Source organism: Pantoea sp. GL120224-02, from assembly GCF_900215395.1.
In the GTDB taxonomy this organism is placed as follows: Bacteria; Pseudomonadota; Gammaproteobacteria; order Enterobacterales; family Enterobacteriaceae; genus Pantoea; species Pantoea communis.
The window spans coordinates 57,672-115,068 of the sequence record NZ_OBEC01000013.1; the positions used below are offsets into that span (position 1 = coordinate 57,672).

Here is a 57,397-nt window from a genome sequence, read left to right on the forward strand (position 1 = left end):
GTTATGGAATCCTGGTTTCTCGCCGCGCCGAAAAACAATGCCTTTATCGGCCGCTGGCTGCACTGCTTCCGTCCGATTGTGGAGTTAGGCTCTGAAGCCTTCTTCCAGCAATTATTGGCGCTGCCGAACTACGACACAATTCTGCAGGGCATCAAGACGCCGGATTATCTGGTGGTGTATATCGCTCAGCAGCAGGCGCTGCGGGAAGAGAATCACTACAACTTCTACTTACGCAAAGCGGAAGCCGGTGCGTTATTGTATCAAACGCTGAGCGGCTGGCGTCCGGTGAAGCTGAGCCGCATGCTGATGGTGGACGCTTTACCGGAGGTGTTGCCACCGGTGTATAAGCTCACCAGCTTTGACCGCAAATATATCGCAACGCATCTGAAGTATGGCGTGGTCAACAGCGATAGCCTGCTGGGGCAAGTATTGCTGCACGACCAGCCGAAAAACCTGACACCTGCAGTGACGCCGTTACGCAGAGCCAGGCATTAGCGCTGCAACCTCAGCATAAAGCTGAACCTCGTACACTGGCGTCGCCTTTGATGGCGACGTGATAACTCACAGCGCCTGCGCACATGCCCAGGCTGAACTCCACGCCCACTGGAAGTTGTATCCGCCGAGCCAGCCGGTGACGTCCACCACTTCACCAATAAAGTACAAACCGGGCACATCGCGCGCTTCCATGGTTTTGGAGGAGAGTTGCGTGGTATCGACGCCGCCCATCGTCACTTCGGCAGTGCGATAACCTTCGGTGCCATTCGGCTGCACGCGCCACTGATGCAACGTGATGACCAACTCGGCCTGCTGCTTGCTATTGAGCTGCTTCAGCGTCACATCCGGGATCTGCTTCAGCTCCTGCAACACTTCCACCAGACGCTTCGGCAGGATTTTCGCCAGGCTGTTTTTCAGGCTGAGATTCGGATGCGCCTCGCGCTGCACGTTGATGAATTCTTCCAGCGAGGTTTCCGGCGACAGGTTAATGGTGACAAACTCACCCGGCTGCCAGTAGCTGGAGATTTGCAATACCGCCGGACCCGACAAACCGCGATGGGTAAACAGCATCGCTTCTTTAAACAGCGTGCCATCCTGCGCGGTGATGGTGGTGGGCAATGACACACCCGATAAGGAATTCAGCTGCTCAAGCAGTGGCTTATGCAGCGTAAACGGCACCAGGGCTGCGCGCGTCGGGAACACTTTCAAACCAAACTGCTCGGCCACTTTATACCCGAATGGTGTCGCGCCCAGACCCGGCATCGATAAGCCACCGCTGGCGATCACCAATTTCTCAGCCTGCACCTCGGAGCCATTCAGTTGCAGCCTGTAGCCATTTTCATCACGCGTCACGCTCAGCACTTCACTGCGCAAGCGCAACGTAACCTGCCCGTCTTCGCACTCTTTTAACAGCAAATCCACGATCTGCTGCGCCGACTCATCGCAGAACAACTGGCCGAGGGTTTTCTCGTGATACGCAATCTTGTGGCGATTCACCAGATCGATGAAGTCCCACTGGGTGTAACGCGCCAATGCCGACTTGCTGAAATGCGGATTGTGCGAGAGATACGCCGCCGGTTCGGTGTACATATTGGTGAAGTTGCAGCGGCCGCCGCCGGACATCAGGATTTTACGTCCCGCTTTTTTGCCGTTATCCAGCAACAGCACCCGACGACCCAACTGCCCTGCCTGCGCCGCACAGAACATGCCGGCAGCGCCTGCACCTATTACGATAACGTCAAACTTGTCCACAGCGTCTAATCCACATAATTGAAAGGCGGTGATTGTAGAGATCTGCGGCATTTCGCGCCAGCGTCAAAAAAATGCCGTAAATGTGTCATATTGTAACTCGCTTATTTTTCAGTCTTTTTACCTTGTCTGATGGGGTTTGTGGCAATTTTAAGACAAAAAAGGACTATATTTTCCTTTCACATCATGCGGGTTGTCGCCGATAATGCGCCGCGTTCATGTCCTCCAAAAAATGGCGTAACGTTTATGCTACATCTGTTCGCTGGTCTTGACCTCAGTACCGGCCTGTTTTTGGTTATCGCTCTGCTGTTTGTATTGTTCTATGAGGCAATCAACGGTTTCCACGACACTGCTAACGCAGTCGCTACCGTCATCTATACCCGCGCGATGCGGGCGCAATTGGCGGTTGTGATGGCGGGTGTTTTCAACTTCTTAGGCGTTTTGCTGGGCGGCTTGAGCGTGGCTTATGCCATCGTGCATATGCTGCCAACTGATTTACTGCTGAATGTGGGTTCCGCTCACGGCCTGGCCATGGTGTTCTCCATGCTGCTGGCGGCGATTATCTGGAACTTAGGTACCTGGTATCTGGGCTTACCGGCATCCAGTTCTCACACCCTGATTGGCGCGATTATCGGTATTGGTCTCACCAATGCGCTGATGACCGGCACCTCGGTGGTTGATGCCCTCAACCTGCCGAAAGTCATTAATATCTTCCTGTCACTGATCCTGTCGCCGATTGTCGGCCTGGTGATTGCGGGCTCGCTGATTTTCATCCTGCGTCGTTACTGGAGCGGAACCCCTAAACGTTCGCGCATCCACATGACACCGGCTGACCGTGAAAAGATCGATGGCAAGAAGAAGCCACCGTTCTGGACGCGTATTGCCTTGATCGTTTCGGCGATTGGCGTGAGCTACTCCCACGGTGCGAACGATGGTCAGAAAGGCATTGGCCTGATTATGTTAGTGCTAATCGGTGTTGCGCCTGCGGGTTTCGTGGTCAACATGAATGCCTCAGGTTATGACATCACCCGTACTCGCGATGCGGTGAATCATCTGGAACAGTATTATCAGCAGCACAGCGATTCACTCACCCATATCGTCCAGATGGCGCCGCCTGCGGTGCCAACGCCGGAAGAGTCTGTGGGCGGGCCGCATGAGTTCCATTGCGACAGCAGTCGTGCGCTGCAGGCTATCAATCGTGCACAAGTGTTGCTGACCAATCTGAACAGCTATGACCAACTGACGGTGGATCAGCGCAGCCAGATGCGTCGCCTGTTGATGTGCGTCTCGGACACGGCCGATAAAGCCGCGAAACTGCCAGAGACCACCCCGGACGATAAGCGCTTCCTTAACAAGTTGAAGGGCGATTTGCTGGGCACCGTCGAGTACGCGCCGATCTGGATCATCATGGCGGTGGCGTTAGCGCTGGGCATTGGCACCATGATTGGCTGGCGTCGCGTGGCGACCACCATCGGTGAGAAAATCGGTAAGAAAGGCATGACTTATGCGCAAGGCATGTCAGCGCAGGTCACTGCGGCTGTGTCGATTGGTATCGCGAGCTATACCGGAATGCCGGTTTCCACCACGCATATCCTGTCATCATCCGTTGCCGGTACCATGCTGGTGGATGGCGGTGGATTACAGAGCCGTACGATCAAAAACATCGCCATGGCGTGGGTGTTCACCCTGCCGGTCTGTATTGTGCTGTCAGGTTCGCTCTACTGGATAGCGCTGAAAATTATCTAAGCCGCTAGCGGCAAACAAGAGGGCGACTGTTCAACACAGGTCGCCCTTTTTTATTGCCGCTATTTAATGCCAGATCGCCAGGCCAACCAGACTCACCACCACCAAAAAACAGAGCCCGCTGGTCAGGACAAACTGCCTGCGTACGCGCTCGCAGCGGCGAATAAATTCGTCGTCGTGATGATCGCGATAGCGTTTATCCCAGATATAACGCACCAGCCGCACCTGCTTGCTCGGCTGACCATGAGACGTGAAGAAACCCGCCCCATCCACATATTGATACAGCAGCGGATCGCAACCGCGCAGCACAGCCAATAGCGAGCGCAAAGAAGAGAAGTAGCGCGCCATATTCACCAGACAAACCACACACAGAGCCCAAAAAAGCGCGATAGTGCTGATCATGTTCCCCTCCCAGCTGGAGCCGCAATGACGTCGAAGGCAGCGGGGAAATGCTGTAGACGCCCCACGGGAAATTAACCAGCCACAGATGAATCGAATTGCATTGTTGTTATGCGAACCCGAGCGCGTTACCCAGACGGCAGTGGCACTCATTTTCAGTGTAGGAGATCTGTTCAATTTTTTTCCAGCGATGATTTTCGTTCACCGCGAGTGAAAATTGCGATAGCGCTTGATCTTCCTCACAAGCGAGCCGTGGATTGCAGCATTTGTTAACAACTCTGGCTATACTCAGGTCATAACAACAGAACGCCTGCAGGGCATAAATTGTGGTTGGTGGCGCTTCATCGCTGTTTCGCGCAAAGGATTTCGCTCGCCGAGCGGCGGGAATTCAGGTAGCCCCAGAATCTTGAGAAGGAGTTTTATCATGGCTTATAAACACATCCTGATTGCAGTAGACCTTTCCCCGGAAAGCCAGTTGCTGGTTGATAAAGCCGTTTCACTGGCCCGTCCTTATGATGCAAAAATCTCGCTGATCCACGTTGATGTGAATTACTCAGACCTTTATACCGGGCTGATTGACGTCAATCTGGGCGACATGCAGAAACGCATTTCTGAGGAGACGCACACCGCGCTGAAAGAACTTTCTACCAACGCCGGTTATCCGATCAGTGAAACCCTGAGCGGCAGCGGCGATCTCGGCCAGGTGCTGGTGGATGCGATTAAGAAATACGATGTGGATTTAGTGGTCTGTGGCCACCATCAGGATTTCTGGAGCAAGCTGATGTCATCAGCGCGCCAGCTGATCAACACCGTGCATATCGATATGCTGATTGTGCCGCTGCGTGACGAAGAAGACGAATAAAAACAGGGCCAGTAATGGCCCTGTTTTTTTGGTAGCGGCGTAATACATCGCGCGTCTTTAAACCCCGCGCGATAAATCACGCCGCAACGCCATTATGCAGAATCATACCAATGGCGGATAAATATCAAAGCGATGGCTTTTGGTGACCACGGCCGATTGGGTTGCAACGCCCGCTAACGGCGGCGCGTAATCCGGGCGTTTCACCACAATGCGCTTCTTCGCCAGACGACGAGCGGGTTCCAGCAGCGCATCGGCATCCTCATCGGGCCCCACCAGCGACTGAAACACCCGCATCTCCTTCTTCACCATCGCGCTCTTTTGACGATGGGGATACATCGGATCGAGATACACCACATCTGGCGCGGGCGTGATATCACTCAACGCCTGCTGACTCACCACATGCAGCAGCGTCAGACGTTCACGCAGCCAGCCGCCAATCTCCGCATCTTCATAGCCACGACGTAAGCCATCATCGAGCAGAGCCGCAACCACCGGATGGCGTTCCAGCATGCGCACCCGGCAACCCAGCGCCGCCAGCACAAAGGCATCGCGCCCCAATCCTGCCGTTGCGTCGATCACGTCCGGCAAATAGCCACCTTTGATGCCCACCGCTTTCGCCACCGCCTCGCCGCGCCCACCGCCAAACTTGCGGCGATGCGCCATAGCTCCGGTGACAAAATCCACAAAGATGCCACCCAGTTTAGGCTCATCCAGTTTGCGCAGCTCAAGGCGCTCCGGCGTCAGCACCAGGGCCATTACAGCCTGATCGTCATGCTGTAAGCCCCAGCGCTGCGCCAGATGTAATAAGGCGCCGTCTCCGGCGCCTGATTCATCGATTAAACCGATTTTCACAAGCAGGCTTATCCCTGAATTCCGTAGTGTTCCAGCATCGCATCCAGCTGTGGTTCACGGCCACGGAAGCGTTTGAACAGCTCCATTGGCTCTTCGGAACCGCCGCGCGTCAGGATGTTGTCGAGGAACGACTGGCCGGTTTCACGGTTGAAGATGCCCTCTTCTTCGAAGCGCGAATAGGCATCCGCCGCCAGCACGTCGGCCCACAGATAGCTGTAGTAACCTGCGGCATAACCGCCGGCGAAGACGTGGCTAAACGCATGCGGGAAGCGGCCCCACTCCGGGCTTGGCACCACGGCAACCTGTTTCTTCACTTCACGCAGGGTTTCGAGGATTTGCGCACCTTTTTCCGGATTGAACTCGGTATGCATACGGAAATCGAACAGGCCGAACTCCAGCTGACGCAGGATAAACAGCGCCGCCTGATAGTTCTTCGCTGCCAGCATTTTATCCAGCAGATCTTTCGGCAGCGGTTCGCCGGTCTCGTAGTGGCCGGAGATAAACGCCAGCGCGTCCGGCTCCCAGCACCAGTTTTCCATAAACTGGCTTGGCAGCTCGACCGCATCCCACGGCACACCGCTGATACCCGACACGCCCGGCGCTTCGATGCGCGTCAGCATGTGGTGCAGGCCGTGACCAAACTCGTGGAACAAGGTGGTGACTTCATCATGGGTAAACAGCGCGGGCTTGCCCTGTACCGGACGGTTGAAGTTACAGGTAAGGTACGCCACCGGCTTCTGCAGGCTGCCATCGGCTTTACGCATCTGGCCGACGCAATCGTCCATCCACGCCCCGCCACGCTTGTGTTCACGCGCATACAGGTCAAGATAGAAACTGCCGCGCAGCTCGCCGCTTTCATCAAACAGGTCGAAGAAGCGCACATCTGGATGGTACACATCCACGTCTTTACGCTCTTTGGCGGTGATGCCGTAAATGCGTTTCACCACTTCAAACAGGCCGCTCACCGCACGCTCTTCCGGGAAGTACGGACGCAGTTGCTCATCGCTGATGGTGTAGAGATGCTGTTTCTGCTTCTCGCCGTAATAGGTGAGATCCCACGGATTCATCTCGTCAACGCCATACTCTTTTTTGGCGAAGGCGCGCAGCTGAGCTAACTCTTTCTCACCCTGCGGACGCGCACGTTTGGCGAGGTCGGTCAGGAAGTCGATCACCTGAGCCGGGTTCTCAGCCATCTTGGTCGCCAGTGATTTGTGCGCGAAGGAGTCAAAGCCCAGCAGCTGTGCCAGTTCGTGACGCAATGCCAGCTCTTCGGCCATGATCGGGCCGTTATCCCATTTACCGGCGTTGGGACCCTGCTCAGAAGCACGCGTTGAATAGGCGCGGTACATCTCTTCACGCAGCGCGGCGTTATCGCAATAGGTCATGACTGGCAGATAGCTTGGAATATCCAGCGTCAGCAGCCAGCCTTCTTGTTCTTTAGCTTCGGCCTGCGCTTTGGCCGCAGCCAGCGCGCTTTCTGGCATGCCCGCCAGATCGGCCTCATCGGTGATCAACTTGCTCCAGCCCATGGTGGCGTCGAGCACGTTGTTGCTGTAGGTCGAACCCAGCTCAGACAGGCGCGCGGCAATTTCGCCGTAGCGCTTCTGCTTCTCTTTATCGAGACCGATACCGGAGAGTTCGAAATCACGCAGTGCGTTATCCACCGCTTTCTTCTGTGCGATATCCAGCGCGGCATAGCTGTCGCCCTGTTTCAGATCGCGATAAGCCTGATACAGGCCTTCGTTCTGTCCCACCCAGGTGCTGTATTCTGACAGCAGCGGCAGCGTCTGCTCATAAGCTTCACGCAGTTCCGGGCTGTTCTTCACCGAATTCAGGTGGCTAACCGGCGAGAAAATACGGCTCAGACGGTCATCCACTTCTGCCAGTGGCTGCACTAAATTGTCCCAAGTGTAAGGTGCACCCTGTGCTACAACGCGTTCAACTTCAGCGCGGCAGTTGTTCAGCGCTTCAGTCACAGCGGGAACCACGTGCTCAGGTTTAATCGCGGAAAACGGCGGTAGCGTGTAAGGGGTGAGTAACGGATTGGTCATAAGCGCAGTCCTTTCTTCATGGAGTGGGGGTGGCGCGCAATGGCGCGACGCAATCTTTCTAACATGCGGTCAGTTAACGTGAAAATCAATGCTACTGAGAATGGACCCGTAAAGAAAAAAGCGCGAGCGCCGAAACGTCAGCAATTTTTACGCAGCGCGGCTATAATCGCGCCACACACGATGTTTTTATCTCCTTTGATCCAACCGCGGACCCCTCTTTTTTATGCTGAGTTATCGCCACAGTTTTCATGCCGGCAACCATGCCGACGTGCTCAAACATACCGTTGAAAGCCTGATCCTCACCGCCCTGATGGAGAAGGAAAAACCGTTTCTCTATCTGGATACCCACGCCGGTGCCGGACGTTACCAGCTGAGCGGAGAGCACGCCGAGCGTACCGGTGAATATCTGGAAGGCATTGCGCGCATCTGGCAGCAGCCGGACGCGCCAGAACTGCTGAAGCCTTATCTGACGGCCGTTCGCAACCTCAACCCGCATGGCACCTTGCGCTACTACCCAGGCTCGCCGCTGATCGCCCGCTATCTGCTGCGTGAAGAGGACAAGCTGGAGCTGACCGAACTGCACTCCAGCGACTATCCGCTGCTACGTTCCGAATTCAGCAAAGATGCCCGTGCACGCGTAGCGCGTGGCGACGGCTATCAGCAGTTAAAAGCCAAACTGCCTCCGCTAAGCCGTCGTGGTCTGATTCTGATCGATCCGCCGTACGAAATGAAAAGCGATTATCAGGATGTGGTGAAAGGCATTCAGGAAGGCTACAAACGCTTTGCTACCGGTGTGTATGCGCTGTGGTATCCGGTGGTGCTGCGCCAGCAAATCAAACACATGATTAAAGACCTGGAAGCTAGCAACATCCGCAACATCTTGCAGATCGAACTAGCGGTGCGTCCGGATAGCGATCAACGCGGCATGACTGCCTCCGGCATGATCGTGATTAACCCGCCGTGGAAGCTGAAAGCGCAGATGGAAGAGCTGCTGCCGTGGCTGCATCAGAAGCTGGTGCCGGCGGGTACCGGTCACTACAGCGTGACGCAGATCGTTCCAGAATAACGGGCTTATAGGGTGCGGTTTCTGAGCCGCCCCTTGCCGTTGCCCTTCTAAGGACACTTTTTATGTGGATCATTCTGGCTGGCGCACTCACTGTGCTGTCACCTGCCAAACGCCTTGCCGTACTTCTGCTGTTATTGGCGACGATAATGGGCCTGTTCCAGGATGTGCTGGACTGGCCTGCTCTCGCCATTTTAGGTGCCATCGCTTTGCTGGCGTGGGTGCGGGTGGAAAATCCCACCAACCGTGCCTTGCTGCTGATCAGCGAAGCGCTGCTGGTGCTGATCGCCGGTGGCCTGTTCCTGCATCTGCTGCCTGGCTTTAACAACCCGCGCCAGATCGAGGAGATGCAGGTTGGCCCCAACAGTGTGCCGTTCAGCTTCTACTACAACTTTGATAAAGCGCTGATTCCCTTTGTGCTGCTGGCTGCCTTGCCCACGCTGTTCCGTGCGCAGCAGTTTCCTGCGCCGCACAAGATTCTGTGGCTGCTGTTACTGGCGGCGATCCCGCTGCTGCTGTACGTCGCGGTGCTGCTGGGTGGACTGGCGATTGAGCCACACTGGCCGGACTGGCTCGGCAGCTTTATGCTGGCAAACCTGTTCTTTGTTTCGCTGGCCGAAGAAGCGTTCTTCCGTGGCTATGTGCAACAGCGCCTGCGCCAGAAAATCGGTGGCGTAGCGGCACTGTTGCTCACCGCACTGCTGTTTGGTCTGGCGCACTTCCCTGGCGGCATGATGCTGGTGGTCTTCGCCACTCTGGCCGGGTTAATTTACGGCCTGGCGTGGCACTGGAGCGGGCGTGTGTGGGTCGCCACCGGCGTCCATTTCCTGTTCAACATGACGCACCTGCTGTTCTTTACCTATCCGGCGTTACAGCACTAAATTTCGAACACCGCGAAATCCCGTGCCAGCTCGGTCGCTGCAAACACCGACTGGCACTCCGCCAGCAGTCTCTCTCGATCGCTCGACAAATAACGCGAACTGAAGTGCGTGGCGATCATGCGTTTTGCACCTGCCAGTTTTGCTACCTCGGCCGCCTGAATCGTCGTGGAGTGGCCGCGACCATTGGCTTTTTCGGCCATTGCGGCTTCCAGCGTGGTTTCATGCACCATCACATCCGCATCAGCCGCCAGCTCAAGTGCCACTTCGGTCGGGCCGGTATCACCGAATATCGCCACCACTTTGCCCCTGGTCGCCGGACCGAGATACGCCGCGCCGTTAATTTCGCGCCCATCCTCCAACCGGATGCGTTTACCCTCTTTCAAATCCTGATACCAGGGCCCGCGCGGCACGCCTTCCGCTTTCAGGCGCGGCGCATCGAGGAAGCCCGGTTTATCATGCTGTTCAATGCGATAGCCATAGCACTCCACCACATGATTCATCGGATAGGCGATGACGCGGAACTCGCCATCATCCAGCACTTCGCCCGCTTCAATTTCGACGATCTCAAGTGGGAAGCCGGTGTAAGAACCACTGAGACTGAGCGCCGTCTCGACAAACTGTTTGATGCCTTTTGGACCGTAAATCGTCATCGGCTCCAGCAGCCCGGCCATCGAACGGCTGGTGAGCAAGCCCGGAAGACCGAAGATGTGGTCACCGTGCAAGTGGGTAATAAAGATTTTTTCCAGCCTGCTCGGCTTGAGTGCGGAGCGCATAAACTGGTGCTGCGTCGCTTCACCGCAGTCGAACAGCCAGGTGTCGCCCCGTTTCGACAGCGTCAATGCAATCGCCGTGACGTTACGTTGCAGGCTCGGCGCACCCGCGCCGGTGCCGAGAAAAGTCAGATGCATAATGTCTTCCATGTAAGCGGAACCTGGATTTAACCCTATCACAAACATAGGCTGAACCTTTGCGCCTCTTGCGCAAGCAGCGTTACACTCTATGCCAATTTTCTCCCAAAAGATGGACATTCCGCATGACCCGACATTTTGACTACCTCGCCATCGGCGGCGGCAGCGGCGGTATCGCCTCAATTAACCGTGCCGCGATGCATGGCCAGAAATGCGCGCTGATCGAAGCGAAAGAATTGGGCGGCACCTGTGTCAACGTTGGCTGCGTGCCGAAAAAAGTGATGTGGCATGCCGCGCAGATTGCCGAAGCTATTCACCTGTACGGCCCGGACTACGGTTTCGATACCACCGTGAACAATTTTGACTGGTCAGTGCTGGTGAAAAACCGCAGCGCCTATATCGATCGCATCCACACCTCGTATGACAACGTGCTGGGTAAAAACAACGTCGAAGTGATCAAGGGCTTCGCCCGCTTTATCGATGCCAACACCGTGGAAGTGAATGGCGAAACCATCACGGCCGATCACATCCTGATCGCCACAGGCGGTCGTCCAAGCCATCCAAAAGTGCCTGGCGGGGAATACGGTATCGACTCTGACGGTTTCTTTGAGCTTGATGCGCTGCCGAAGCGTGTCGCGGTGGTCGGCGCAGGGTATATCGCGGTGGAACTTGCCGGTGTGGTCAACGCACTGGGCGCCGAAACCCATCTGTTTGTGCGTAAGCATGCGCCACTGCGCAGTTTCGATCCGCTGATTGTCGATACGCTGGTAGAAGTGATGCAGGCCGAAGGCCCAACGCTGCATACCGAGTCGATTCCAAAAGCGGTGATCAAGAACGCCGACGGCAGCCTGACGCTGCAGCTGGAAAATGGCCATGAGCAAACTGTCGATTGCCTGGTGTGGGCGATTGGTCGTGAACCGGCTACTGACAATCTCAACCTGTCCGTAACCGGTGTCGCGCTGAACGAGAAAGGCTATATCAACGTTGATAAGTTCCAGAACACCAACGTGAAAGGCATCTATGCGGTGGGCGATAACACCGGCGCGGTGGAACTGACCCCCGTCGCCGTCGCCGCCGGCCGTCGCCTCTCCGAGCGTCTGTTCAACAACAAACCCGACGAGCACCTGGATTACAGCAATGTGCCGACCGTGGTATTCAGCCATCCACCGATTGGTACCGTTGGTTTGACCGAACCGCAGGCGCGCGAGCAGTACGGCGACGACCAGGTGAAAGTGTATAAATCTTCCTTCACCGCGATGTACACCGCCGTCACCCAGCATCGCCAGCCGTGCCGCATGAAGCTGGTGTGCGTTGGCCCGGAAGAGAAGATTGTCGGCATTCACGGTATCGGTAACGGTATGGACGAGATGCTGCAAGGCTTCGCTGTGGCACTGAAGATGGGCGCTACCAAGAAAGATTTCGACAACACCGTGGCGATTCATCCGACGGCGGCGGAAGAGTTTGTCACCATGCGTTGATCAATGGGGCGGCATTTGCCGCCCTTTTTACTGCATCAGCAACACCGGCACTTCCACTACCGCCACGTCCTGCTCACCGCTCTCCATCAGGCGGAACACCGTTTCCATCATGCCTGCCACATCCTGTTTCACCATGCTGATGTCTTTACACAACAGCGCGACGAACGGGTCCCAGTCGAAACAGCCAATCGCCGGGTGTTTATCATCGGATAACAGATCCTCAGCACGCAGAAACTGCACCACCCCTTCCAGCGAAATGGTCGAATTCACAAACAGGCCAAATTGCCCCGTTACATACTGCTGAAAGTGATTTTTCAACGCCGTTTGCGCTTTTTCTGGCTCGTAGCCACACAGCAGCAGATTTTCCTCCGGCACAGAAATGCCTCGTTCCTGATGTGCCGCCAAAAAGCCGCGCAGGCGCTCTTTACTGTTGTGATCGCTGGCACGCCCCCCGATAAAAATCAGCGGCTGCGGGCACTTCTCCAGCAGGCTACGCGTCAGGCTCAATGCGCCATTGAAGTTATCCGAAATCACTGAAGGCGCCAGCGAACCGGGCAGATCAAGATTCAGCGAGGGAACGCCCGCGGCCTGACAAAGTGCAGTGATACGATCTGGATCGGTGGCCCCGGTCACCACCATGTAATCCACCTGCCAGGAGAGCATGGTGCGCGCCGCTTCGAGTTCCAAATCAGGATCGCGCTGTGTGCAGGTAATGACCGGGAACAGGCCACGATCGCGCGCCATCTGCTCAAAACTTTCCACGATTGAGCCAAAATAGCGGTTGTCGTATTTAGGCACGATCATACCGATGGTTTTCGAGCGCGTGGTTCGCAGCATGCTGGCCTGTCGATTCAGCGCATAACCCTGCTCTTGCGCAATCCGGCTCACCTTCTCAGCAGTGCTGGCACTGATGCGCCGCTTCTTCCAGTTGCCGCTTAAAATCGCGCTCACCGCGCTTGCCGAAACTCCCGTGAGTTCCGCGAGGTCATAAATGGTGGTTTTCTTGTTTTTGCCGATCCCCGTCACAGAACCCATCCCTTTATTGCTCTTTTTGTTGCTGGTTAAAAGTCGGGGTGATAGTTGTGCTTCATCGATTGAGCACCACCTAAAACGCCATTGATAAAGGATTATAAGATGAACACGAACCTCTTCTCCATGCATAACCCACTCAACGGAAAAGTTGCCGCCATTACTGGCGCTGCCTCCGGTATCGGTCTGGAATGCAGCAAAGTGCTGCTGCGGGCCGGGGCTAAAGTCGTCCTGATCGATCGTGACGGCGACAAGTTACAGCAGCTGGTGGCGGAACTAGGCCCTCAGGCACTGCCGCTGCAGATTGACCTGATGGACGGCAAACAGGTTGACGGGATTCTCGACGACATCCTCAAGCTGGCGGGCCGTCTGGATATTTTCCACGCCAACGCCGGTGCCTACATTGGCGGACCAGTGGCGGAAGGCGATCCCGATATCTGGGATCGCGTACTGAAACTCAACACCAGCGCGGCCTTTCGCTGCGTGCGTTCGGTGCTGCCGCATCTGATCGCGCAGAAATCGGGTGACATCATTTTCACCAGTTCGATTGCGGGCGTGGTGCCCGTGGTCTGGGAACCGATCTACACCGCATCCAAATTTGCAGTGCAGGCTTTTGTGCATTCAACCCGTCGTCAGGTGGCGCAGTCTGGTGTGCGCGTCGGTGCGGTACTGCCGGGTCCGGTGGTCACTGCCCTGCTCGATGACTGGCCGCAGGAGAAACTGGAGGACGCGCTGGCCAATGGCAGCCTGATGCAGCCCATTGAAGTGGCGGAATCGGTGCTGTTTATGGTGACACGTTCGCCGGGTGTCACAGTGCGCGATATTGTTATCCTCCCCAACAGCGTTGACCTGTAACCAGCCGAGGTGCAGCAGCATGAGTAACGAAAAATATCTGATTGGTGTCGATGTTGGTTCGGCCAGCGCTCGCGCGGGCGTGTTTGACCGCGCGGGAAATCTGTTAGGCCATGCAAAACAGTCCATCACCACCTTCCGTGCCCACGGTCATGTGGTTGAGCAATCCGCCAATGAGATTTGGCAGGCGGTCAGTCACTGCGTGCGCGAGGCGGTGGCCACTGCCGCTATCGATCCCGCTGCGGTGGCTGGCATTGGTTTCGATGCCACCTGCTCGCTGGTGGTGATCGATGAACAGGGGCAACCGTTGCCCGTCAGCCCAAACGGAGAGGCAGAACGCAATATTATTGTGTGGATGGATCACCGCGCGACGCGGCAGGCCGATGCCATCAATGCAACGAAACATCCGGTGCTCGACTATGTGGGCGGACGCATCTCACCGGAGATGGAGATGCCAAAGCTGCTGTGGCTGAAAACCCACAACCCGCAGACATTCCAGAACGCCGCACACTTTTTCGATCTCACCGATTACCTCAGCTGGCGCGCGACAGGCGATACGGCGCGCTCATCCTGCACCGTCACCTGTAAATGGAACTATCTTGCGCATGAGCAGCGCTGGGATGCCGACTACTTCAGTGCCATTGGCCTGCCGGAGTTTGCCGAGGAGAAGTTTGCGCGTATCGGACAGCAGATCGTCGAGCCAGGCACACCGTGCGGCACAGGTTTAACCGCGCAGGCCGCCGCCGACTTTGGCTTATCTGCTGGCACGCCCGTGGCCGCCGGGTTAATCGATGCCCATGCAGGCGGCGTCGGTACGCTGGGCGCAGATGGCAGCCCGGAGGATAAACTCGCCTATGTGTTTGGCACCTCGTCCTGCACCATGACGCCGACGCGTGAAGCCGCGTTTGTGCCAGGTGTGTGGGGTCCGTATTACTCGGCGATGGTGCCGGGTTTATGGTTGAGTGAAGGCGGACAAAGCGCGGCAGGCGCCGCCATCGACCGCCTGCTGGAGATGCATCCAGCGGCTGCAAGGGCACAGCAGGCTGCCGATGCCGCTGGCCTTTCACTGCCGGTTTACCTTGCGGAACAGGCTTTGCAGCAATCTCGCAGTGAATCAGCAACGGTGGATTTAGTCGAAGGTCTGCATATCGTGCCGGAATTTGCGGGTAATCGTGCACCTTTTGGCGACCCTTACGCGCGAGCGGTGATTTGCGGTCTGGGTATGGACAATGACGAAGCGAGCCTGATCGCACTGTATATCGCCGGCTTGTGCAGCCTCGGCTACGGCCTGCGCCAAATCATTGAGGCGCAAACCAGCAAGGGTATCGTCACGCGGTCGATTGTCATCAGCGGCGGCGCCGGGCAACACTCGCTGGTACGCCAGTTGCTGGCGGACAGCTGCCAGCTTCCTGTGCAATCCACCCACTGCCCTGAGCCGGTATTACTGGGTTCAGCGATTCTTGCCGCTGCCGCCAGTGGCGTATATTCCGACGTCACCTCGGCGATGGCCAACATGACCACCGATGAAAAGCGCTGGCATCCTGAGCCGTCGGTTTCGCCACTGCATCAGCACCGTTATGATGCATTTAAATTATTGCAGAGCACCGCGCGTAATATTCGTCAGATAAGCGAATAAACGTCGAATAATATTTCCGTGCGCCGCACAAACGTCGGCGCACGGTTATTTTGCCCTGCCATTTCCTGCAAGATAAAATTTAATTTCTTCACTACTCAAGTTTACACCACCGGGATACTATTTATCCCTTAGCTAGCGCCCTTCGCGCTGGCATTTTTATGCGTTTTTTAAGGCAAGGGGAGCTGTATGCTTATCGGTATTAAGCCGTGGTTCGAGGTTCAGGCAACCGCATGAATATCATCAGCATTATCATGTCTGCGGGCAAATCCTCGGTGGATGTCGCGTTGTACACGCTTATTCCTATCATGGTGGTGATGTTATTCATCATGAAATATCTGGAAGTGAAAGGTGTGCTGGATTTTGTGGTACGTCATTCCACACCGTTATTAAAACCTTTAGGTATTACCGGACTGGCATTATTTGCCCTGATCCAGCTGAACTTTGTCAGTTTCGCCGCGCCGTTAGCGGCATTAGCGATTATGGAAAAACGTGGCACTTCCGATCGCCATATGGCGGCCACGCTGGCGATGCTGTTTGCCATGGGGCAAGCCAACGCTTTTTATCCGCTGATTCCTGCCGGGCTCAACTGGAGTGCCGCGATACTCATCTCCATCTGCGGCGGGGTGCTGGCGGCAGCCACCACTTATCATTTCTTTGGGCGCAAGCTCTCGGATGCAGCGCTGCTCAATGAAGATGAAGCCGTTGCGAATAATGAAAGCAAAATGGGACTGATCGCCATCATCAACAGCGCGGGTGCGGACGCGATTCGTCTGGCGCTGGGATCGCTGCCGATGCTGATTCTCTCACTGTCGGTGGTGGGGATTTTGAAAGAGTCCGGCGGGATTGAGATGCTTACCCGGCTGGTTTCTCCGCTGCTGGACAGATTCAACATCTCTGAAGTGTATATTCTGCCTGCACTGACCAAATGCCTGGCAGGCGGCACCGCCTACTACGGCGTGGTAGCCGGGCTGGTCGAAAAAGGTTTATACAGTGCGCACAACATCAACGCCTCGGCGGGTTGGTTTATTCAGACCTTTGATTTGCCGGGGATTGGTATCTTCCTTGGCCTGTCGAGTCGTTTCCCGCGTCTGTTCCGTTTCGCCGTGCCGGGCATCATCCTCGGCATTGCGCTGCGCGGTGTGGCACACGCTCTGATATTTTAATTAACCCTGGCGCTGAAAGACTTATTCAGCGCCTTGTTTAAATAACACTACAATTCCCGCGTGTTATTTTAAATTAACCCTATTCCTTTCATCGTTATTTTCATCAGTTGCATCACCTTTAATTATCGTACTATTATCACCAGCATGGTTTTGCACAAACCCATTAATCCCGATGAATTATCCGGTTAATTAATTCCTTAATTACATTGCAGGTAATATTCCTGTACGTCATCTATTGATACGCAGATAGGGTAGATCCATGAGCGGTAAGCAAATAACTTGGAATGGCGGGTTACAACCTGAAGCCATCGAGATTTTGTCCCAGGACGGCGGCATGATTGTGAGCCCAACGAAAGTCGGTTACATCATCATGACCTCCGATAAAGCCGGGTTAGAGCGTAAGTTTGAAGCCAAGCAGCGCAAGCGCAACAAGCCAGGCGTGGTACTATGTGGCTCGCTGGAACAACTGCGTTCACTGGCTCAACTGACGCCGGAAATTGACCAGCTTTATCAGCAGCATTGGGATCAGGATATTTTGCTGGGCTGTATTTTACCGTGGCGCGAAGATGCGTTGGCGCGTATTCCGGCTGACGGTTCAAAAGAGCTGATGATGGATGGCCGCCAGACCAGTTGCTTCGTGATTAAATTTGGTCGCCCAGGCGAAAATATTGCGAAAGCGCTGTGGGAAGATCACGGGAAATTCTCTTTCGCCAGTTCAGCCAACCCATCGGGTCAGGGAAACCGTGGTCTGGTTGAGGGTATTGGCGAACGTATTGAATCGCGTGCCGATTTAATTATTGAAGCCAATGACTACGTGAAATCCATTCAGCCTAACGAAGAAAATAAAGTGCGCTACGAACAAGGCGTAATGGTGTCGATGGTCGATAGCGAAGGTCGTCTGATTCCACAGCAAAACGGCGAGCGTAAAATCACCCCGTGCCCGGTATTGATTCGCAAAGGCCTTGATGTCGATAAAATCATGGCGTTGCTGTCGGACATCTTCCCGTCCTGGGATTACCGTCACGGCGATTACTACTGATGTCACTAGCCTGTTTCCTGGTTTGGGAAACAGGCTAATTCGCGTTACCACTCCACGGTGATTTTGCCGAAGTGTCCCGCCGACTGCTGATGCTGGAAGGCCGCAGGCAGATCGTTCAGCGCACCGTAACTGTCACTGATCACCGGGCGAATACCCGTTTGCTCTAACGCGCGCACGAAATCCTGCTGCTGACGACGATGGCCGACAATCAACCCCTGAATACGCGCCTGCTTTGCCATCAATAGCGAGGTGGGTATCACGCCTTCGAACCCGGTCAGCACACCAATTAACGCGATATGACCGCCCACGCGCACCGCTTCAATCGACTGTGCCATGGTGCCCGGCCCGCCCAGTTCAATCACCACATCCGCGCCTTTGCCCTCAGTCAGCTGCTGAACCGCTTTGCCCCACTCCGGCGTGGTGCGATAGTTGATGCCCGCATCGGCCCCCAGCTCTTTGGCTCTGGCCAGCTTCTCATCCGATGAAGATGTGACAATCACTCGTGCGCCCATCGCTTTGGCAATTTGCAGCGCAGTAATCGACACGCCGCCGGTGCCCAACGTGACGATGGTATCGCCCGATTTAATCTGCGCATCGCCTACCAGTGCGCGCCATGCCGTCAGGCCTGATGTGGTAATCGTCGCGGCTTCGGCATGCCGCCAGCCGCGCGGTGCGAGGGTAAAGTGATGCGCAGGACGCACCACCACTTCGGCGGCAAAGCCGTCTGTTCCATCGCCGGGTGTCTGGGTGAAATTGCCGACCTGAGCAAACGGTAGCCCATCCTGCCACTGTGGGAAGAAACAGGACACCACATGGTCGCCGGGATTAAAGTCGGTGACGCCTGCACCGACCTCTTCGACCACGCCCGCACCGTCCGCCATCATAATGCGATCTTGCTCGGTGGGGATCGATCCGTTAGCCACCAGCAAATCGTGGAAGTTAAGTGAGGTGGCATGGATCGCCACGCGGATCTCTCCGGCGCCCGGTTTACCGGGATCGGGCAGATCCGCCAGCTGCAAGTGCTCTAAACCGCCGGGTTGTTTCAGGATCATCGCTTTCATAACCACTTTCTCCTTAGCAAAACGCTCAATACAAAGCATGCCGCTGCGAAACGTGCATGCCTTCTTTTGTGCGCTAAGTTTGGCAGCGATGCCGCTTCCCTGCCTGTTACTCCGTGCGGTTATGCGAAAAGCTTTTACACATCCGCACGATAGGCTATCTCTTTCTGCAAACGCAGCTCTGCCAGGCGTCGTTCCAGCGCGGCTTCGATATTGTCATACGCCGTGCTGCCCAGTGCCAGACGCAGCGGCATGGCGGGTTGATCCAGCGTGGCGATCATCGCGGTGACAGATTTCGCGGCATCGCCTTTGATCGCGAACTCGCCAGACATAATCGCGCGGCGCACTTCACCGGAGGCGGTGTCCCGATAAACATCCTGCGCCTCAGCAATATCCAGCCCGGCACCAAAGTGAGTGGCGGTTGGACCCGGCTCCACCAGCAGGAAATCGATGCCAAAGCTGGCAACTTCCTGGCGTACCGCTTCAACAAATCCTTCGATGCCCCACTTGCTGGCGTGATACAGGCTGAAGTTGGGATAAGCCACCTGCCCGCCTTCCGAGGAAACCTGCGCGATGCGCCCGCCGCCCTGCTGGCGCAGCAGCGGAATCACGGCGCGAATTAGCTGGATTGAGCCGGTGAGGTTGGTGGCGATCTGACGATCAATCTGCGTATCGCTCAGCTCTTCCGCCGCGCCAAACAAACCATAGGCGGCATTGCTGACCACCACATCGACGCGCTCAACGTTGGCAAATGCCTGCGCGATGGCTGGCGCAATGCTGGCGGTGTTCGCCAAATCCAGCATCATGACCTGTAACTGCCCACCGTATCGCGCTTGCAGACCCGCCATTGCCTCAGTGCGACGTACGCAGGCCAGCACGCGATCGCCACGTGCCAGTAAATCTTCACTCATCAAACGGCCCAGCCCACTGCTGGCACCGGTAATTAACCAAGTTTTCATTTTGTCGTCCTCCGGTTGAAAACCCGATGATAGATCGCTTTACTGGTGGTCATAATCTCCCTAATCGCGCATGACCTGGTGAGGAAATACCACCAATGAGAAGACCTTCCTGGCATGAACTTCAGGCCATCAAAACGTTGGGCGAGCAGCGCAGCTTCCGCCGTGCCGCTGAGATGCTCGGCCTGAAGCGCTCTTCACTCAGCCATCTGGTGAAAGCGCTGGAACAGAATCTGGGGGTACAGCTTTTTCAGCGCACGACCCGCAGCGTATCGCTCACTGATGCCGGGCAACAGTTAATCGATCGCCTCGCTCCACTACTGAATGAAATGGATGAAGTGCTACACGATGTCAGCGCCCGCCGCCAGCAGCACGCAGGCACCTTACGCATCAGTGCCAGCGATGCGGCTATTAGCATCCTGCTGGAAAAAGTGGTGCCGGGATTTTGCGCTGATTACCCGAACATTCAGCTCGATTTTGCCGCGCAGGGTGAACTGGTGGATATCACAGCCGCCGGGTTTGATGCCGGCATTCGGCTGATTGAAGATGTGCCGCAGGATATGGTGGCGATTGCGCTGGGCGGCCCGCTGAATTTTATCACCGTGGCTTCACCGGCCTATCTCGCCGCACACGCCCCCATCAAGCAGCCGCAGGATTTGTTGCAGCAGCAGTGCATTCGCCATCGTCTGCCGAGCGGGAAACGCTATCGCTGGGAGTATGAGAATGCGGGGAAACGCTATGAACTGGATGTACCGGGCACGATCACCTTAGATAATAACGCGCTGATGACCCGCGCGGCCATCAGCGGATTGGGCATTGCTTATGTACCGTCGCTTTACGCCGAAGCGGCGCTGCAATCCGGCCAGTTAGTGGAACTGCTCGCCGACTGGCGGGTGCAGTCGGCAGGTCTGGCCTTGTGGTTCCCGCCCAACCAGCATCAGTCGATGGCGCTGCGGCTGTTTATCGATGCTCTGAAAAACAGCCTGCCGCGCCAGTCGTAATTCAAGCCTGACGCTGTGGCGCTTTGTGCACCATGGTGTAAGCGTAATCCACGCCCATGCCGTATGCGCCGCTGTGCTCACGCACCAGATCCATCACCGCATCGTAGGTTTCTTTGCGTGACCAGTCGCGCTGGTATTCCAACAGCACTTGCTGCCAGGTCACCGGCACCGCACCGGCCTGCACCATGCGCTGAATCGAACGCTCGTGAGCATCGACGCTGGTGCCGCCTGAAGTATCGGTCACCACATACACTTCAAAGCCCTCTTTCAGCGCCATCAGGGCCGGGAAAGTCAGACACACTTCCGTCCAAAGCGCTGAAATAATCAATTTCTTACGGCCGGTTTTCTTCACCGCTTCAACGAATTTGGCATCTTCCCATGAGTTCATCGAGGTGCGTTCAATCGGCTTCGATTCCGGGTGCACCGCCAGCAGTTCTGGCCAGATGTAGCCGCTAAAACTTTCGGTTTCTACAGAGGTGTAAATCACCGGCACGTCGAAAACTTTGCCCGCTTTTGCCAAAGCGACGGTGTTATTTTTGAGCTGCTGGCGATCAATACTGGCGACGCCGAAAGCCATCTGCGGCTGGTGGTCGATAAAGATCAGAGTTGAGTTCTGTGGGTCGAGCAGGTCGAGTTTAGACATGATGTATTCCTCTAAAGTGTTTTTAAATTTGTGTGTTGTGCTGCTGGAATGAACTTTAGAGAAAGGGGCGATGAAGAGATAACGCAAAGAATTTTACAACTTGTTCAAACTGTTTTTAGAAGACTGATTTAAAAAGATAAATTAACACTCAACACAGCAATTTCAGCCTCAAATGCGCTGTTTTTCACATTGCTTCCGGTGTATCAGCAGGCGTAACCTGTGCCAACAAAATCATAAAAAACACCATCGCAAAATGATCGTACGTCCTCGTCAACACTGGTTCATCAGGTTGTTTGACTGGCACGGCTCGGTGCTGGTTAGCATTGTGTTTCGCCTGTCGCTCAACCTGCTGATGTCGGTGATCGCCATTATCGGCTATCCGTGGTACTCCACTTTCGGCATTCACCTCACGACTGCACCGTTCAGCTTGATTGGCGTGTCGATTGCCATCTTTCTTGGCTTCCGCAATAACGCCAGCTATGCGCGTTTTATTGAAGCGCGCACGCTGTGGGGCAATATGCACATCACGCAACGCTCACTGCTGCGCCAGATAAAATGCATTCGCGGCATCAGTGAAGCGCAAGTGCAGGAGTTTGTAGGGCTGCAGCTGGCATTTAGCTGGGCAATGAAACATCGGCTGCGTAAAACCGATGCGCAGGCCGATCTGGCGCGCTTGCTGCCGGAGAAGTGGCACAGTGCCGTATTGAGCCATCCGATGCCGACCTCACAGACCTTGTTATGCATGGGCGAATGGCTGGCGCAGCGGCGCGATGAGGGTTTGGTGTCGGATATTGTCTGGCAGAGTATCGATGACAATCTCAATCATCTGTCGGCTTATCTGGGCGGCTGCGATCGCCTTGCCAGCACGCCGATTCCGTTTGCCTACAGCCTGATTCTGCATCGCACCGTGTACCTGTTCTGTACCCTGCTACCGTTTGCGCTGGTGGCGGATTTGCATCTGATGACGCCGCTGGTGTCGGTGTTTATCTCGTACACCTTCCTGTCGCTGGAGTCACTGGCGGAAGAGCTGGAAGATCCGTTCGGCACTGCGCCCAACCATCTGCCACTGGATGCGCTGTGCGTGAATATCGAACGTAATTTGAAGGCGATGAACAATGATTTCCCGTTGCCGGAACCGCGCCAGCCGGATGAGCATTTTAATCTGACGTAATGCGTCCATTTGCCTGGCGCGCATAACAACACAGCCGGGCATATGGCTAACAGATCAGACCGACCACATAGCTAACACTTTTGTGGTCCGTCTCTTCGGATAATACGTTTTTTTGCCCGATTAACTGTGCAGATCCAGCCAGCGCACATACGCCTGATCCCAGAGCGCAGCAGGCGTACCCGCTTTCCCCAGACCAAAGCCATGCCCACCGCTGCTGAGTTCAATCAACTCCACTGGCACCTGCATCCGACGGCAGGCATCGCGCATCATTTCAGTGTTATGGGGATTGGAGGTGTGATCATCTTCCGCCTGCGCCAGGAACGTCGGTGGATATTGTCGGGTGACATAATTCTGCACTGACCAGTTCGCTTCCTGAGTGGGTGTCGCGTGATCGCCTACCATCATCAGGTGCGTCTTGGTGTTCTGATATGGCGCTTCAAGGGTGATGACCGGATAGATCAGGCCAACGCTATCGGCCGTTGGACGGATCTGGTCAAGCGGGTCCTGCGCCGGATAGGTTTCGAAATCAGGACGTGCGGCCGCCATGCCAAGCAGATGTCCGCCAGCGGAGAAGCCGAGCAGATGCACTTTACTCTCCATAGAACGCACCAGACGAATGGCGCGCTGCGCATCCTGCAGCGGCGCGAGGTTGCCCGCCTGCCACTTTTCTCCCGGCAAGCGGTAACTCAGCACATACACGGTGTAACCGTTGGCATTTAACCAGCGCGCCACCGGCCAGGCTTCACGCCCCATGCCGATAAAACGATAGCCGCCGCCAGCCGCCACGATCACCGCTTCGCCGTTGGGATTTTCCGGACGGAAACGCTGAATCGCGGGAGATACGATGTTGGTCCAGGAGCCGTTCATACTGACTTTCAACAGCCCAGACGGCCCACCGCCGCCCGGCGGATCGTCTGGCCACAATGGGATAATGTCATCACGGGCAAACAGTTTGCCTGCGGTCATCGAAAGGACGGTTGCCCCGGATGCTTGAAGAAAACCACGCCGTGTAAGTTTCATGCCCAGTAGCCAGTATTGAAAAATATGTCAGCCTTGTGGGCTGCGTCTCGTTATGTGATACGTGTCAACTTTCAACGCTGGCGATTATGTACGCATTTTGTACAAAAGATCCATAGAAAAAGCGCCTATAAAGGCGCTTATTTTATAGTGAATCCGCCAAATTTTTCCGCTAAATGAAAGAGAACACTCGAGATCACGTAATTGGTTAGACGCTGAAATCCCCTAAATAATTCGAGCTGTAGCAAGGCGGCAAGTGCGTGAGTCCCCGGGAGCTTACTTCAGTAAGTGACCGGGGCGAACAAACGCAGCCAACGCCGCTACAGCTTGAAGTATGACGGGGATTTAATTCCCTAAATAATTCGAGCTGTAGCAAGGCGGCAAGGATGCGAGTCCCAGGAGCTTACTGCAGTAAGTGACTGGGGCGAGCAGACGCAGCCAACGCCGCTACAGTTCGAAGTATGACGGGGATTTAATCCTGTTGCTGGAATTGGGTCATAACTGTTTGCTCGCACTGCTGCTGATTATGGCGCAGCTGCGCGCGCTCATCCTCGCCCAGTTCCATCCAGGCGCTAATCACTTCCTGCGCGATTTCTTCATTAAATTCAGGATTATCCACGGCGGATGAAGACTGGCTGCCAGCCAACTGAGACTTCATCTTCGCGGTATAGGTATCCAGATCGCTGGTCTTTTTTTCGCTGCTTACCAGATGGCACAACTGGCTGGCATACACATTCTCTTCGCTGGTGTTATCACCGTCAGCGGCGATGGCACTGGCGGAGAGCGAGAGCCCAACGAGGGCGATTAATATGGCTTTCATAACAGACTCCAGTAATTTCCAGAAAATCACTTTTGATTATGTTGCGCACGTGCCGCCTGACGGGCGGCACGCCAGTTTAATAACGGCGTCACCGTGATGCCGTGCAGTACGATGCTGCACACCACTAACGTCAACGCCATATCCACCATTTGCTCTGCTTGTGGGCCACGCATGCCGTGCACCCAGGCGTAAGCAATGTAATTGATACTGCCGATGCCGCGAATCCCCAGCCAGCCAATGAGCAAACGGCGCATGAGCGGTATCTCACAGCGCCAGGTGGTGATCCATACTGCCAGCGGACGCACGACCACAAACAGCAGCAGCGCGAGGCCAATGCCAGTTAGATTCCAGTGATGCGCCAGCGTGATACCCAGTACTACCATCAGGCCGGCAGCCAGCAGGCGTTCGATGGTATCGCCAAACGACAACGCATCGCCGACTACCAACCCCATTGATTTGACCATACCGCTGCCACCGTGCGCCAGTCGTTGATTGGGATTGACGCGCGCCTCAGCGGGCAAGTATTGCTCCTCTTCTGACAACTCGTCTTGCGGATAGTGCTTTACCACACGCAGCTCAGCGCGACGTAGCCCAACACCCGCCGCAAAGGTGGCGAGGAAGCCGGATGCATCTACCGCTTGCGCCGCCGCATAACTAAGCGCGATGAGTGCCAGCGCGAGAAAATCATTAGGTGCAATATCCTGATGCGCGCTGCGCAACTGGGTCGCCAGTTGGCCAATCAAGCGACCGAGCAGATAGCCAATGGCTACCCCGCCGCCGATGGCCCACAGCCCATCTCTCAACGCCCATTCACTCAAATGGCTGATACTCAGCGTATCGGACTGCATCATGAGCAGCGCCAGCATCAACAGCGGCAGCGCCGATCCATCGTTCATGCCCGCTTCGCTGGAAAGCGCCACGCGTAATGCGTCATCATCGCGCGCATCGTTAACGGAAATCAGGCTGGCCAGCACCGGATCGGTCGGTGCCACAATGGCACCAAATGCCAGCGACAGCGCCCAGTCAAAACCGGTCATCCAGTGCACCAGCAGCGTCATGCCGCCTACGGTGAGAAGCATGGCAGGAAACGCCAGCCGCACCCCCAGGCGCCAGGCATGGGCTGTGAGTGGCACGCGTAATTTAAGGCCTGTGATAAACAGCGAGGCTGCCATGGCGATTTCGGTGAGATGGGCGGCGAGTTCGGCGTGCCCGAGAATATCGAGTTGCAGCAGATTGAGCAGCCATGGGCCGCAGAGAATACCCGCGAACAGGTAAAGTCCAAATGCGGTCACTGGCCCACGGTGAATCCAACCGGAAGCCAGTGACATGAGAAGTAACAGACCACCGGTAGCGGCAGTCCAGGCCAGGAAGTTCATAACGCTCCGTTTTTAAATAACATTCTCCCTTAAGCCTGGCACAGGATTGACGATCAGTTTTTCAGGTGACGACTCGCCAGACGAATCAGCAACGCAAGCGCAGCGGCAAGTGTGGAGAGCGCCACCACGCCGGTCCAGCCAAAGTGCGCCAGCGCCAGGCTTCCAAGTGCCGCACCGGTCGCCATGCCAATAAACACCACGGTAAACATCAACGCATTCAGTCGGCTACGCGCTTCTGGTGCCAGACTGTAGACCAACGTCTGATGCGCTACCAGCGTGGCCTGCACGCCCAAATCGAAGCCGATGGTGCTGATGATGATCAGGCCAATCTGAGCCGGAACCGGTAACAGTGGCAGCAGGAACATCAGCGCAAATGACACCATCACCAGCGTGGCACCATACTGGGTGACACGGGCAGGGCCGATGCGATCCGCCACGCTTCCCGCCAGCGGTGCCGCCAGGGCCCCAGCCGCACCCGCCAGACCAAACGCCCCTGCTACTGCACTTTCAAAATGGAAGCGCTCACTCAGCATCAGCGCCAGCGTTGACCAGAAGGCACTGAAACCCACCGACAGCAAGCCCTGTGCCAGTGCGGCACGACGTAGCGTCTGATGATGTTGCCACAGGTGCGCCAGCGACAGCAGCAGACGCGGATAGCTCACAGAGGTGCCCGGTTTGAAGCGCGGCAACACACGCCACAGCGCGAGGCTAATCAACAGCACGGCCACCGCCGCCACCATGTACATGGTGCGCCAGCCCAGATATTCCGCCACCACGCCGCTCACCACGCGTGACAGCAGAATACCGACCAGCAAGCCGGTCATCACCGTGCCAACAGTTTTACCGCGACTGCGCTCCGGCGCTAACGCCGCCGAAGCTGGCACGATGTCCTGCGCCACGGTGGCGGTTAAGCCGGTGACAAAGCTGGCGATCAGTAACGCGTTGATGCCGCCCGAGAAGCCACACAACAGCAGCGCGGCGACCAGCATCAGGCCTTTAATCAGAATAATGGTGCGGCGATCGTGACGGTCACCGAGCGGTGCCAGCAGCAGAATACCCAGCGCGTATCCCGCTTGCGTCAGCATCGGCACCATGCCGACGCTACCAATTCCAACGTTAAATTGTTTGCTGATGATATCCAGCATCGGCTGGCTGTAGTAAATCGATGCCACGCTAAGCCCGGCACCTGCAGCAAGCGTGAACACCAGCGGCGCTGGCAGTTTTTCAGCTGGCAATGCAGTAGATTGCGAAATGGCTGACATAGTGAATTCCCCCGTGAAAGTGCGCTTATTAAAGCGCGTCGCGGCCATACGCGGTAGACTCGTCAAACACAGAACTGTTATGCACGGTGCGTATGAACAATCCAACCAGTATTGACCGTATTGAACTGATGCAGACCTTTATTCGTATTGTCGAAAGTGGATCGCTGTCAGCCGCCGCTGCGCAGTTGGGCACGACACAACCCACCATCAGCCGCCGGTTGCAGGCACTGGAACAGCGGTTAGGACTGAAGCTGATTCTGCGCACGACTCATGCATTGAAACTCACCGATGACGGCGAACGTTGTTATGCGCAAGCGCGGCAGTTGCTGGCGACCTGGCATGCGCTGGAAGATGAACTAACGGGTTCCAGTGACGATCCGATTGGCACACTGCGCGTGCGTGCGCCCCATGCGTTTGGCCAGGACCAGTTGATCGATCCGCTGGTGGATTACCTGCAGCGTTACCCGCGTCTGACGGTGGAGTGGATGCTCAATGATCGCACGCCGGACTTTATCAGCGAAAATGTCGATTGTGCGATTCAGGTGGGTGCAGTGAACGATCCCTCGCTGGTGGCGATTCTGCTGGCCGAAGTGCCGCGCTTTGTGGTGGCCGCACCTTCACTGCTGGCACAGCATGCGCCGATCGAGGATGTCAGCCAACTGACCGACCTGCCATGGCTGGCGCTGACCAGCTTTTACCGCAATGAGCTTGCACTACAGCGCTTGAGTGATGGGCAGCCGATGAATCTGCCGATTGCGCCTCGCCTCGCCAGCGACAGCTTATACGCCATCCGCAAAGCCGCTCTGGCGGGCATGGGTGCGGCGATTGTGTCGTCGTGGGTAGTACAGGAGGACTTAGCAAAAGGGGATTTGATTCAGCTGGTGCCCGAGTGGCAAGCGCCGCCGCTGCCGGTGTGGCTGACCTATCCGTGGGCCAGCTATTATCCCGCTCGTATGCGGCAGTTTTTTGCGATGATCAGAGAGGTGATGCCGAAACTGGCGGGCACACAGCCGGTGCGGTGAGGGGCCAGGGCGCCATAATGGCGCACCTGGCACACCAAATTACTTCTTCTCGACCTTTGACATATTATCCAGCCAGCCCATCACGAAGGCCGACAGCACAAAGGTCAGGTGGATAATCACGTACCACATCAGCTTGCTGTCATCGACATTGCGCGCGTCCATAAAGATGCGCAGCAGGTGGATCGATGAAATCGCCACAATCGAAGCCGCGACTTTGTTCTTCAGCGAGCCGGAATCCATCTTGCCCAACCAGCTCAGCTTCTCTTTGTTCTCATCAATATCCAGCTTAGAAACAAAGTTCTCATAGCCAGAGAGCATCACCATCACCAGCAATCCGCCGACCAGCGTCATGTCCACCAGCGACAGCAGCAGTAGAATCAGATCGTTCTCAGCAATGCTGAGTATGTTGGGCAACAGGTGAAAAATTTCCTGGAAAAATTTAACGGTCAGCGCCAGCAGCCCCAGCGAAAGTCCAATGTAAACCGGTGCCAGTAACCAGCGCGATGAATACATCAGGTTCTCGATAAAACGTTCCATAATTTCCCATTAATCAACAGACAAGTGGTCGATTATAACCGAACTTGTGTGAAGTTATTTCAGCGGTTCTTCAGAAATTTCAGGGGCCGCTGGCAGCGGCAGTGACAAGCGAAACTCTGCGCCCCCTTCCGGTCGGTTTTCCGCCCAAATACGCCCGCGATGGGATTCAATAATGGTTTTACTGATCGCCAGACCGAGCCCGACACCCGGCACCGCCGACTCCTTATCGCCGCGCGCAAATTTGTCGAAAATGCGCGTCATATTCTCTTCGGCGATCCCTGGGCCGTTGTCCCAGACGGCAATCTCCAGCCGCTCTTTGTCACGCCAGGCGCGAATGCCGTGCTGCGCGGCGTTGCCGGCATATTTGAGGCTGTTCTCGATCAGGTTGGTGAACACCCGCTCCAGCATCGCGCTATCGCCTTTGATCAGCACCAGTTCCGGCGGCAAATCGAGTGCAAAATCGTGTCCTTTCAATGAGGGGCCCATACTGCTCAGCGCCCCGCCAATCACTTCATCCAGCGCCACCCACTCCTCGCGCAGGTTGAGTCCACCAGACTGAATACGTGCCATATCCAGCATATTGCTCACCAGCCGAATGGTGCTTAACGTCTGTTCCCGAATCTGGTTCGCCTGGCCGACATATTTTGAGTTATCGCCGGCCAAATCCAGCATCAGCATTTCCGCCTGACCGAACAGCACCGTCAGCGGGGTTCGCAGGTCGTGTGAAAGTGCCGATAGCAGGGCATTACGCAGTTGCTCACGCTCTGCCGCCAAACGAGACGCCGCTTCACTCTGTGACAGCGCCATGCGCTCCAGCGCGTTGGCGATCAGCACCGTAAAAGTTTCAACTAAACGCTGCTGTTCCGGGATCATCAGTTGGCGCAGATTTTCCGGCTCTACCACCAACAGTCCACGGCAGTGATTCCCGCTTTTCAACGGCAGAATTTGATACGGCACCGCTGGCAAGGTATCGGTGCCTGCACCGGCGGGCTGTGCTTTGCTAAAGCTCCATTTGGCGATGCCGAGATCGGGCGGCGTACCAATACTGCTCTCACCCACCGCCTGTAAATCGCCCTGCTCATCCGGCAGCAGCAGCTGGCTGCGTGCCTGCAAGGTGACATCAATCACGCGCTGGCTGGTGGCGGCGATATCCTGCGGCGTGAGCGCGCTGCCGAGCGATTTTGCCATCTCATACAAATGCCGCGCACGCTGTTCACGATAGCGCGCGACTTTAGCCTGATAGCGCACGCCTGCTGTCAGGTTCCCGACGATCACCCCTACCGCCAGCATCACCGCGAAGGTCACCAGATACTGCAAATCCGATACCGCCACGGTGCCGGTCGGGGCGACAAAGAACAGGTCAAAAGCCAGGATGTTGATCACCGTGGCAAACACCGAGGGCCAGCGGCCAAAGCGCAGCGCGACTAACACCACGGCTAACAGATAAATCATCACGCCGTTGGCCGGATCGAACTCCACCAGTAGCCAGCGACCTACGATCGTCACCAGAATACACAGCGCAATCGCCATAAGGCAGCCGCGCAGATGCAGCCGCCACTTATCACTGTTGGCCTGTTTACCGCCCATCGGATGCGGCGCGTCGCGCACCGGTTCGTCCAGTGCCACCACCAGCAAATCGAGGTCTGGGCCAAGCTGGCCCAAACGCTGGGCAAAACTGTCGCGCCGCCAGCGCCGTTGCGGCTGACGACCGGTGACGATTTTGCCGAGATTATGCTCGCGCGCGTAACGCAGCACGGCGCGGGCTTCATCGGGATCGGACAGGGTGGCGGTTTCCGCACCCAGCTCTTGGGCCAGTTGCAGCGTGCGTAAAATGGCACGACGACGTGCTTCCGGCAGGCGATTCAGACGCGGCGTTTCTACGTATACTGCGTGCCACTCGCTGCCGAGACGCGCGGCTAAACGCGCGGCGGTGCGCACCAGTTTCTCACTGCCGGTGTCATCGCCGATGCACAATAAAATGGCGTCACGTGTGTGCCAGACTTTGTCGCGGCCTTGCTGGTCGCGCCAGGCACGCATCTGGTCGTCCACGCGGTCTGCGGTGCGGCGCAGTGCCAGTTCGCGCAGGGCAAACAGGTTGCCTTTGCGGAAGAAGTTTTCAATCGCGCGCTCGGCGCGATCGCCGACGTAGACTTTGCCCTCTTTCAGCCGCTGACGCAGATCGTCCGGCGGCAGATCCACCAGCACCACCTCATCGGCGCTATCGAAAAACGGATCGGGGACGGTTTCTCGCACCTGGATGCCGGTCACGCCACCAACCACATCGTTGAGGCTTTCCAGATGTTGCACGTTGACGGTGGTGATCACGTCGATGCCCGCTTCCAGTAGCTCTTCGATGTCCTGCCAGCGTTTGGGATGGCGCGAACCCTGCACATTGGTGTGTGCCAGTTCGTCCATCAGGATCACCGCCGGATGACGCGCCAGCGCCGCATCCAAATCGAATTCCGCGTGCCGCGAACGTCCGGTGGCGCGACGCGGCAATACCGCCAGGCCCTTGAGCAGCGCAGCGGTTTCTTCACGTCCATGGGTTTCCACCACGCCCGCCAGCACATCGAGGCCTTGCGCACGTAAACGCTGCGCCTCCTGCAGCATGGCGAAGGTTTTCCCCACGCCCGCGCAGGCGCCAAAGTAGATTTTCAGCTTACCGCGATGGCTGTCGCTGTGATTCAGCAACAGCGCATCGGGATCGGGGCGGGTGATTTCATCGTTCATCAGTTATCCGTCGAGAAAAGCGCGATAAATCGCGCTATCAATCAATTATCCCTGCAGCGCATCCAGCGCCATATTCAGCCGCAACACGTTCACCGTCTCTTCACCGATAAACGGCAGCAGCGGACGCTCAGTATTACGGGCAATCAGCGCTTCCACATCCTTCAGCGCCATATTGCGCGCTGCCGCCACACGCGGTGCCTGCCACAATGCGGCTTCCGGTGAAATATCCGGATCGAGCCCACTCGCCGATGCGGTCACCAGCTCAACCGGTACCGCAGTTGGAGCCTGTGGATTGGCGGTGCGCAGGGCAGCCACGCGCTCGGCCACCGCTTTATCCAGTGCCGGATTGCTCGCCGCCAGGTTGCTGCCGCTGGAAGCCAATGCGTTATAGGGCGCATCGCCGGTTGCCGATGGACGGCCCCAGAAATGGCCGGGCTGCGTAAATACCTGACCAATCAAATCGGAACCGCGCTCCGCGCCATCCTGCTCAATCAACGAACCGTTGGCCTGTGACGGAAACCACCACTGCGCTAAGCCGGTGGTCAGCAGCGGATAGACCGCGCCGGTTAACAGCGTCAGCAGTATTAACAATACAATAGCCGGACGTAACTGACTCATTTCTCTTCTCCTTAAACCAGACCAAATAGCGTCAGCAGCAGGTCGATGGCTTTAATACCGATAAACGGCACCACTAATCCGCCGACACCGTAAATCCACAGGTTGCGACGCAGCAGCGCGGCAGCACTCATCGGACGGTAGCCCACCCCTTTTAGCGCCAGCGGAATCAGGAACACAATCACCAGCGCGTTGAAAATGACCGCCGACAAAATCGCTGAGTTCGGTGAGTGCAGATGCATCACGTTCAGCATATTGAGCTGCGGATAGGTGGCCGCAAACGCCGCCGGGATAATGGCAAAGTACTTCGCCACGTCGTTGGCGATACTGAAAGTGGTCAGCGAACCGCGCGTCATCAGCATCTGTTTACCAATGTGCACCACTTCCAGCAGTTTGGTCGGGTTGGAATCGAGATCGACCATGTTCCCGGCCTCTTTTGCCGCCTGAGTGCCCGAGTTCATCGCCACTGCCACGTCCGCTTGCGCCAGCGCGGGGGCGTCGTTGGTGCCGTCGCCGGTCATCGCCACTAAACGCCCTTCCGCCTGATACTGACGAATCAGTGCCAGCTTGGCTTCTGGTGTGGCTTCCGAGAGGAAATCATCCACGCCCGCTTCTGCCGCGATGGCCGCCGCCGTCAGCGGGTTATCGCCGGTAATCATCACCGTCTTAATGCCCATTTTGCGCAGCTCGGCAAAACGTTCTTTGATGCCGCCTTTGACGATATCTTTTAGCGCCACCACGCCCAGCACCTGTGCGCCTTCGGCCACCACCAGTGGTGTGCCACCCGCGCGCGCCACTTCTTCGACGCTGGCGTTCACTTCTGCCGGGAAACGGCCGTTGTTGGCTTCGATATGGCGGCGAACCGCGTCAACGGCCCCTTTACGAATCAGACGATCCTGCACGTTGACGCCGCTCATGCGCGTCTGTGCCGAGAACGGAATAAAACTCGCGCCCATGCTGCTGAGATCGCGTTCGCGCAGGTTAAATTTTTGCTTCGCCAGCACCACGATGCTGCGCCCTTCCGGGGTTTCATCCGCCAGCGAGGCCAGCTGCGCGGCGTCCGCTAACTGCTGCTCGGTGACGCCAGGTGCAGGCATAAACTGCGTCGCCTGGCGGTTACCCAGCGTGATGGTGCCGGTTTTATCCAGCATCAGCACATCGACGTCGCCCGCTGCTTCCACCGCACGACCGCTGGTGGCGATGACGTTTGCACCGAGCATGCGGCTCATCCCCGCCACGCCAATCGCCGACAGCAAGCCGCCGATAGTGGTCGGAATCAGACACACCAGCAGCGCCACCAGCACCGTTACGCTCACCGGCGTGCCGCCGTAGGCCGAGAACGGCCACAGGGTGGCTGTCGCCAGCAGGAACACGATGGTCAGCGACACCAGCAGAATAGTCAGCGCGATCTCGTTCGGCGTTTTGCGACGTTTGGCACCTTCGACCATGGCAATCATGCGATCAAGGAAGGTTTCGCCCGGATTGACGCTGCACTGGATCACCAGCCAGTCGGACAGAATGCGCGTACCGCCCGTTACCGACGAAAAATCGCCACCGGATTCACGGATCACCGGAGCCGATTCGCCGGTAATCGCACTTTCATCCACTGACGCGCCGCCTTCCAGCACTTCGCCGTCACACGGGATGATGTCACCCGCTTCCACCAGCACCATGTCGCCTTTACGCAAGGTGTCTGCCGCTACCGGCTGCCACTGCGCGCCATGACGTGGCTCAGCCAGCTTTTTCGCATCACTGGTTTTGCTGATGCCTTTCAGGCTGTTGGCCTGCGCCTTACTACGCCCTTCCGCCAGCGCTTCAGCGAAGTTGGCAAACAGTACCGTGAACCACAGCCAGATGGCGACACCGGCGGTGAACCCGGCGTTACCGCTCAGATGGCCTGTCAGCATGCCGATGGCCAGCAGCGAGGTCAGAACGCTGCCGAGCCACACCAGGAACATTACCGGGTTGCGAAACTGCACGCGCGGATCGAGTTTCTTCACCGCATCCAGCACCGCGGTTTTCGTCAGCGCTGCATCAAACAGCGCCAGTTGTTGACGACTCATGATTCCGTTATCCCTGAATTAATTGCAGATGTTCCGCCACCGGGCCGAGAGCCAGCGCGGGGATAAAGGTCAGTGCCCCCACCAGCAATACGGTGCCAATCAGCAGCGCGATAAACAGTGGACCGTGGGTCGGTAACGTACCGTTGCCCACCGGCTGGATTTTCTTCGCCGCCAGTGAGCCAGCGATCGCCATCACCGGAATGATGATGCCGAAGCGTCCCACCAACATGCAGAAGGCCAGCAACAGGTTCCAGAACGGGGTGTTGGCGCTCAAACCGGCAAAAGCACTGCCGTTGTTGTTAGATGCAGACGAAACGGCATACAGCACTTCGCTGAAGCCGTGGATGCCTGGATTCGCCATACCGGCGCGCCCTGCATCCGTCATCATTGCCAGTGCAGTGCCGAGCAGCACCAGGGTAGGCGTCACCAGAATCGCCAGTGCGGTCATTTTCATCTCCCACACGTCGATTTTTTTACCCATGTATTCAGGTGTGCGACCAATCATCAGACCGGCGATAAATACCCCGAGCAGCACGAACAGCAGCATGCCGTACAACCCAGCACCGACGCCGCCGAACACCACTTCACCCAGCTGCATCAGCCACATCGGCACCATGCCGCCCAGTGCAGTAAAGGAGTCATGCATGGCATTCACCGCACCGCACGAGGCTGCGGTGGTGATCACCGCAAACAGGCTGGAGTTGAGGATGCCAAAGCGCGTCTCTTTGCCTTCCATGTTGATGGCGCTGTCTGCACCGAGTGCCAGGAAGTGCGGATTACCGCGCAGCTCTGCCCACATCACGGTAACCACCGCCAGCACAAACATGATGGTCATCGCCCACAGCAGCATGTGGCCCTGACGGCGGTCGCCCAGATGCTGACCGAAGGTGAAGCACAGCGCCGCCGGGATCAGGAAGATACTCAGCATCTGCACAAAGTTGGTCAGCGTGGTCGGGTTTTCAAACGGATGGGCTGAGTTGACGTTAAAGAAGCCGCCGCCATTGGTGCCGAGCATTTTGATCGCTTCCTGCGAAGCCACCGGACCGAGTGGCAGCGTTTGCTTCGCCCCTTCCAGCGTGGTGAGTGCGTGATAAGGCTCAAACGTCTGGATGCTGCCCTGATAAACAAAGAACAGCGCTATCAGCAGGCTGATCGGCAGCAGCACATACACCGTGATGCGTGTCAGGTCGCGCCAGGCGTTGCCCAGCGTATCCAGTGAGCGATTGGCAAAACCACGGATCAGCGCAAAAGCCACTGCAATACCGGTCGCCGCCGACAGGAAGTTTTGCACCGTGAGGCCCGCCATCTGGCTAAAATAGCTCACCGTGCTTTCGCCCGCATAAGCCTGCCAGTTGGTGTTGGTGACAAAGCTGACGGCGGTGTTGAGTGCCAGGTCCCAGCTTAGATTAGGCAGGTGTTGCGGGTTGAGCGGCAGCGACCCCTGCGACATCAAAATCGCCAGCAATAATAAGAACCCCAGCGCGTTGAACAGCAGGATCGCCAGCAGATAGTGCGGCCAGCGCATCGCGCCACTCTCCACACCGGCCAGCCGCCACAGCGCCCGCTCGGTACGCGGCAGCAGCGGCTTGTCGGCCACTAACACCGCAAGAAAACGCCCCAGCGGTTGTGCCAGCACCATTAGCACCAGCAGATAGACCGCAATCAGTAAAAACGCATTCGCAGCCATCAGAATGCCTCCGCATTAAGCAGGGCATAGATCAGGTAGCCCAATAAGATAAACACCAGCACGATGCCGGCAATCACGCCCACGCTCACAGCAACCTCCAGAGGATTTGGTAGTGCTGCAAGCATGCGCGGCGCGGCATAAAGAAGGGGTAAAAAGGCGGGAATCCGGCGTAAAGAAAGTATAAAAATGCTGTCGAATTAGGCGGTTTCCAGTGCCCAGATACGATTGAGGTCGATGTTCTGCCACAGGCTATTGTCTTCGGCTCCGGTGATACTGTCGGTGCAGAACGAATCCCCGAGATCCAGCTCTTCCGGTTTCACCTCTCGTTGAGCGTGCAGCGACCAGAACACATGCACTTTGGGTTTTAACAGCGATTTTTCACCGGCCTGCACCACCAGCGCCACGCGTCCGGAAGCCAGCCTTACCAACGATCCCACCGGATAAATGCCGATGGTGCGCACGAAAGCATGCAGCAGCGTGTTGTCGAAGTGACCGCGCCAACTCAGCATATTGTGCATCGCTTCGGCGGGGGTCCAGCCTTTGCGATAGGGGCGATTTGAAGTCACGGCATCGTAGACATCACACACCGCAGCCATGCGTGAAAACAGCGAGATCTCTTCCGCTTTCTGGCCATGCGGATAACCACTGCCGTCAAATTTCTCATGATGATGTAGCGCGATATCCAGCAGGTCTTCACCCGCATCGGCTTCCATGAGCATCTGCGCACCGACAATCGGGTGCTGACGCATCACGGTAAACTCTTCTTCAGTGAGCTTGCCGGGTTTGTTGAGGATCTCCAGCGGCACCGCCGATTTACCGACATCATGCAGCAAACCGCCCATGCCCACGCGCCGCTGCTGGTGTTCATCGAGCCCCATTTTTTTGCCCAGCGAGATCATCAACCCGCACACCGCCATGGAGTGCAGATAGGTGTAATCGTCGTGATTTTTCAGCCGCGCCACGCTAAGCAGCGCAGTGGGTTCACGGGTAATCGATCCGGCAATGTCGTCCACCAGGTCCATCGTATAATTGAGGTCCAGCCCCTGACCCATACGCGCTTCGTTGAACATCGCCAGCACCTGCGGCTTGCCCTGATTGAAGATGGTTTGCGCCTGGTCCAGCTCTTTGAAAAATGGGGTTTGCGGAATGGCTTTCTTCGGCGCAGGCTTCGCAGGTGCCTGTACCGACTTATCAATATCGATCCAGATCTGCTGGATCCCTTCGTTGCGGATCATCGCGATCTGGCGTTTATCGGTGATCAGCATTTGGTTGCGAATGCGTTTGTCCTTGAGCCACCAAACCTCCAGTTTGTGGATGAACATTCCTTGCCGCAATTCGTCAACGGTAATCAGCTTTATCACGATATCTCTCCTTAATATCAGTGGATGGTAAGGAGAGGTATCGGCAGCTGAGCAAATAATCTTCAGGAGTGATTTGTGCGATCTGTGAGAGGGGAAGTGATTTGGATTAGCGCAATAAATTCGTCGCGCTACGCCTGACTGCGCAGCGTTGTCGCGAAATGCTGCATCGCACTATTGCCGGAGTTCTTCAGGCAACCTGAATACCGCGCTGTGCCATAAAAGTGCTCAAAGGCGTGACACGACTTAATTCTTCTTGCATGCGGGCATCGTTTTCAACCTCCCATTGGTCCTGATAACGCTGCAGATTGAGCCAGAAGTCGACGCTAGTATCAAACACTGCCGCTAAACGGTATGCCATCTCGGTCGTCAGTTTGCGGTTGTTATTGACCATCGCGCTGGCGGTGTTTCTGTGCACATTCAGCATTTCAGCCAGGTCATTCACTTTGAGGTGAAGGGGTTCGAGGAACTCGAACTGCAGCACATCTCCAACACTGGTGGGTTTACGTTTTGCCTGATTCATTTTTGTTTCTCTTTGCTGGTAATTTTCGTCCACGTGCAGTGGTTATCGGTGATTTTTGTAACGGTGCGGATCGAGATAAAGATCGCTAGCCTCGCCATTCATCCAGCGAAATATGAGTCGATATTGCTCATTAACGCGGATGGAGTAGTAACCCAGCAAAGGAGGCTTCAGGGCTTCAAAACAGTTTCCAGGCGGCGATCGCAGATCATAATGCGTTTTAGCGGCATTGATGATATCGAGCTTACGCGCGAGCGCGGATTCAATGGTTTTGGGGAGACACCTGTGCGGTAAGGCATAAATAAAAAACTGCTCAAGCCAATCATCCCGAAAATGTCTAATTGCACCCTTCATCTGCTTCCCTGCATGAAAATAAAATCACGCAGGCAAGTTACTGCCAAAATGCACAGCAACCAAGTGCAATAGTTAACATTATAAAGAATGTTCTAGCGGGATTACAAAATTATTTTGAGATCAAAGAAAACGTCATGAGAACTGTGAGCGGCTTGGCATTACTCAGCCGCTACGTTTGTCCGTATAGAATCTACACCACCCGCGTTAACACCGCTTCGCCCTGCGAAAACGCCAGCAGGTTTTCAAACACCAAATCTGCCATCGCCGCCATGGTTTCATGGGTGCTGCTGGCGAGATGCGGAGTGATCACCACATCATCACGCTGCAGTAACGCAGCAGGCACCGCCGGTTCATGCTCGAACACATCCAAACCGACACCCGCAATCTCACCGGCTTCGAGCGCCGCAATCAACGCCTGCTCATCCACCACACTGCCGCGCGCAATGTTGATTAAAAAGCCCTTCGGCCCCAGCGCACGTAACACTTCAGCATTCACCAGATGATGTGTGGCGGCACCGCCGGGTAGGGTCAGCACCAAAAAATCCGCCTGCTTTGCCAGTGATAACAGCGAATCATGGCGCGTGTAAGGCACATCCGGGCGTGAACGCGGGTTGTAAAAATGCACATCCATATCAAACGCCTGAGCGCGCTTGGCCAGCTCCTTACCAATCCCGCCCAGCCCGACAATCCCGCACACTTTACCGCCTACTTTGGTGGTCAACGGATAGCGCCCTTTCGCTTGCCAGTTACCGGCGCGCACATAACGATCCGATGCGCTGATGTGGCGCGCCACATCCAGCAGCAGCGCCATGCCGGTATCCGCCACGCAGCTGTTTAAAACGCCTGGCGTGTTGGTCACCACGATGCCACGCGCTTCGGCGGCAGCAATGTCTATCGCGTCATAGCCCACGCCGTTACTGCAAATCACCTTCAGATTGGGCAACTGCGCCAGTAGCTCAGCACTTGCTCCCATCAACGCATTGCCGCTGGTCACCAGCGCATCAATACTGGCACCTTGCTCTGCCAGCCACGCCGCCTGATCCTCCTGTTGCCACAAGCGTGAAGTGGTGAAGTGCGCATCCAGATTATCCTGCAGCCGCTGCGGCAACAGCGGCCCTTTTAGCAATACGTTAAACGGCTTTGATCCCATCTTGTTTCCCCTGATTTTCGTAGGATGTTGCAGACGAATCCTGCTCGTCGCCGACACGTTCAATCGGGCCCATCACCAGCAGGAACAGCAGCGCCGCGACGATGCAATGCGCGCCAACGAACACCAATCCAATGCTGTAGCTGCCGGTCAAACCGACGATGATGCCGAACAGCAGTGGCGTGATAAATCCGGCCATATTGCCGATGCCATTGAAGATCGCGCCCGCCAGACCTACTGCTTCTTTCGGTGCGGTATCACTGACAATCGTCCAGGTACCCGCGCCCGCCGCCACGCCTTTCCCGAAGAAGGCAAACGACATAATGGCGATAATGCCGGCATTGGTCGGGATCACCGCAGCCAGAATCAGCGAGGCGGCCATCAGCATGCCGACGATATACGGCGTTTTACGCGCCCACGACAGGCTCCAGCCGTTAGCCAGCAACTTGTCAGAGATGTAACCGCCGCTGATGCCGCCCAGGAAGCCAAACAGCGCCGGGGCGATGGTGGCAAAGCCCGCTTCCATGATGTTCATGCCGCGTGCCTGCACCAGGTAAATCGGGAACCAGGTGATAAAGAAGTAGCTGAGCGCAATGATGCAGTATTGCCCGAGATAGGCGCACCACAGCATGCGATTGCTGAGCAAAGTTTTAAACATCGCTTTGCTCAAGGGTGGACGTGCTTTGAGCGTTTGTGCTGAATCGATATCCACCAGCGCACCGCCCTCCTCAATGTATTTCAGCTCTGCGGCTGACACATGCGGATGCTGTTTCGGGCTGCGCATATACCAACCCCACACGAACACCGCCAGCACGCCAATACCGCCCAGCACAAAGAACGGCCACTCCCAGCCGAAGCGGGATACCAGCCAGCCGGACAGCGGCGAGAAAATGGCAACAGCAAAATACTGCGCCGAGGCAAACAGCGACGAAGCACGACCACGTTCGGCACCGGGGAACCACATGATCACCGCACGCGCGTTGGCCGGAAAGCTCGGTGCTTCAATCAGTCCGAGGGCAAAGCGCAGCGCAAACATCAGCGTCAGCGCCATGGTCATGCCGTTGGAAAACTCGCCAATAAAACCCATTAAAATGGTCGAAACCGACCACAGCGCCAGCGTCACGCCATAGACTTTTTTCGTACCGAAGCGGTCAAGGAAAATCCCGCCGGGGATCTGGCCGATCACATAGGCCCAACTGAATGCCGAGAGGATCAGGCCAAGCTGGATCGCTGATAAACCGAACTCCTCTTTGATCGCCGATCCGGAGATCGACAAGATCGAACGGTCGGCATAGGCCACCACGGATAGAAACAGGATCAGACAGAGGATCCAGATACGCACATGACTGTTCTCATTGCGGTTTTTGCTTAGTAACATGGCTGAACCCCTTGATGAAGGAGCGTCCTGCTCCGAAGCGATGATGTTCAGGAATACCGCTTAAATTTCACTGTTCAGCAACTATAGAGAGCCAGATATGGAGTGGTCATTGTGCGGATGGAGGAATCCGCGCGGCTTTTTTGCGCTGGTTTTGGCATCTGCCACAAAGCAGGGTGCGGCGCTGCACAGAACCTTAAAGAAGCCGATGCTTTTGCACCGGAATGTGCGCCAGCTCTGAGAAAAACCTTCGCAACATCACTATGAGCCTGCAAAGCATCATGTATCGGCTCGCCATAAAAAGCCGCAAAGCATCATGCACCGGCTCGTCATAGGAGGCCGCCTGCATCCTGCACCCGCAAGCAAAATGTGCGCTTAGCTGCAAAATCCATACATGTTGATTGTCAGGGTCCTTACCGCCTCGTAGTCTGAAAATGATTTCATTGAGCCATTTTCACTCTCATTGAAACATTCATTCTAATAACAAGCTTACCCTGGAGTCCGCAATGAAAACCCTCAAGGCGATACTGTTGCTTGGCCTGCTGTCCAGCTCTGCCTCGGCGTTGGCAGAAAAGATCGGCGTATCAATGGCGTATTTCGATCAGAACTTTTTAACCATTATTCGCCAGTCGATTGATAAAGAGGCCAAAGCGCGCGGGCTCGATGTGCAATTTGAAGATGCGCGCGGCGACGTTGGCCGTCAGACCGATCAGGTGCAGAGCTTTATCGGGGCGGGCGTCGACGCCATCATCGTCGATCCGGTGGATTCCGCCAGTACACCGCAGCTGACCAAACTGGCGCAGCAGGCGAAAATCCCGCTGGTATATGTAAACCGCACACCAGGCGACAAATCGCTGCCGTCCGGCGTGGTGTTTGTCGGTTCAGACGAGCGCGAATCGGGTACCTTGCAAATGGAAGCGCTGGCGAAAATGGCCAACTACAAAGGCAATGTGGCAATCATGATCGGCAATCTGACCGACGCAGGCGCACTGCAACGCACCAAAGATGTCGAGCAGGTGGTGGCGAAATATCCGGGCATGAAAGTGGTGCAGAAGCAGCCAGCGAACTATGCACGTAACGAAGGCATGGATTTGATGCTCAACTGGATTGGCAACGGCGAAGCGATTGATATCGTTGCCGCTAACAACGATGAAATGGCAATCGGTGCCGCGATGGCGCTGGCGAAGAGCAACAAGAAAATTCTGGTGGGCGGTATTGATGCCACGCCGGATGGCCTGAAAGCCATGGCGCAGGACAAAATGCAGGTCACCGTGTTCCAGGATGCGATTGGTCAGGGCAAAGCCTCGGTGGATGTAGCGCAGAAGCTGATGAAAGGCGAGAAAGTGGATTCACACGTGTGGATCCCGTTTGAACTGGTGACCAAAGAGAATATGCAGAAGTACGTGGAGAAGAGTCAGTAATTAAGGCCAATACCGCGCGATAAACCGCGCCGTCCTGCGACGGCGCAATGTATTGCGCAATCCACGATTACTCCCGCAGTTTCGCCATGACCACGATGTCGTGATACTCCCCCTCACGCAGGCAGGCTTTACGCTTCACGCCCTCTTGCTCAAAGCCGAGGCGCTGGTACAACCGTATCGCACGCGCGTTGTCATGAAACGCTTCCAGCTCAATACGCACCACACCGAGCCAGTTAAAGGCATAGTCGATGGCGTTGCGAATCAGTTTCTCACCGATACCCCGCCCGCCAAACGCTGGATCGACGCTGATACCAAAACTGATGCTGTGACGCGTACGCGGGCGCTGTTCGACAAACAGCGTCAGCTCGCCCACCATCTGCCCATCAATTTCGGCCACGAAACCGATATAGCCCGCCGCGTCCATGTTTTCGAATTTTTTCTGCCAGGTTTGCACGCTGGGAAACGGCAGCTGCGTGGTCCAGCGATACACGTCGGGGTGGCTGTAAAGGCGTTGATAAGCGGCCGCATCGGCCGGTTCGCGACCGCGAATGATCAGATCCATGTCGGTAATCCCTTTCACTTGCACTAAGCTGTTAACTCTCACCAAACGGAAGAGTGACTTTATGTTGTATCGTCGTTTTGAACGTTTTATCAATATTTTCCAGGATGCACCAACCGATTCTCCCCCTTCCAGCGTCTGGCCGTTTTACCTCTATTATCTGCGTCAGGTGTGGCCGAGCTTTGTCGCCCTGCTGATTGTGGGATTAGCGCAGGCGCTGATTGAAGTGGCGCTGTTCAGCTATCTCAGCCGCATCATCGATCTGGTCAATCACTCGACGCCCGCCACGCTGTTCACCGACAACTGGCAGGTGCTGCTATGGATGGGGTTTGTCGCGCTGATTCTGCGGCCGGTGATTATCGCGCTGCACGATATGCTGGTGCATCAGAGTATCAACCCGAGCATGACCAGCATGATCCGCTGGCAGCATCACAACTACGTGCTGCGCCAGAGCCTGAACTTCTTCCAGAACGATTTCGCCGGACGTATCGCCCAGCGCATCATGCAGACCGGCAACTCCCTGCGCGATTCCGCGGTGCAGCTGGTGGATGCCATCTGGCATGTGGTGATTTACGCGGTGACTTCGCTGGTGCTGTTTGCCGAGGCCGACTGGCGCCTGATGATTCCACTGATTATCTGGATTGTGGCGTATAGCGTCTCTCTGAGCTTCTTTGTGCCGCGCGTGAAGCAACGTTCGGTGGTCTCTTCCGAGGCGCGATCCAAACTGATGGGCACCATCGTCGATGGCTATACCAATATCGCCACCATCAAACTGTTCGCACATAACGATCTGGAGAAACGCTACGCGCGCGAAGCGATTCAGGAGCAGACCGACAAAACCCAGCACGCCAGCCGCATGGTCACCACCATGGATATCACACTATCGACGCTGAATGGTCTGCTGATTGTCAGCACTTCTGGCCTGGCATTGTGGCTGTGGAGCCAGTCGCTGATCAGCGTCGGTGCGATTGCGTTGGCCACCGGTCTGGTGATCCGCTTAGTGAACATGTCCGGCTGGATCATGTGGGTGGTGAACGGCATCTTTGAAAATATCGGCATGGTGCAGGATGGATTGAACACCATCGCGCAGCCGCTCAGCGTACAGGATGAGCCGCAGGCGAAAAACCTGCAGGTAACGCAGGGTCAGATCCGCTTTGAAGATGTGCGCTTTGATTACGGCGGCAGCCGCCAGGTGATCAATCGCCTCAACCTGAATATCAAACCGGGTGAAAAAATCGGCCTGATTGGGCCATCCGGTGCCGGTAAATCGACAATGGTGAACCTGCTGTTGCGGCTTTATGACATCAACGGCGGGCGCATCCTGATTGACGATCACAACATCGCCGAAGTCACGCAGGAGAGCCTGCGCGGCCAGATCGGCATGATCACTCAAGACACGTCGCTGCTGCATCGCTCGATCCGCGAAAATCTGCTGTACGGTCGTCCGGATGCCACCGAAGACGAACTGCAGGCGGCGATTATCCGCGCCCGCGCCGATGAGTTCATTCCGCTGCTGTCCGATCCACAGGGCCGTACCGGGCTGGATGCGCATGTGGGTGAGCGCGGAGTGAAACTGTCCGGCGGTCAGCGTCAACGTATCGCCATCGCCCGCGTGCTGCTGAAAGATGCGCCGATTCTGATCATGGATGAGGCCACTTCCGCCCTCGATTCCGAAGTCGAAGCGGCGATTCAGGAAAGCCTGGAAACGCTGATGCAGGGCAAAACGGTGATTGCCATCGCGCACCGTCTCTCGACTATCGCCAAAATGGATCGACTGGTGGTGCTGGATAAAGGTGAGATTGTTGAGATGGGCAACCACCGCGAACTGCTGGCGCACAACGGGCTTTACGCGCGCCTGTGGCAGCATCAGACCGGTGGCTTTGTCGGCGAAGATTAATCGCCGCGTCGATATGGCAGGGCTTCGCGCGCTTCAATGGCATAGGCGCGGATCCCTGCCCGCTCCTGCACTAAATACTCTTCTACGGCTTCGCGCAATCCCGGATGACACAGGTAGTGCCATGAGTGGGTGATCTGCGGTTCGAAGCCGCGCACCAGTTTGTGCTCGCCTTGCGCTCCCGCATCAAAACGCTGTAATCCCTCGGCAATCGCAAAATCCATGCCCTGATAGAAGCAGGTTTCAAAGTGCAGGCGATCGAACTCCGCCAGGCAGCCCCAGTAACGCCCGTACAGCGAATTACCATCCACCAGATAGAACGCCATGGCGGCCGGATGGCCCTGCAGCGTGGCGATCACCACGCGAATCGATCGCGGCATGCGTTCGGCCAGCAGGCTGAAGAACTGCCGCGTGAGATAAGGACGCTGCCCGCGCACCGCATAGGTGTTGGCGTAGCAGGTGTAGACGAAATCCCACTGATCTTCGCTGAGTTCGTCACCGCGATACCAGTTGAACTCAAAGCCACTGCTCGCCACCTGTTCGCGCTCTTTACGCAGTTGTTTGCGTTTGCGTGACATCAGCGTGTCGAGGAAATCCTGAAAATCGCGGTAGCCTTTGTTGTGCCAGTGATACTGGATGCCGAGACGCGCCAGCCAGTCGGGCTGCTGCTCCATCACATCGTTGGCAAACGGCGTGGTGAAATTGATATGTGCGCCGCTCAGGCCGTTTTGCAGCAGTTCATCGGGCAACGCTGCGAGCAGCTGGCTAATGGCGGCTTGCTCGCCCAATAAACGCGCACCCGTAACCGGGCTGAACGGAATCGCCCCCAGCCACTTTGGATAGTATGGAATGCCGGCGCGGTGACAGGCATCAGCCCATGCGTGATCAAAGACGTATTCACCTTGCGAATTGCGTTTGCGATAGCCCGGCAGCGCGGCGCTCAGCACGCCCTTTTCACGCCACAGCAAGTGATCCGCCTGCCAGCCGTTTTCCGGCCGCACACTGCCACTCTCTTCCAGCGTGAGCAGAAAGGCATGGCGTAAAAACGGTTGATCGTCAGGTAACAGCGCATCCCATTCGAGGGCGGAAATCTCCGCCAGCGACGACAGGTGAAGCAAAGACATGCATGGCTCCCGGCCAGCTCAAGGCGAACAGCTAGTTCAACAGGTTTTGTCGCAGGGGAAAAGAGGGGGCGCACTGAATGTGCATCGACCATCTATTGGCATGAATCACGCCGGAGGGGTTTGGATTGGAAAGGACGCTTCCACCGCTTAAGGAAGCGACTCTGTTAGCCGATGAGTTTCAGGTCGTTTTTACGATGTTGCTTCTGGTCGTCATAATAATTTTCGTGTGTACCGAGGCTCAGAAGATAGATTTCCAGTCTCTGATCGACCCAGCTGTAACCCAACAGATATTGCTGCTTGCTCAGGTAAAACTTGTGCACCCAGAGATAGCTCAGGTCGCCCTTTTTGCGTTCACCGATCTCTGGGATAGCAATAATGCGGTCAATCTCTTGATCAACACCCTCCTGATCCTGTTCCGTCAGGCGGTTAAAAGCCTTGTCAAAACGGCGGGTCTGATAAATCTCAACTTCCTGTCCGGTCTTTTCTGCGCACATATTTTTTGACCTTGCCGTTATCCATTTCTGCTTTAGCCAGTAAGATTTCGTTGATGAAGGAGAACGTCAGATCGGGGTTATCCTCTGCGATGCGACCAATCTTCGCCCAATGCTCAATCTGCTTAGGCACGCTGCGGCTCATGGCTTCTGCATGTGTTTTCACATCTTCAACAAAATCATCGTCTAAGCGGACGCTGGTTGCCATATTTAAACCTCTTATTGTCGTCACCCGATACGTTGTTGTGAGGGTGGTTCCATTGATACGTCATTGCCAGACGTACAACAGAGGTGATTGTGCGACATATTGTCGCATTTGGCAATCAGTGATAGCAGCACGATTTACCGTGCCTCGATAACGAATGTGTATACTCACCTTTTTCGCTGTTCAGGAACCGCCATGGATCGTCTCGATTGTGACCGCATGTTTGTCGCGGTGCTGGAAGTAGGCAGCTTTGCCGGGGCGGCCGAGCGACTGGGCACCAGCAGCGGGCAGGCCTCCAAGCTGGTTTCCCGGCTGGAGCAGGAACTCGGCGTGCAGTTGTTCAAGCGCAGCACGCGTGCACTCTCAGCCACTGAAGTGGGTCGCGCCTATTACGAACGCGTGAAAACCCTGCTGGATGCTTTCGACACGCTGGATGCCACGGTACGCGAAAATGCCACCACGCCGACGGGGCGCTTAAAAATCAGTGCGCCCGGCACCTTTGGTACGGCGGTGCTCGCCAGCGTATTGGTCGCATTTGCGCGTCACTATCCGTTGATTGAACTGGACGTTAACTTCTCCGATCGTGCAGTGAACATCGTCGATGAAGGCTTCGATATGGCGATTCGCATTGGTAAACTAGATGACAGTAGCCTGATTGCACGTCGTTTGGGCGATGTGCCGATTCGCGTAGCGGCTTCGCCGGGCTATCTGCTGCAACAAGGCACACCGCAGCACTGGCGCGACCTGGCTGCGCATCAATGTATCAGTGACACCAACTTCCGCGATCCCTGGCACTGGCCGTTTGTGACGCCGTGCGGCGACAGCGTAAGCATGCCGATTCGCGGCCGCCTGTGTTTCTCCAATACCGAAGCCTGTTTACAGGCAGCCATCGCCGGATTGGGTATCGCACGTTTACCGGGTTTTATTGCCGCACCTGCGCTACAACGCGGCGAAATCGTCTCGCTGCTGGATAACTTCGCCACGCCGCCGATGGGCCTGTTTGCCCTCTATCCCCCCGCTCGCCATCTGGCGCAGAAAACCCGCTTACTGATTGATTTCCTCGCCGATCATTTCCAGCAGCATCCTCCCGGCTGATTCCTTCCAATTTGGAAGCAATGAAAGCCATTTTGCCCGGATTATCACCCAACCAGCAGCGCGGTATGCTCACTCCATCACCAGAGAGGAGTCGAGCATATGTTGGTTAACGGTAAGTGGAGCGCAGAGTGGCACCCGGTTCAAGCCACCGATAAACAGGGCGGATTTGTCCGTCAGACGTCCAGTTTTCGCCACTGGATCACCCCAGATGGCTCGAGCGAATTTGCCGCCGAGCCGGATCGCTATCATCTGTATGTGGCACTGATCTGCCCATGGGCATCACGCACACTGGTAGCACGCAGCCTGAAAGGACTGGAGAAAGTGATCAGCGTCTCGGTGGTCGAGCCGCAGCTGGGTGTGCAGGGCTGGCACTTCGGTGACTATCCGGGTGCTGATCGTGACTGGCTTAACAAAGCCGAGTACATCCACGAACTCTATACCCGCGCCGATGCTGACTTTACAGGCCGCGCCACGGTGCCGGTACTGTGGGATAAAAAGACGCAGACCATCGTGAACAACGAATCTGCTGACATCCTGCGTATGCTGAACAGCGGGTTTGGCGATCTGGCAGACAACAGCCTCGATCTGTATCCAGAAGATCTGCGCGCTGAGATCGACGCGATCAACGCATCGATCTATCCACGTCTCAACAACGGCGTGTATCGTACCGGCTTTGCCACCACGCAGGTGAGCTATCAGCAAGCGTTTAATGATGTGTTCAGCCAGTTAGACGAACTGGAACTGCGTCTGAAAGATGGCCGTACTTTCCTGCTGGGCGAGCGCCTGACCGAAGCCGATATTCGGCTGTTCGTGACGCTGGTGCGTTTTGACGTTGCTTATCATGGTCTGTTCAAATGTAACCTGCGCCGCCTGCGCGACTATCCGCTGCTCGATCGCTATCTGAAGAGTATGCTGGCGGTTTCGGGTGTGCGTCAGACAGTGAACATCGACCATATCAAGCAGGGCTACTATTCGATTAAGGCACTGAACCCGAACGGGATTGTGCCAGTAGGCCCGGATATGGCGGATTACGGACTTTAAGGAGCAGGATGATGGCAAAAGCGTTGGTGATTTTTTTACATGGTGTGGGCAGTAATGGCGACGATCTGGCAGGACTCGGCCAGCATTGGGCCAGCCTGCTGCCGGATGTGGCTTTTGCCTCGCCGAATGCGCCCTATCCGTTTGAACATGCAATGGGCTATCAGTGGTTTAGCCTGACGGGCATTACCCCAGAAAATCGTCCGGCGCGGGTGCGTGAAGCCCGCGCAGCGTTCGATGAGACACTGCAACAGTTGATGGCGCAACACGGCATGGCGGACGCGTGGGATAAAGTGATTCTGGTAGGCTTTTCTCAGGGCTCGATCATGGCGCTGGATGCACTGGCACAGGGCCGTCATCCGCTGGCGGGCGTGGTGGCGTTTTCCGGACGATTGTCGTTTGACGGTGCATTAACCCCGGCTTCGCACACGCCTGCGTTGCTGATTCACGGCAAAGCGGATGGTGTGATTCCGTATAGCGAGAGTGAGTCAGCAGCACAGCGCCTGCAAGCGGCAGGCGTGACGGTGGAAGCGCGCTTTGAAGCCGCCACCGGTCATACCATTTCTTCACAGGGTGCGATGCAAGCGGCCGCCTTTATCGCCCAGTGCTTGCAGGATTAAGGCCAGTAGCGATTTAACGCGTTCCAGGCTTGTTGCGCAGCCACTTCGGGTGGCTGCGCTTTTAATCCATCGCTAAACACTTCAATGCCGACCGGGCCACGATAGCTGGCGCTTTTCAGCTTATCGACAAAGCGTTCCACTTCGATAATGCCGTCGCCGGGCAACAACCGCTGATGGCGCGCATAATCACTTAGCGCGCCCTTCTCTTGCGGCGGCATCTCCGCCATATCGCACAGTTGCACTTCATAGATACGATCGGCAGGAATGCCATCCAGCTGTGAGGCGTCCCCACCCAAGGCACAAATGTGGAACAGATCGACCACCAGTCCAATATTCGGTTGGTCCAGGCGCTGCAATCGTTCCCACGCCAGCGGCAGCGTATTATCAACGCTGCACCACGCCATGGGTTCGTACATGATGCGCATGTTATAGCGCGCGGCTTCTGAGGCCATCCAACGCAGATCTTCATCGATGCGCTCCGCCACGCAATCTTCACGCGTGGTGGCCGGTGCCTGAATGGTGTTGCAACCGATTGACTGCGCAATCCGGATAAACTGCCGCAGCTCTTCACGCTTTTGCAGACGTTCACGATCTGGCGCACCGGTAAAATCACGCAGCACCTGCAAATTGGTAAAGCCAAGATTTAACTGTTGAGCCAGCTGCGCTGTGGCTGCCTCAACATCATCCCGCCAGATTTCGACCTGATCGAAACCGGCGGCACGGGCCGCGCGCAGTTTCTGTTCAGGTTCACCGTTTAACAACACCAGGTTAAGGAATTTGGGGTTACTTCGCATCAACGGGCTCCCTAATCGTCCGGATAAATCGGTGACAGGTTCTGCTTGTCACGCAAACAGAACACCGACCAGTATCTACCTCTTAGGCGTTATTTCAAGCCCGTGATGCGCAGGGCTTTTATCCCAGCAGATTCACCACTGCAAAGCCGGCGAAGGTCATCAGCAGTGAACCAATCACATGCACCATCACGCTCGACATCGCCCAGAGGTATTTACCGGTTTGCAGCAAGCCGACAATTTCCGCTGAAAAGGTAGAGAAGGTGGTTAAGCCGCCGCATAAGCCGGTGACAATCAGCAGTTTCCAGAAAGGGTCAATATGCGGATTGCGGACAAAAAACGCCAACGCTGCACCGATGATAAAACCACCGACCAGATTCACCATTAAAGTGCCCGGTGGCAGATTGGGAAACAGCGCGTTGAACCGCAGAGAAATAAGCCAGCGCAGTGAACAGCCCACGGCACCACCGAGCATCACAGCCAGTAACGACTTCAACATACTTTTGGAGCTCCTGAAATGAGTTACGCGCAGGGCCGCGGCAGGACAGAAAAACACCTGACACACCGCCGTCTCCCGCGCAGGGATACGAGTGTTGTCAGGCGTCATCAGCCGTCTGTTTCCAGAACGGCGGTTGGGGAAGGTGGCACGCCATCACCTTAGCGGCATGATAATACGCTGGCGTCGCGGGGGTGACAATATCGGTCAACGATTGGCTTACCTTTGCACACGATTATGTTTTAACGTGGAGAACAACATAAGAGAGGAGATCCCGATGCGTACCCTGATTTTTGATACTGATATTGGCGTGGATGATGCCTTTGCGCTGGCGTATGCGGCGCGGACGCAGCGGTTGCTGGGGATTACCACGGTTTTTGGCAATGTGGCGGTCGGGCAAGCGGTGAAAAATGCCCGGCTGTTCTGCGAGAAGATGGAGATCGAGGCACCAGTCTATCGCGGTTGCTCCCGTCCGTTAGCATTAGCCCCTTCTGCGCCCGCCACGCTGCACGGCCTGGATGGATTAGGGGATGCATTCGAGAACTCACACAGTGAAGCAGCACCCAGCGCGGTGCAGTTTATTATTGATAGCGTGCGCGCACAGCCCCATGCCATCACCATCGTGGCGATTGGGCCGCTGACCAATATCGCCAGCGCCATCAATCAGGCGCCGGATATCATTCCGCTGGTGAAAGAATTGGTGATCATGGGCGGCGCATTTGGCACCGACGGCCATTCCGGCAACGTCTCGCCGTTTGCCGAATTCAATATCTGGAAAGATCCGCATGCCGCCGATCAGGTGCTGGCCTCGGCGCTGCCGGTGGTGGTATTACCGCTGGATGTGACGCACAAGGTGCTGATTACGGGCGATGAAGTGCGGCAGTTAAATCAGCCTGTACTCAGCGCGATATGCCGTCCGTATCTGGCGTACAGTCTGCAAAAGGAAGGGTTTGATGGCATGGCGCTGCATGACACGTTGACGCTCTCCTGGCTGGCCCTGCCGCAGGCGTTTACCGTGACCGAAGCACCGGTGCGTGTGGTGACGGAAGGCATCAGCCGTGGACAGACAGTGCGACGTCTCAGCGCCCTCGCCTCACGTGAAGATCCGTTTGCCGGATTACGCACACAGCGCTTGTGCCTCGGCGTGGATGCCGAAGCAGTGCGGGAACACTTTTTTGCCGCACTGCGGGCATGAGATGGGTGGTCGCTATTAATGGCGTAATGCTTGCCAGTTAAGCGCCGGGTGATCACGCAGTCTGTTAAAAGGACACAATGGTTGAGGCCAGAGCGCGCCTCTTACCCTGAACAGCCCCAGCACGCTCTTCAGCTACAGTGCATGCTGTTAAAAACGGCACGATGGCTGAGGCCAGAGCGCCTCTGCTGCTGCAAGGGCTATCCGCAGCGCTGAGGCTTTTACGTTGGGCCAGGAGCCAGGCGCAGGGAGGCGACTGGCAGTTCGGGTTGGCCAGGACGGCCTTACCTGAACTGAACCCCTTAACCCGAACGGTCCGCAGGCACGACGTGGAAGCCGAAGGCACCGCGTCAGCGGCGCGAGTACGGCCCGGCAGCAGCATAGGCGCTCAGGCCCGCATTCGCGCGCAGCAATGCGCACCGACTACCTCGCGAAATGAATCACGCCCTTAATCAACTCACGATTGTTGATCACCTCTGACTCAAAGGTCTCCGCCAAAGTAGAAAAGTCATAATGACGATTCAGCATGATATCGGCACGTAGCTGCCCACTCGCCATCAATTCGCCGACTTTTGCGAAATCTTCGTGCGTGGCATTGCGACTGCCCATCAACGTTGTTTCACGTTTGTGGAACTCAATGTCTGGAATCACCAAATCACCTTTGTGCAGGCCGACAAACACAATGGTGCCGCCATGACGAATCAGCTTCACCGCACCGTTCATCGCCGCCGGGTTGCCGGTCGCATCAATCACCTTCGCAGCCAGACGCCCACCAAACTCTGCACGTAGCGTGATTTCGAAATCTTCTGCCATCGGGTTGAGGGTCGCGAGCCCCAGCTTTTCTGCGACATGCGCACGTCGCGGTTCGCTGGTATCGGCCACCACTACCTGCGCGCCCGCGGCCGCCGCAATCGCGGCTACACCTAAACCAATCGGTCCGGCACCGACCACCAGCACCTGCTCATCCGCTGCCACCGCCGCACGACGTACCGCATGCGCACTGATCGCAAAAGGCTCGATCAGTGCCGCCGCTTCCGGCGCCACATCATCAACAGCTAACAGGTTGCTGGCGGGTACGCTGAGGAACTCGCAGAAGCCACCATCCTGATGTACGCCAATTACCGAAATATTCTCGCAGCAGTTAGTTTTACCACTCAGACAGGCATCGCACTGCTGGCAGGAAACATAGGGAATCAGCGCCACGCGCTGCCCTACTTTGAAATCCGTTACCCGACAGCCCAGCTCCACCACTTCGCCACACAGCTCATGGCCCAGAACGCGTGGATAGCTAAAGAACGGCTGATTGCCCGCCCAGGCATGAATATCGGTGCCGCAAATCCCGGCGGCAATCGGTTTAATCACAACCTCCTGGTCGGCCGGAGTCGGTTTCTTACGCTGCTGCCACACCATATTGCGCGGCTCGGCAACCACCAGGGTTTTCATTGTTGTCATGGGCTTCTCCTGTGCTGATGTCGCAGTTTTGGCGAAAATCAGCCACCCGCGCCGTTTGCACATGCTGAAGTGTGAGGCAGCGCCCTTTTTTTGGGCTTTGTGTGGTTTTTAATAAATAAAAAACCGGAGAAGCGCATGAGCCGAAGCCTGAATTTACGCCAGAACGTGATCAATCAAATGCTGGAAGGCATCGCTAAACGCCACATCCGCTCTCCGCTGCCACCGCAAGCCGCGCTGGCGGAAATGTTCAATATCAGCCGCACCACCGTGCGCCATACCCTGCAGCATCTGCATGAGCGCGGCGTACTGGATAAAGTTGAAGAAACTTACGTTATCGTGCGCGATCCCAGCGAAGAGGATGGTTTTAGCGCATTAACGCCGCCGATCGATCAACAAGCGCGTCTGTTTGAACAGGCGTTTTTTAATCTGATTAACCAGCGACAGCTGATGCCCGGCGACAGTTTTAGTGAGTTGCAACTGGCACAACAGGTCAAGGCCAGTCCGGTAGTGGTGCGCGAGTTCCTGCTGCGGTTTATGCGTTACGACCTGCTGGAACCGGTAAAGCGGGGTCACTGGCGCATGAAAAAGTTTGATCAACTCTACGCTGAAAACCTGTTCGAACTGCGTGAAATGCTGGAAACACATGCACTTACCCGCTTTCTCAACCTCCCCTCCAGTGATGAGCGCTGGATTCAGGCGCGCGACCTGCTGGATCGCCACCGTGCCATGCGCGACACCATCGCCAGTAACTATCGCCACTTTGCCGCGCTGGATAAAGAGATGCATACGCTGATTCTGTCAGCGGCTAATAATCCGTTCTTCAATCAGTCACTGGAGATCATCTCGGTGATTTTTCATTCACATTATCAATGGGATGAAACAGATTTAAAACAGCGTAACATCGTGGCACTGGAGGAACATATGGCGATTCTGACTGCGCTAATTAGCCGCCGGGATGTTGAAGCCCTGTGCGCGTTACATAACCATCTTGGTACGGCGAAGTCATCGATGATCCGCTGCATTCGCCAGTACAATTAAAAACCGATTAAAAACCACAATTCTGAAGCGCCCGCACGAATCTGAAACATCCTCGCAACACCCCAACCGGTTTACTTCTAGTCTCCAAAGCAATCTGTTGTGGCAGCACCGTTTCGCTGCCGCAGGACCCCAACCCTCAATAACGATAAGACCCCATACCTGGGAGGTTGCAATGGAAAATACATCTGCACGTGGCCGTGACGCCGCGCCAACATCCGCCGTCGATGGACAAGACTTTGTCCCGGCACGCGGCGATGTGGTGCGCTCACCGCGCATTAAGAAGATTCAGGTTACCGCCATGTTGTTACTGCTGTTTGCGGCCATCATCAACTATCTCGATCGTAGCTCGCTGTCAGTGGCCAATATGACCATTCGTGGAGAACTGGGTTTATCCGCCACCGAAATTGGTGTGCTGCTGTCGGCGTTCTCGCTGGCCTACGGCCTGGCACAGTTGCCTTGTGGTGCGCTGCTGGATCGCAAAGGTCCACGCATCATGCTGGCGCTCGGCATGTTTGTCTGGTCACTGTTCCAGGCCGCTGCCGGTCTGGTGCATAACTTCACGCAGTTTGTGCTGGTGCGTATCGGATTGGGAATTGGTGAAGCGCCGATGAACCCGTGCGGCGTTAAGGTGATCAACGACTGGTTCAACATCAAAGATCGCGGCATGCCGATGGGGATGTTTAACGCCGCGTCGATGATTGGCCTGTCGATTGCGCCACCGATTTTGGCCGCCATGATGTTGGTGATGGGCTGGCGCGGCATGTTCGTGACCATCGGTGTGCTGGGTATGTTCCTCGCCATTGGCTGGTATGTGATGTACCGCAACCGCGACAACAGCAAATTGAGCGGTGAAGAGATTCACTATCTGCAAGCGGGCAGCGTGGCATCACGCAAAGAGCCGCTGAGCTTTGCCGAGTGGCGCGGTTTGTTCAAGCAGCGCACCATGTGGGGCATGATGATTGGCTTCAGCGGCATCAACTATACCGCGTGGCTCTACATTGCCTGGCTGCCGGGTTATCTGCAATCGACCTATCATCTGGATCTGAAAAGCACCGGGTTGCTGGCGGCGATTCCATTCCTGTTTGGCGCAGCGGGCATGTTGCTGAACGGCTATGTGGTAGATGCGCTGGTGCGTCGTGGAATGGATGCAGTGAAAGTGCGTAAGGTATCGATTGTCAGCGGCATGCTGCTGTCTGCAGCCTTCACCACTTTCGTCACCCGTGCAACAGACACCGCCAGTGCAGTGACGCTGATTGGCATGGCGCTGTTCTGCATTCACTTTGCCGGGACATCTTGCTGGGGCTTGATTCACGCTAACGTTACCGCACGTATGACGGCATCGGTGGGCAGCATCCAGAACTTCGCCAGCTTTGTGTTTGCCTCGTTTGCGCCGGTGATCACCGGTTGGGTGCTGGATACCACCAAGTCATTCAGCCTCGCGCTGATGATTTGTGCAGGCGTCACCGTGGTGGGTGCGCTGGCTTATCTGCTGCTGGTGCGTAAACCGATTACGGATGGGGTGTAAGTCGTCAATAGCGCGATAAATCGCGCCGCTACGACAAAGTGCACAACTTTGGTAGCGGCGTAATTTATTGCGCAAGTCGTTAAAGCGTAAAAAACCGCGTTTCACACTGCCGCGCGATCTCCCACAGCTTATTGCGAATCACCTGTTTCAACTGCAAGGTCGATTGCGATTGTGGCTGGTCGCGGCGGCTGATCAGCATCACTTCAAACGGCAGCGGTTGTGCCACCGGCAGCAGTTTTAGCTGGTCGGCATAGCGGCAGGCGGTAAACAGATCCACCACGCCCACACCGCCGCCTGCCAGCACCATATCAGCAATCACCGAATAGGTTTTGATCGACAACGACACCGCCGGGTCCAGCCCTTTGTCACGCAAAGCGCGATGCAGCACGCGCCCAAGTGGGTCTTGGTTCTGCATCATCAACAGGTTGTTGGCACACAACCACTCCAGCGTGGCGGGTTCGTTATGAGTGTGATGCTGCGGCAGTAGCGCCACCATCGACGATTGAAACAGCGGTTCCGCCAGCAGATCGGCATCGACCTGCTGACCAAACACCAGCGCGAAATCGAGCTGGTTATCCATGATCATCTGGCACAGCGTGCTGAAGTGCTCGGTCACTAACTCCACACTCACCGACGCAGCCTGCTGTCGCCAGTTGACCAGTGCGGGCGCTAATACCATCTGACCAAAAGCGTGTGCAGCTCCCACACGCACCGTTTGCCCCTCGCCGCGCCGCAACTGCTCGGTAAGTTGGGTGATGGAGTGTAAACGCTGGTAGAGATCTTCCACTTCGGGCAGTAAACGCCGACCTTCTGCGGTGACCACCATCCCCTGCGCACGCCGTTCAAACAGGGCAAATCCCAACTGCTGCTCGGCGTGCGTTAAGACGCGGCTGACATTTGGCTGCGACACATTGAGCAATCGCGCCGCCGCACTGATGCTGCCGGTCTGCACTATCGCCTGAAAAACCTCAATGTGTCGCAATCGCATAATTACTCGCCCCAGGTCGCTTCAAGCACGCGCAGCCAGTTGCCGTGGCAAATTTTTTCCAACAGTTCGCGCGAATAACCACGCGCCGCCAGCGCGTTCACCACCAGTGGGAAACCGGCCACATCTTTCATGTCGCCTGGCATGGTGGCACCATCCAGATCCGAGCCAAAGCCGACGCCATCTTCACCGACTTTTTCCAGCAGGTATTCCACATGCTGCACGATGGCATCCACGGTGGTCGGCGCATGACGATCGCCATCTTCACGCAGGAACGGCACGGCGAAGTTCACGCCGACAAAGCCGTGGGTTTCTTTAATGGCCGCCAGCTGGCGATCGGTAAGGTTGCGCGACTGCGCACTGATGACATGGGCATTGGAGTGGCTGGCCACCAGCGGCGCATCGCTGATCTCTGCGGTATGCCAGAAGCCCTTCTCATCCATGTGCGACAGGTCAACCATGATCCGGCGTTGATTACAGTCGCGCACCAGTTGCTTGCCCGCCGCCGTTAAGCCGTTGCCGACATCCGGCGATGACGGATACAGGAACGGCACGCCCTCACCAAATTGATTCGGGCGACTCCACAGTGGCCCCAGCGTACGAAGACCGCTGGCATACAGGATATCCAGTAGCTCGCCGTTGGTATCCAGCGCTTCCGCCCCTTCCACGTGCATCACCACCGCCAGCACGCCCCTGGCCATGCAGTCGCGAATATCGCGCACGCTGCGGCAAATTTTCACTTGCCCCTCTGAGGCCTGTTCGATGCGCAGCAGCAACGCCAGCATCGAAAAAGTGGCATCACGCGCAGCGCCAATAATTTCCTGAGGAAAATCTGAGAGGTCTGGCGCACTTCTTGCAATCAGAGGGTGAGACGGCACCCAGGTGGCAAATATCCCACCTACCATATTTCCTTGACGGATACGTGGAAGATCCATCTGACCGCGTCCAGTGCCCTGCAGGAAGGCCTGCACCGCGTTGGGTTGATGGTGTTGCCAGAGTTTATTGAGCACATCGTTATGACCGTCAAAGACCGGAATGTTGAAGATGTCAGACATGTTGT

Annotated in this window: 54 protein-coding genes and 1 riboswitch (1 of these 55 running past the window's edge); of the genes, 21 read left to right on the forward strand and 33 right to left on the reverse strand. The window is 56.2% G+C overall.

The annotated features are described in order from the left end of the window. Positions 1 to 495, forward strand: partial view of a glycosyltransferase family 32 protein gene (locus tag CRO33_RS20590; RefSeq protein ID WP_097119399.1) — the 3' portion only. The gene continues 498 nt to the left of window position 1, outside the view; the window shows 495 of its 993 coding nt (coding positions 499–993); the start codon falls outside the window, past its left edge; the stop codon is at positions 493 to 495. Positions 496 to 561: 66 nt separating this feature from the next. Here CRO33_RS20590 and CRO33_RS20595 read toward each other — a convergent pair whose 3' ends face one another. Then, the gene (locus CRO33_RS20595; protein ID WP_097119468.1) at positions 562 to 1,746 is read right to left on the reverse strand and encodes an NAD(P)/FAD-dependent oxidoreductase; all 1,185 of its coding nucleotides are present in this window, start codon (positions 1,744 to 1,746) and stop codon (positions 562 to 564) included. Between the two features lie 243 nt (positions 1,747 to 1,989). Here CRO33_RS20595 and pitA point away from each other — a divergent pair, with 243 nt between their 5' ends. Next, complete coding sequence (gene pitA, locus CRO33_RS20600; RefSeq protein ID WP_097119400.1) at positions 1,990 to 3,489, forward strand: inorganic phosphate transporter PitA; 1,500 nt, start codon at positions 1,990 to 1,992, stop codon at positions 3,487 to 3,489. Positions 3,490 to 3,552: 63 nt separating this feature from the next. On the opposite strand, the gene uspB is transcribed toward pitA, so the two are convergent. After that, positions 3,553 to 3,888, reverse strand: a complete 336-nt coding sequence (gene uspB / locus CRO33_RS20605) for a universal stress protein UspB (RefSeq protein WP_034819764.1) — start codon at positions 3,886 to 3,888, stop codon at positions 3,553 to 3,555. A 421-nt stretch (positions 3,889 to 4,309) separates the two neighbouring features. On the opposite strand from uspB, the gene uspA reads away from it, so the two are divergent. Beyond that, complete coding sequence (uspA, locus tag CRO33_RS20610; RefSeq protein WP_034819767.1) at positions 4,310 to 4,747, forward strand: universal stress protein UspA; 438 nt, start codon at positions 4,310 to 4,312, stop codon at positions 4,745 to 4,747. A 102-nt stretch (positions 4,748 to 4,849) separates the two neighbouring features. Here the strand turns inward: uspA and rsmJ are convergent, their stop codons facing one another. Beyond that, positions 4,850 to 5,599, reverse strand: a complete 750-nt coding sequence (gene rsmJ / locus CRO33_RS20615; protein WP_058960645.1) for a 16S rRNA (guanine(1516)-N(2))-methyltransferase RsmJ — start codon at positions 5,597 to 5,599, stop codon at positions 4,850 to 4,852. Positions 5,600 to 5,607: 8 nt separating this feature from the next. Then, positions 5,608 to 7,650: an oligopeptidase A gene (prlC, locus tag CRO33_RS20620; protein ID WP_097119401.1), complete on the reverse strand. Its 2,043-nt coding sequence runs from the start codon at positions 7,648 to 7,650 to the stop codon at positions 5,608 to 5,610. 223 nt (positions 7,651 to 7,873) lie between these two features. On the opposite strand from prlC, the gene CRO33_RS20625 reads away from it, so the two are divergent. Further along, the gene (locus CRO33_RS20625; protein ID WP_034819774.1) at positions 7,874 to 8,716 is read left to right on the forward strand and encodes a 23S rRNA (adenine(2030)-N(6))-methyltransferase RlmJ; all 843 of its coding nucleotides are present in this window, start codon (positions 7,874 to 7,876) and stop codon (positions 8,714 to 8,716) included. Positions 8,717 to 8,778: 62 nt separating this feature from the next. After that, positions 8,779 to 9,594 (forward strand): CPBP family intramembrane glutamic endopeptidase, encoded by an 816-nt coding sequence (locus CRO33_RS20630; protein ID WP_097119402.1) that lies wholly within the window; start codon positions 8,779 to 8,781, stop codon positions 9,592 to 9,594. Here CRO33_RS20630 and rnz read toward each other — a convergent pair. Further along, the gene (gene rnz, locus CRO33_RS20635; protein WP_097119469.1) at positions 9,591 to 10,502 is read right to left on the reverse strand and encodes a ribonuclease Z; all 912 of its coding nucleotides are present in this window, start codon (positions 10,500 to 10,502) and stop codon (positions 9,591 to 9,593) included. The genes CRO33_RS20630 and rnz overlap by 4 nt on opposite strands. Positions 10,503 to 10,627: 125 nt before the next feature. Between rnz and gorA the strand changes: the two genes are divergently transcribed. Next, positions 10,628 to 11,980, forward strand: a complete 1,353-nt coding sequence (gorA, locus tag CRO33_RS20640; RefSeq protein WP_097119403.1) for a glutathione-disulfide reductase — start codon at positions 10,628 to 10,630, stop codon at positions 11,978 to 11,980. A 27-nt stretch (positions 11,981 to 12,007) separates the two neighbouring features. Here the strand turns inward: gorA and CRO33_RS20645 are convergent, their stop codons facing one another. Then, positions 12,008 to 13,006, reverse strand: a complete 999-nt coding sequence (locus tag CRO33_RS20645; protein ID WP_176505807.1) for a LacI family DNA-binding transcriptional regulator — start codon at positions 13,004 to 13,006, stop codon at positions 12,008 to 12,010. Between the two features lie 108 nt (positions 13,007 to 13,114). On the opposite strand from CRO33_RS20645, the gene CRO33_RS20650 reads away from it, so the two are divergent. From CRO33_RS20650 to CRO33_RS20665, 4 genes are all read left to right on the forward strand, one after another. Next, positions 13,115 to 13,864: an SDR family oxidoreductase gene (locus CRO33_RS20650; protein ID WP_176505808.1), complete on the forward strand. Its 750-nt coding sequence runs from the start codon at positions 13,115 to 13,117 to the stop codon at positions 13,862 to 13,864. 19 nt (positions 13,865 to 13,883) lie between these two features. Further along, positions 13,884 to 15,497 carry an FGGY-family carbohydrate kinase gene (locus tag CRO33_RS20655; protein ID WP_097119405.1) on the forward strand — a complete coding sequence of 538 codons (1,614 nt, stop codon included), beginning with the start codon at positions 13,884 to 13,886 and terminating at the stop codon, positions 15,495 to 15,497. A gap of 230 nt (positions 15,498 to 15,727) precedes the next feature. Then, positions 15,728 to 16,660 (forward strand): nucleoside recognition family protein, encoded by a 933-nt coding sequence (locus tag CRO33_RS20660; protein ID WP_097119406.1) that lies wholly within the window; start codon positions 15,728 to 15,730, stop codon positions 16,658 to 16,660. Positions 16,661 to 16,919: 259 nt separating this feature from the next. Next, positions 16,920 to 17,699, forward strand: coding sequence for an L-threonylcarbamoyladenylate synthase (locus tag CRO33_RS20665; RefSeq protein ID WP_097119407.1), 780 nt, complete (start codon positions 16,920 to 16,922; stop codon positions 17,697 to 17,699). 44 nt (positions 17,700 to 17,743) lie between these two features. Here CRO33_RS20665 and CRO33_RS20670 read toward each other — a convergent pair whose 3' ends face one another. Then, a complete protein-coding gene (locus tag CRO33_RS20670) occupies positions 17,744 to 18,760 on the reverse strand; it encodes a zinc-dependent alcohol dehydrogenase family protein (RefSeq protein ID WP_097119408.1) in 1,017 nt (338 codons plus the stop codon). 134 nt (positions 18,761 to 18,894) lie between these two features. Beyond that, positions 18,895 to 19,716 (reverse strand): SDR family oxidoreductase, encoded by an 822-nt coding sequence (locus CRO33_RS20675; RefSeq protein ID WP_097119409.1) that lies wholly within the window; start codon positions 19,714 to 19,716, stop codon positions 18,895 to 18,897. 95 nt (positions 19,717 to 19,811) lie between these two features. Between CRO33_RS20675 and CRO33_RS20680 the strand changes: the two genes are divergently transcribed. Beyond that, positions 19,812 to 20,714, forward strand: coding sequence for a LysR family transcriptional regulator (locus CRO33_RS20680; RefSeq protein ID WP_097119410.1), 903 nt, complete (start codon positions 19,812 to 19,814; stop codon positions 20,712 to 20,714). A gap of 1 nt (position 20,715) precedes the next feature. Here CRO33_RS20680 and CRO33_RS20685 read toward each other — a convergent pair whose 3' ends face one another. Continuing rightward, complete coding sequence (locus CRO33_RS20685) at positions 20,716 to 21,357, reverse strand: hydrolase (protein ID WP_097119411.1); 642 nt, start codon at positions 21,355 to 21,357, stop codon at positions 20,716 to 20,718. 253 nt (positions 21,358 to 21,610) lie between these two features. On the opposite strand from CRO33_RS20685, the gene CRO33_RS20690 reads away from it, so the two are divergent. Then, positions 21,611 to 22,528, forward strand: coding sequence for a bestrophin family protein (locus CRO33_RS20690; RefSeq protein ID WP_097119412.1), 918 nt, complete (start codon positions 21,611 to 21,613; stop codon positions 22,526 to 22,528). A gap of 120 nt (positions 22,529 to 22,648) precedes the next feature. Here CRO33_RS20690 and CRO33_RS20695 read toward each other — a convergent pair whose 3' ends face one another. The 4 genes from CRO33_RS20695 to CRO33_RS20710 all read right to left on the reverse strand — a co-directional run bounded on the left by CRO33_RS20695 (position 22,649) and on the right by CRO33_RS20710 (position 27,003). Then, positions 22,649 to 23,494: an alpha/beta hydrolase gene (locus CRO33_RS20695; protein WP_097119413.1), complete on the reverse strand. Its 846-nt coding sequence runs from the start codon at positions 23,492 to 23,494 to the stop codon at positions 22,649 to 22,651. A 523-nt stretch (positions 23,495 to 24,017) separates the two neighbouring features. Beyond that, complete coding sequence (locus CRO33_RS20700; protein WP_097119414.1) at positions 24,018 to 24,365, reverse strand: hypothetical protein; 348 nt, start codon at positions 24,363 to 24,365, stop codon at positions 24,018 to 24,020. A gap of 26 nt (positions 24,366 to 24,391) precedes the next feature. Then, positions 24,392 to 25,741: a cation:proton antiporter gene (locus CRO33_RS20705; protein WP_097119415.1), complete on the reverse strand. Its 1,350-nt coding sequence runs from the start codon at positions 25,739 to 25,741 to the stop codon at positions 24,392 to 24,394. Between the two features lie 53 nt (positions 25,742 to 25,794). Then, positions 25,795 to 27,003 (reverse strand): MFS transporter, encoded by a 1,209-nt coding sequence (locus tag CRO33_RS20710; RefSeq protein ID WP_097119416.1) that lies wholly within the window; start codon positions 27,001 to 27,003, stop codon positions 25,795 to 25,797. Positions 27,004 to 27,095: 92 nt separating this feature from the next. Between CRO33_RS20710 and CRO33_RS20715 the strand changes: the two genes are divergently transcribed. Next, positions 27,096 to 28,025, forward strand: a complete 930-nt coding sequence (locus CRO33_RS20715) for a LysR family transcriptional regulator (RefSeq protein WP_097119417.1) — start codon at positions 27,096 to 27,098, stop codon at positions 28,023 to 28,025. 39 nt (positions 28,026 to 28,064) lie between these two features. Here the strand turns inward: CRO33_RS20715 and CRO33_RS20720 are convergent, their stop codons facing one another. The 11 genes from CRO33_RS20720 to CRO33_RS20770 all read right to left on the reverse strand — a co-directional run bounded on the left by CRO33_RS20720 (position 28,065) and on the right by CRO33_RS20770 (position 40,414). Next, on the reverse strand, positions 28,065 to 28,562 hold the full coding sequence (locus CRO33_RS20720; protein WP_034819827.1) for a TIGR00645 family protein: 498 nt from the start codon (positions 28,560 to 28,562) through the stop codon (positions 28,065 to 28,067). Between the two features lie 54 nt (positions 28,563 to 28,616). Further along, a complete protein-coding gene (kdpD, locus tag CRO33_RS20725) occupies positions 28,617 to 31,292 on the reverse strand; it encodes a two-component system sensor histidine kinase KdpD (RefSeq protein ID WP_097119418.1) in 2,676 nt (891 codons plus the stop codon). 45 nt (positions 31,293 to 31,337) lie between these two features. After that, entirely contained in the window at positions 31,338 to 31,910 is a 573-nt protein-coding gene (kdpC, locus tag CRO33_RS20730) for a potassium-transporting ATPase subunit KdpC (protein ID WP_034819833.1), read from the reverse strand. Between the two features lie 11 nt (positions 31,911 to 31,921). Next, positions 31,922 to 33,970, reverse strand: coding sequence for a potassium-transporting ATPase subunit KdpB (gene kdpB / locus CRO33_RS20735; RefSeq protein ID WP_097119419.1), 2,049 nt, complete (start codon positions 33,968 to 33,970; stop codon positions 31,922 to 31,924). Positions 33,971 to 33,977: 7 nt separating this feature from the next. Continuing rightward, positions 33,978 to 35,657, reverse strand: coding sequence for a potassium-transporting ATPase subunit KdpA (gene kdpA / locus CRO33_RS20740; protein ID WP_097119420.1), 1,680 nt, complete (start codon positions 35,655 to 35,657; stop codon positions 33,978 to 33,980). Continuing rightward, positions 35,657 to 35,746 carry a K(+)-transporting ATPase subunit F gene (gene kdpF, locus CRO33_RS20745; RefSeq protein ID WP_100701897.1) on the reverse strand — a complete coding sequence of 30 codons (90 nt, stop codon included), beginning with the start codon at positions 35,744 to 35,746 and terminating at the stop codon, positions 35,657 to 35,659. The genes kdpA and kdpF overlap by 1 nt, the downstream gene beginning before the upstream one ends. Positions 35,747 to 35,854: 108 nt before the next feature. Then, positions 35,855 to 37,018: an HD-GYP domain-containing protein gene (locus tag CRO33_RS20750; protein WP_097119421.1), complete on the reverse strand. Its 1,164-nt coding sequence runs from the start codon at positions 37,016 to 37,018 to the stop codon at positions 35,855 to 35,857. Positions 37,019 to 37,205: 187 nt separating this feature from the next. Next, positions 37,206 to 37,538, reverse strand: a complete 333-nt coding sequence (locus tag CRO33_RS20755; RefSeq protein WP_097119422.1) for a HigA family addiction module antitoxin — start codon at positions 37,536 to 37,538, stop codon at positions 37,206 to 37,208. Between the two features lie 42 nt (positions 37,539 to 37,580). Next, entirely contained in the window at positions 37,581 to 37,889 is a 309-nt protein-coding gene (locus CRO33_RS20760; protein WP_097119423.1) for a type II toxin-antitoxin system RelE/ParE family toxin, read from the reverse strand. Positions 37,890 to 38,079: 190 nt separating this feature from the next. Beyond that, positions 38,080 to 39,039 carry a 2-hydroxyacid dehydrogenase gene (locus CRO33_RS20765; RefSeq protein WP_097119424.1) on the reverse strand — a complete coding sequence of 320 codons (960 nt, stop codon included), beginning with the start codon at positions 39,037 to 39,039 and terminating at the stop codon, positions 38,080 to 38,082. Continuing rightward, on the reverse strand, positions 39,020 to 40,414 hold the full coding sequence (locus CRO33_RS20770) for an MFS transporter (protein ID WP_097119425.1): 1,395 nt from the start codon (positions 40,412 to 40,414) through the stop codon (positions 39,020 to 39,022). Before CRO33_RS20770 ends, CRO33_RS20765 begins: the two co-directional genes overlap by 20 nt. Before the next feature lie 503 nt (positions 40,415 to 40,917). Here CRO33_RS20770 and CRO33_RS20775 point away from each other — a divergent pair. Continuing rightward, positions 40,918 to 41,832 (forward strand): sugar ABC transporter substrate-binding protein, encoded by a 915-nt coding sequence (locus CRO33_RS20775; RefSeq protein ID WP_097119426.1) that lies wholly within the window; start codon positions 40,918 to 40,920, stop codon positions 41,830 to 41,832. Positions 41,833 to 41,899: 67 nt separating this feature from the next. On the opposite strand, the gene CRO33_RS20780 is transcribed toward CRO33_RS20775, so the two are convergent. Continuing rightward, positions 41,900 to 42,394 (reverse strand): GNAT family N-acetyltransferase, encoded by a 495-nt coding sequence (locus CRO33_RS20780; RefSeq protein ID WP_097119427.1) that lies wholly within the window; start codon positions 42,392 to 42,394, stop codon positions 41,900 to 41,902. Between the two features lie 61 nt (positions 42,395 to 42,455). Between CRO33_RS20780 and CRO33_RS20785 the strand changes: the two genes are divergently transcribed. After that, on the forward strand, positions 42,456 to 44,288 hold the full coding sequence (locus CRO33_RS20785) for an ABC transporter ATP-binding protein (protein ID WP_097119428.1): 1,833 nt from the start codon (positions 42,456 to 42,458) through the stop codon (positions 44,286 to 44,288). Here CRO33_RS20785 and CRO33_RS20790 read toward each other — a convergent pair. The 3 genes from CRO33_RS20790 to CRO33_RS20800 form a co-directional block, all read right to left on the reverse strand. Next, complete coding sequence (locus CRO33_RS20790; protein WP_097119429.1) at positions 44,285 to 45,409, reverse strand: GNAT family N-acetyltransferase; 1,125 nt, start codon at positions 45,407 to 45,409, stop codon at positions 44,285 to 44,287. The two genes, CRO33_RS20785 and CRO33_RS20790, sit on opposite strands and share 4 nt — an antisense overlap. 164 nt (positions 45,410 to 45,573) lie before the next feature. Further along, complete coding sequence (locus CRO33_RS20795; protein WP_097119430.1) at positions 45,574 to 45,903, reverse strand: type II toxin-antitoxin system RelE/ParE family toxin; 330 nt, start codon at positions 45,901 to 45,903, stop codon at positions 45,574 to 45,576. Then, on the reverse strand, positions 45,872 to 46,108 hold the full coding sequence (locus CRO33_RS20800; protein WP_034819879.1) for a ParD-like family protein: 237 nt from the start codon (positions 46,106 to 46,108) through the stop codon (positions 45,872 to 45,874). Before CRO33_RS20800 ends, CRO33_RS20795 begins: the two co-directional genes overlap by 32 nt. A gap of 192 nt (positions 46,109 to 46,300) precedes the next feature. Here CRO33_RS20800 and CRO33_RS20805 point away from each other — a divergent pair, with 192 nt between their 5' ends. The 3 genes from CRO33_RS20805 to CRO33_RS20815 all read left to right on the forward strand — a co-directional run bounded on the left by CRO33_RS20805 (position 46,301) and on the right by CRO33_RS20815 (position 48,858). Then, complete coding sequence (locus tag CRO33_RS20805; RefSeq protein ID WP_097119431.1) at positions 46,301 to 47,200, forward strand: LysR family transcriptional regulator; 900 nt, start codon at positions 46,301 to 46,303, stop codon at positions 47,198 to 47,200. A 99-nt stretch (positions 47,201 to 47,299) separates the two neighbouring features. Then, positions 47,300 to 48,241: a glutathione S-transferase family protein gene (locus tag CRO33_RS20810; protein ID WP_097119432.1), complete on the forward strand. Its 942-nt coding sequence runs from the start codon at positions 47,300 to 47,302 to the stop codon at positions 48,239 to 48,241. 11 nt (positions 48,242 to 48,252) lie between these two features. Further along, positions 48,253 to 48,858: an alpha/beta hydrolase gene (locus CRO33_RS20815; protein ID WP_034819904.1), complete on the forward strand. Its 606-nt coding sequence runs from the start codon at positions 48,253 to 48,255 to the stop codon at positions 48,856 to 48,858. Here the strand turns inward: CRO33_RS20815 and CRO33_RS20820 are convergent. Next, positions 48,855 to 49,652, reverse strand: a complete 798-nt coding sequence (locus CRO33_RS20820; RefSeq protein ID WP_097119433.1) for a sugar phosphate isomerase/epimerase family protein — start codon at positions 49,650 to 49,652, stop codon at positions 48,855 to 48,857. The genes CRO33_RS20815 and CRO33_RS20820 overlap by 4 nt on opposite strands. A gap of 118 nt (positions 49,653 to 49,770) precedes the next feature. Further along, positions 49,771 to 50,148, reverse strand: a complete 378-nt coding sequence (gene crcB, locus CRO33_RS20825) for a fluoride efflux transporter CrcB (protein WP_034819910.1) — start codon at positions 50,146 to 50,148, stop codon at positions 49,771 to 49,773. A gap of 91 nt (positions 50,149 to 50,239) precedes the next feature. Continuing rightward, a riboswitch (Fluoride riboswitch) is annotated at positions 50,240 to 50,315 on the reverse strand. A 107-nt stretch (positions 50,316 to 50,422) separates the two neighbouring features. On the opposite strand from crcB, the gene CRO33_RS20830 reads away from it, so the two are divergent. Then, positions 50,423 to 51,340, forward strand: coding sequence for a nucleoside hydrolase (locus CRO33_RS20830; protein WP_097119434.1), 918 nt, complete (start codon positions 50,423 to 50,425; stop codon positions 51,338 to 51,340). 420 nt (positions 51,341 to 51,760) lie between these two features. On the opposite strand, the gene CRO33_RS20835 is transcribed toward CRO33_RS20830, so the two are convergent. Next, a complete protein-coding gene (locus CRO33_RS20835; RefSeq protein WP_097119435.1) occupies positions 51,761 to 52,789 on the reverse strand; it encodes a zinc-binding alcohol dehydrogenase family protein in 1,029 nt (342 codons plus the stop codon). Between the two features lie 135 nt (positions 52,790 to 52,924). Between CRO33_RS20835 and CRO33_RS20840 the strand changes: the two genes are divergently transcribed. After that, positions 52,925 to 53,827 (forward strand): GntR family transcriptional regulator, encoded by a 903-nt coding sequence (locus CRO33_RS20840; protein WP_097119436.1) that lies wholly within the window; start codon positions 52,925 to 52,927, stop codon positions 53,825 to 53,827. A 172-nt stretch (positions 53,828 to 53,999) separates the two neighbouring features. Further along, on the forward strand, positions 54,000 to 55,352 hold the full coding sequence (locus tag CRO33_RS20845) for an MFS transporter (RefSeq protein WP_097119437.1): 1,353 nt from the start codon (positions 54,000 to 54,002) through the stop codon (positions 55,350 to 55,352). Between the two features lie 79 nt (positions 55,353 to 55,431). Here CRO33_RS20845 and CRO33_RS20850 read toward each other — a convergent pair whose 3' ends face one another. Next, complete coding sequence (locus CRO33_RS20850) at positions 55,432 to 56,340, reverse strand: LysR family transcriptional regulator (protein WP_097119438.1); 909 nt, start codon at positions 56,338 to 56,340, stop codon at positions 55,432 to 55,434. A gap of 2 nt (positions 56,341 to 56,342) precedes the next feature. Then, a complete protein-coding gene (locus CRO33_RS20855) occupies positions 56,343 to 57,392 on the reverse strand; it encodes a dipeptidase (RefSeq protein WP_097119439.1) in 1,050 nt (349 codons plus the stop codon). Positions 57,393 to 57,397 lie beyond the last annotated feature (5 nt).

Coding starts and splice junctions, on each gene's coding strand:
- pitA (WP_097119400.1), top strand. CDS start 1,990: ATGCTACATCTGTTCGCTGGTCTTGACCTCAGTACCGGCCTGTTTTTG.
- uspB (WP_034819764.1), bottom strand. CDS start 3,888: ATGATCAGCACTATCGCGCTTTTTTGGGCTCTGTGTGTGGTTTGTCTG.
- uspA (WP_034819767.1), top strand. CDS start 4,310: ATGGCTTATAAACACATCCTGATTGCAGTAGACCTTTCCCCGGAAAGC.
- prlC (WP_097119401.1), bottom strand. CDS start 7,650: ATGACCAATCCGTTACTCACCCCTTACACGCTACCGCCGTTTTCCGCG.
- CRO33_RS20625 (WP_034819774.1), top strand. CDS start 7,874: ATGCTGAGTTATCGCCACAGTTTTCATGCCGGCAACCATGCCGACGTG.
- CRO33_RS20630 (WP_097119402.1), top strand. CDS start 8,779: ATGTGGATCATTCTGGCTGGCGCACTCACTGTGCTGTCACCTGCCAAA.
- rnz (WP_097119469.1), bottom strand. CDS start 10,502: ATGCATCTGACTTTTCTCGGCACCGGCGCGGGTGCGCCGAGCCTGCAA.
- gorA (WP_097119403.1), top strand. CDS start 10,628: ATGACCCGACATTTTGACTACCTCGCCATCGGCGGCGGCAGCGGCGGT.
- CRO33_RS20650 (WP_176505808.1), top strand. CDS start 13,115: ATGAACACGAACCTCTTCTCCATGCATAACCCACTCAACGGAAAAGTT.
- CRO33_RS20655 (WP_097119405.1), top strand. CDS start 13,884: ATGAGTAACGAAAAATATCTGATTGGTGTCGATGTTGGTTCGGCCAGC.
- CRO33_RS20660 (WP_097119406.1), top strand. CDS start 15,728: ATGAATATCATCAGCATTATCATGTCTGCGGGCAAATCCTCGGTGGAT.
- CRO33_RS20665 (WP_097119407.1), top strand. CDS start 16,920: ATGAGCGGTAAGCAAATAACTTGGAATGGCGGGTTACAACCTGAAGCC.
- CRO33_RS20670 (WP_097119408.1), bottom strand. CDS start 18,760: ATGAAAGCGATGATCCTGAAACAACCCGGCGGTTTAGAGCACTTGCAG.
- CRO33_RS20675 (WP_097119409.1), bottom strand. CDS start 19,716: ATGAAAACTTGGTTAATTACCGGTGCCAGCAGTGGGCTGGGCCGTTTG.
- CRO33_RS20680 (WP_097119410.1), top strand. CDS start 19,812: ATGAGAAGACCTTCCTGGCATGAACTTCAGGCCATCAAAACGTTGGGC.
- CRO33_RS20685 (WP_097119411.1), bottom strand. CDS start 21,357: ATGTCTAAACTCGACCTGCTCGACCCACAGAACTCAACTCTGATCTTT.
- CRO33_RS20690 (WP_097119412.1), top strand. CDS start 21,611: ATGATCGTACGTCCTCGTCAACACTGGTTCATCAGGTTGTTTGACTGG.
- CRO33_RS20695 (WP_097119413.1), bottom strand. CDS start 23,494: ATGACCGCAGGCAAACTGTTTGCCCGTGATGACATTATCCCATTGTGG.
- CRO33_RS20700 (WP_097119414.1), bottom strand. CDS start 24,365: ATGAAAGCCATATTAATCGCCCTCGTTGGGCTCTCGCTCTCCGCCAGT.
- CRO33_RS20705 (WP_097119415.1), bottom strand. CDS start 25,741: ATGAACTTCCTGGCCTGGACTGCCGCTACCGGTGGTCTGTTACTTCTC.
- CRO33_RS20710 (WP_097119416.1), bottom strand. CDS start 27,003: ATGTCAGCCATTTCGCAATCTACTGCATTGCCAGCTGAAAAACTGCCA.
- CRO33_RS20715 (WP_097119417.1), top strand. CDS start 27,096: ATGAACAATCCAACCAGTATTGACCGTATTGAACTGATGCAGACCTTT.
- CRO33_RS20720 (WP_034819827.1), bottom strand. CDS start 28,562: ATGGAACGTTTTATCGAGAACCTGATGTATTCATCGCGCTGGTTACTG.
- kdpD (WP_097119418.1), bottom strand. CDS start 31,292: ATGAACGATGAAATCACCCGCCCCGATCCCGATGCGCTGTTGCTGAAT.
- kdpC (WP_034819833.1), bottom strand. CDS start 31,910: ATGAGTCAGTTACGTCCGGCTATTGTATTGTTAATACTGCTGACGCTG.
- kdpB (WP_097119419.1), bottom strand. CDS start 33,970: ATGAGTCGTCAACAACTGGCGCTGTTTGATGCAGCGCTGACGAAAACC.
- kdpA (WP_097119420.1), bottom strand. CDS start 35,657: ATGGCTGCGAATGCGTTTTTACTGATTGCGGTCTATCTGCTGGTGCTA.
- CRO33_RS20755 (WP_097119422.1), bottom strand. CDS start 37,538: ATGAATCAGGCAAAACGTAAACCCACCAGTGTTGGAGATGTGCTGCAG.
- CRO33_RS20760 (WP_097119423.1), bottom strand. CDS start 37,889: ATGAAGGGTGCAATTAGACATTTTCGGGATGATTGGCTTGAGCAGTTT.
- CRO33_RS20765 (WP_097119424.1), bottom strand. CDS start 39,039: ATGGGATCAAAGCCGTTTAACGTATTGCTAAAAGGGCCGCTGTTGCCG.
- CRO33_RS20770 (WP_097119425.1), bottom strand. CDS start 40,414: ATGTTACTAAGCAAAAACCGCAATGAGAACAGTCATGTGCGTATCTGG.
- CRO33_RS20775 (WP_097119426.1), top strand. CDS start 40,918: ATGAAAACCCTCAAGGCGATACTGTTGCTTGGCCTGCTGTCCAGCTCT.
- CRO33_RS20780 (WP_097119427.1), bottom strand. CDS start 42,394: ATGGATCTGATCATTCGCGGTCGCGAACCGGCCGATGCGGCCGCTTAT.
- CRO33_RS20785 (WP_097119428.1), top strand. CDS start 42,456: ATGTTGTATCGTCGTTTTGAACGTTTTATCAATATTTTCCAGGATGCA.
- CRO33_RS20790 (WP_097119429.1), bottom strand. CDS start 45,409: ATGTCTTTGCTTCACCTGTCGTCGCTGGCGGAGATTTCCGCCCTCGAA.
- CRO33_RS20795 (WP_097119430.1), bottom strand. CDS start 45,903: ATGTGCGCAGAAAAGACCGGACAGGAAGTTGAGATTTATCAGACCCGC.
- CRO33_RS20800 (WP_034819879.1), bottom strand. CDS start 46,108: ATGGCAACCAGCGTCCGCTTAGACGATGATTTTGTTGAAGATGTGAAA.
- CRO33_RS20805 (WP_097119431.1), top strand. CDS start 46,301: ATGGATCGTCTCGATTGTGACCGCATGTTTGTCGCGGTGCTGGAAGTA.
- CRO33_RS20810 (WP_097119432.1), top strand. CDS start 47,300: ATGTTGGTTAACGGTAAGTGGAGCGCAGAGTGGCACCCGGTTCAAGCC.
- CRO33_RS20815 (WP_034819904.1), top strand. CDS start 48,253: ATGGCAAAAGCGTTGGTGATTTTTTTACATGGTGTGGGCAGTAATGGC.
- CRO33_RS20820 (WP_097119433.1), bottom strand. CDS start 49,652: ATGCGAAGTAACCCCAAATTCCTTAACCTGGTGTTGTTAAACGGTGAA.
- crcB (WP_034819910.1), bottom strand. CDS start 50,148: ATGTTGAAGTCGTTACTGGCTGTGATGCTCGGTGGTGCCGTGGGCTGT.
- CRO33_RS20830 (WP_097119434.1), top strand. CDS start 50,423: ATGCGTACCCTGATTTTTGATACTGATATTGGCGTGGATGATGCCTTT.
- CRO33_RS20835 (WP_097119435.1), bottom strand. CDS start 52,789: ATGACAACAATGAAAACCCTGGTGGTTGCCGAGCCGCGCAATATGGTG.
- CRO33_RS20840 (WP_097119436.1), top strand. CDS start 52,925: ATGAGCCGAAGCCTGAATTTACGCCAGAACGTGATCAATCAAATGCTG.
- CRO33_RS20845 (WP_097119437.1), top strand. CDS start 54,000: ATGGAAAATACATCTGCACGTGGCCGTGACGCCGCGCCAACATCCGCC.
- CRO33_RS20850 (WP_097119438.1), bottom strand. CDS start 56,340: ATGCGATTGCGACACATTGAGGTTTTTCAGGCGATAGTGCAGACCGGC.
- CRO33_RS20855 (WP_097119439.1), bottom strand. CDS start 57,392: ATGTCTGACATCTTCAACATTCCGGTCTTTGACGGTCATAACGATGTG.